Raw genomic sequence first — 57671 nt, forward strand, 5'->3', positions numbered from 1 at the left:
TATATTTTTCAAAAGACGGGACCTGTCGGGCAGCGATGGGACGGGTTCTGCCGGAGAGCTTAATGAAATCGTGGAAGCAGATTATCGTCTGCCTGCTTATCGTTCTGGCCGCTGCGGGCGGCTGGTACGCCTATAAACAGAAAAATGCAGCGTCGGAGAACGCCGCTGCTGGCGCCGATGCGTCCCGCTCTCAGCAATCCGCTGCCAGATCCGGCGCGAGGGCGCCACTGGTCGTCGTCGAACCGGCAAGCGAAGAAACCATCAATAATCGTCTGACCGCCATCGGCTCCGCGCGTGCGCTCAGCACCGTGTCGATCACGCCTTATTCCAGCGGTTATATGAACAAGCTTTTCGTCAAGGCCGGCGACACCGTCAAGGCGGGCGATGCGATTGCAGAACTTGATTCCGACACCGAGACGATTGCCGTCGCCAAGGCCGAAACGGCCCTGAAAGATGCCGAGACAACCCGCCAGCGTATCGAACGCCTGAGAGCCACGAACACGGCAACCGGTGTTCAGGCCGTTGAAGCCGAGCTGGGTGTTGCCAATGCGCAGCTTGCATTGAAGGATGCGCAGCTTGCCTTGAGCCGCCGCACGGTGCGCTCGCCGATTTCCGGCGTGGTCGGTATTCTGCCCGTCAATGCAGGTAACTATGTCACGGCCCAGACCTCCATTGCGCGCGTGGATGACCGCTCCAAGATGCTGGTCGATATCTGGGTTCCCGAACGTTTTGCCCCGCAGATCAAGGTGGGCCAGCCGCTGACCGCGGCAACAACCGCCTTTCCGGGGGAAACCCACAAGGGCGAGATCAATGCCGTCGACAATATGATCGACGAGGCAAGCCGCACCTTGCATGTGCGGGCCGAGGTCGACAATTCGGAAGATCGTTTGCGCGCAGGCATGTCGTTCTATGTCACGGTGCTTTTCCCCGGCAACCGTTTTCCATCCGTCGATCCGCTGGCGATCCAGTGGGGCGCTGACGGCTCTTACATCTGGCGCATCGAAGAGGGGCTGGCGAAGAAGGTCGCGGTGCGTGTCGTGCAGCGCAATGCCACCAGCATTCTTCTGGATGGTCCCATCAAGCAGGGCGACATGATCGTCACGCAAGGGGTTCAGACCGTTCGCGATGAAGCACCCGTTCGCGTGATGGACGAGCAGGGCACAGCCCGCGCCGATCCCGCGGCTGCAAAACCTGTAGCCGGTTGAGGGGGCGCTGGTGAGCAGTCATAAATCATCATCCGCCGAGCGCGGCGGCTCGACGGCGCTTTTCATTCGTCGCCCGGTCTTTGCTTTCGTCATCAATGTTCTGATTGTCGTGGCAGGTCTTGCTGCTTTCACCGGCGTCGATATTCGCGAATTGCCCGATGTCGATCGTCCCGTCGTTACGATCAGCACGGATTTCAGTGGCGCGTCCGCCGAAACCATCGACCGCCAGCTGACGCAGGTTCTGGAAAACGCCGTTGCGCGCGTGTCCGGCGTCAAGTCGATTTCCTCTACATCGTCCTTTGAACGCAGCCGTGTGACGGTCGAGTTCAATGACGGTGTCGATCTCAATGTTGCTGCCGCCGATATGCGCGATGCGATTTCACGCGTTGCCAACACGGTGCCGGAAGCAGCCGATCCGTCGCGTATCATCAAGGCGGATTCGAATGCCGATCCCGTGATGCGACTGGCCGTCACCTCGGACACCATGTCCGTGGACGACATGACCGTGCTGATCGAAGACCAGATTCAGGACGTGCTGTCGGCTGTGCCGGGCGTGGCCGATGTGCAGATTAACGGCGACCGCGCCAAGATTTTCCGCATCGACATCAATCAGGCGCGCCTTGCGAGCTACGGGCTGACGCTGGCCGATGTGGCGACCGCGCTCAATTCCATGGGGCTGGATGCGCCAGCGGGATCGCTGCGCAGCTCCGATCAGGCCATCGTGGTGCGTGCGACGGCCAATCTGGAAAAGCCCGAAGATTTCGAGAATGTCTACATCAAGGGCCGCACGCAGATCCGTGATGTCGCCACTGTGACGCTCGGGCCGGATGTCGAAAGTTCGGCAGTGCGTTCCAATGGCAAGATGGCTATCGGTCTGGGCATTGTGCGTCAGGCGCAGTCCAACACGCTCGATATTTCGCAAGGCGTCCGCGCTGCCGTTGCCAATCTCCAGCAAACCCTGCCGCCGGGTGTCAACATCGCAGTCACCAGCGATGATGCAAGCTTCATCAACGGCGCTATCCATGAAGTCGAGATTGCGCTGATCGCTTCGGTGATCATCGTGGTGGCGATTATCTTCATGTTCCTGTGGGATATTCGCGCCACGCTCATTCCGGCCCTGTCCATGCCGGTGGCTTTGATTGGCACCGTTGCGGCGATCTATCTCGCGGGCTTTTCCATCAACATCCTGACTTTGCTGGCGCTGGTGCTTGCCACCGGCCTTGTGGTCGATGACGCCATCGTGGTGCTGGAAAATGTTGTGCGACGGCGCAATCAGGGCATGGGCCCGCGCGCTGCTGCGGTGCTTGGCACGCAGGAAGTGTTCTTCGCCGTCATCGCGACCACGCTGACGCTGGCTGCCGTGTTCGTGCCGATTTCGTTTCTGCCGGGGCAGGCGGGCGGGTTGTTCCGCGAATTCGGCTTCGTGCTGGCGATTGCCGTTTTGCTGTCATCTGTCGTGGCGCTGACGCTTTGCCCGATGCTGGCCTCGCGCTTTCTGAAAGAAGGCAGCGGCGAGACGGAAGGCGCACATGGTCCGCTTTTCCTGCGCCGTATTGGCGGCGGGCTTGCAAGTTTCTATCGCAAGACCCTTCATGCCTGTCTGGCCGCGCCATGGGTCGTTGTGCTGGTTGCGCTGCTTTTCGGCGGCGCATCGGTCGCTGTCTTTGGCACGATCCGTCAGGAACTGACGCCGTCGGAAGACCGCGCCGTGGCGGTGCTGCGTATCAACGGGCCACAAGGCATCAGCGTTGACTTTCTGCAATCGCAGCTCAACAAGATCGAGGAGGCAATCCAGCCATTGCGTGACGATGGCGAGATTGTCACCACCTATGCCATTGCCGGTTCCGGCGGCTCTTCCAATAATGGTTTCATGGTGCTGACGCTTGCGCCATGGAAGGAGCGTCACCGCAGCCAACAGGAGATCATGGCGGATATCACCAAGCGGGTGCAGAACATTACCGCTGTGCGCATTTTCTCGACGCAGCCGAACAGTCTCGGTATTCGCGGCGCAGGTAACGGACTGCAATTCGCCATTGTCGGCAGTGATTACGCCAAGCTTCAGCCTGCCGCGCAGGCCGTTGTGGCGGCGCTGGAAAAAGATCCGCGCTTTGTGCAGCCGCGCCTTTCGGTAGAGCCGACACAACCGCAGCTTTCCGTCGAGATCAACCGAGAGCGCGCCTCCGATCTTGGCATCGACATTACTGGCCTCGCCAATGCCGTGCAGTCGGTGCTGGATGGGCGCAAGATCGGCTCGGTTTATGTGGGCGACCGCAGTTTCGATGTGAAATTCGTCGCGACCACCAATCCGATCAACGACCCGACCGATCTGGAAAACATCTTCATGAAAGCGGCGGACGGTCGCTATGTGCCGATGTCGTCCATCGCAACCGTCGTTGAAAAGGCGGTGCCGCCGCAGCTTGATCGTGAAACGCGCCAGCGTTCGGTGGCCATCACCACCGGCCTGCGCGCTGATTTCGCGCTCGGCAATGCCTTCACCGCAGCACAGGAAATTGCCGCGCCGCTTCTGCCGCTGGGCAGCCATATCATTCCGCTGGCCGAAGCCACGACGCTCAGCGAAACCTCCAGCGGTCTTGCCATGGTGTTCGGCTTTGCCATCATCATCATTCTGCTGGTGCTGGCGGCGCAGTTTGAAAGCTTCGTGAGTGCGCTGATCGTCATGGCGACGGTGCCGCTCGGTCTTGGCTGCGCTGTTATCGCGATGATGCTGACCGGCACCAGCCTCAATGTCTATAGCCAGATCGGCCTTGTGCTGCTGGTCGGCATCATGGCCAAGAACGGCATTCTGATCGTCGAATTCGCCGATCAGTTGCGCGACAAGGGGCTGAGCGTGCGGGAGGCGGTGGAAGAAGCATCCAATATCCGCCTGCGTCCGGTCTGTATGACGATGATCTGCGCCGTGCTTGGCGGTGTACCGCTGATACTGGCCAGCGGGGCCGGGGCTGAAGCCCGCGTGGCGCTCGGCTGGGTGATCGTCGGCGGTCTGGGCCTTGCAACCATTGCGACGCTGTATGTGACGCCGGTGGCCTATCTGCTGCTCGGACGCTTCACCAAGCCAAAGGTAGAGGAAGAAGCGCGTCTGCAACGCGAGCTTGTTCGGGCTGTGGCTCTGGAAGATAAGCTGAAGTAGAACAATCGGACGGACAAACAAAAACCCGGAAGCGCGCTTCCGGGTTTTTTAATATTGAGAGTGCGATGATTACTTCTTCATCGCATCGGTGACCTTGGCGGTCCATGCACCTTCCGGCTTCTTGGTGATGACCGGATCGGAACCGCCGCCAAGCAGCGTTTCAACCGTGCGATCGGCAGCGGCAACATCGAGCGTGCCGTCCGAGCCGTCGATCAGCTTGGCAATTTCCTTGACCATGCGCTCCTGAACTTCCTTCTTCTGCGCACCGGAAGAATCATTGTCGAGAATGACGTCGGCGGCTTCGTCAGGATGTTCGGATGCATATTGCCAGCCCTTCATCGAAGCGCGGACAAAGCGTGCCAGCTTGTCGACCATGGCCGGATCATCAAGGCTCTTCTCAAGCACATAGAGACCGTCTTCCAGCGTCGCCACGCCCTGTTCTTCATAAGGGAAGACGACAAGCTGGTCGGCAGGAATACCGGCATCGATCACCTGCCAATATTCATTATAGGTCATGGTCGAGATGCAGTCGGCCTGCTTCTGGATCAGCGGGTCCACGTTGAAGCCCTGCTTCAGAACGGTAACGCCATCCTTGCCGCCGGTGGTCGGGATTTTCAGATGGTTCATCCAGGACAGGAACGGATATTCGTTGCCGCCGAACCAGACGCCCAGCGTGCGGCCCTTGAAATCTTCCGGCTTGGTGATGCCGGTTTCCTTGCGGCAGGTCAGCATCATGCCCGACTTCTTGAAAGGCTGGGCGATGTTGACAAGCGGTACGCCCTTCTCGCGGGTGGCAAGCGCCGACGGCATCCAGTCGACCACCACATCCGCACCGCCACCGGCGATCACCTGCGGTGGCGCAACGTCCGGACCGCCTGGCTTGATTTCGACATCGAGCTTTTCTTCGTCATAGAAACCCTTGTCCTTGGCCACGTAATAGCCCGCGAACTGGCCTTGCGTGACCCATTTGAGCTGCAAGGTCAGCTTGTCTGCGGCCATGGCCGTCGTGCTCATGAGTGCGAGAGCAAGTCCGGCTGTTGCGAGGCCTATGGATAGTGCCTTCTTCATGCTTGGTTCTCCTCTGGTTGACGGTCCCGCCTTATGTTGGCGGATACCGGATCTGCTTACATTTACGCATTTCCCGCAAAAGCATTTCGCGCTTTTGCGGGAAAGGCTTCACCCCCGCCTGTAAGAAGGGTGCCAGAATGTCACTTTGCGCTCGATCAGCGCGATCAGCCCGTAAGAGAGCGATCCCGCCAGAGCGGCGACGAAAATTTCAGCCCAGACCATGTCCACATTCATGCGGCCGATCTCAGCCGAAATGCGGAAGCCCATGCCGACAATCGGCGTACCGAAGAATTCGGCCACGATAGCGCCAATCAGCGCAAGTGTGGAATTGATCTTCAGCGCGTTGAAGATGAAGGGCATGGCGGCGGGCAGGCGCAGCTTCACCAGCGTCTGCCAGTAATTGGAGCCATAGGTCTCCATCAGGTCGCGTTCCATTGAACCGGTGCTGGCAAGGCCTGCGACCGTATTCACCAGCATGGGGAAGAAGGTCATGATGATGACGACGGCAGCTTTCGACTCCCAGCCGAAACCAAACCACATCACCATGATCGGCGCGACGCCGACGATGGGCAGCGCCGCCGCCAGATTGCCGAGCGGCAACAGGCCCTTGCGCAGGAAGGGGATGCGGTCTGCAACGATGGCCGTAATGAAGCCCAGCCCGCAACCGGCGACATAACCGATGATGACCGCCTTCATGAAGGTCTGGCGGAAATCCGCCCAGAGGATCGGCACGGAATCGACGATCCGCGCCCAGATGGCGGAAGGTGCGGGCAGCAGCACTTGCGGTATGGCAAACAGCCGGACGGCTGCTTCCCACAGCACCAGCATGGCGATACCGAACAGGGCGGGGACCGCGATGTCGAGCAGTTTCTGGCCTTGCGGGGTGCGGGCCTTGAGGCTGGAAACCCAGCCCACAATCACCCACGACACCGCAATGATGGCGATCAGGGAGAGGATTCCGGTCATCATGCCGTTGCCCTTTCCGGCTTTGCGCCCATGCGGCTGTTGACGATGCGCGCCACCAGCCCGACCAATGCCACCAAGACACCGGCCATGACGGCAGCGGCGATGAGTGCCGCCCAGATCTGCACCGTCTGCCCGTAATATGAACCGGCGAGCAAGCGCGCGCCAAGTCCTGCCACGGCGCCGGTCGGCAATTCGCCGACGATTGCGCCAACAAGGCTGATGGCAACGGCAATCTGCATCGATGTGAAGAGAAACGGCATGGCCGCAGGCCAGCGCAGCTTCCAGAACACTTGCGCGCGTGACGCATTATAAGTGCGCATGAGGTCGAGATGCATGACATCCGGCGACCGCAACCCCTTCACCATGCCAACGGCAACGGGGAAGAAGGACAGATAGGTCGATATGAAGGCTTTCGGCAGCAGGCCCGATATGCCGATGGCGTTCAGCACCACGATGATCATCGGCGCGATGGCGAGGATCGGGATCGTCTGCGAGGTGATGATCCACGGCATCAGGCTCCTGTCGAGCGTGCGCGAATGGACGATGCCGACCGCCAGCGCAATGCCAAGAAGCGAACCGAGTGCAAAGCCGAGCAGCGTCGAGGAAAGCGTGACCCAGCCGTGATAGACGAGGCTGCGCTTGGAGCTTGGCTTGACTTCGAAGACGGTCTTCCAGATTTCCTGCGCCACCTGATGCGGCGCGGGCAGAACGGGGCGCTCCTGGCTCATCGTATTGGCGACGAGCGTGGAAAACGAAATCTCGGTTCCGGCGCGCTCAGCCTGATCGCGTTCGAAGGGCGCATTCAGAAAGACCGCCAGCCCATACCAGAGCGCGACGAACACGGCGAGAACCGTCGTCACGGGAATGAATTTGTCGTGCAGGAAGGCCTTCATCTTCGGCCTCTTATGATAAAATATAGGCTGCGAGCTTTACTCATGAATATGCCCCAGCCGCAGGCCTTCGCGCACGCGATGGGCGATTTTCAGGAAAGCTTCCGATTCACGAATATCCAGCGTCCGGTCCGGTCCAAGATCGCAATCGATGATTTCATGAATGCGGCCCGGACGTGGGCTCATCACAACGATCTTGGTGGAAAGAAACACAGCTTCCGGGATCGAATGGGTGACGAAGATCACCGTCTTGCGTGTCGCCGCCCAGAGTTTCAGAAGCTGTTCATTGAGGTGGTCGCGCACGATTTCATCAAGCGCGCCGAAGGGTTCGTCCATCAGCAACATATCGGGGTCAAACGACAGCGCACGTGCAATGGAGGCGCGCTGCTGCATGCCGCCGGAAAGCTGCCATGGGAACTTTTTGCCAAAGCCGGTCAGATTGACAAGCGCGAGGTTCTTCTCGATCCGCTCCTGACGTTCCGCCCGGGAATAGCCCATGATTTCCAGCGGCAGGCTGATATTGTCTTCGATCGTGCGCCATGGAAACAAGGCTGCTGCCTGAAACACATAGCCATAGGACCGGTCGAGACGTGCATTGGCGGGCGTCTTGCCGTTGACCGTGACCGAGCCGGAGGTCGGTTGTTCGAGATCGGCGACCACACGCATCAGCGTGGTCTTGCCACAACCCGAAGGACCGATAAAGGAAACGAACTCGCCACGCTGGATCGCGAGGTTGATATTGGACAGCGCATGGACCGGTCCGTCATTGGTCTCGAAAACCAATGACAGATCCTTGATGTCGATCACCGTCTGCGCATCACTCAAGCCCCGCTCCGGGGCCATGCTGTCATTTACATTCATGCGCGGTTCCCGAAGCTGAGCTAGAGCCATGTGTCAGACTCCTATCGGCATATGTTCTGCGCTGCGTTCCACCTTACGCGGAGCAACGATTTCCTTCCACTGCGACAATGCCTTGTTCACGGCGCCGTTCGGCTCGCGTTCGATGAAGCGACCGTCGCCCGGCTCGGCGGTAACCTTGCCCTTGTTGAAGGCTACGCGACCGCGAGAGAGCGTCACGACCGGCAGGCCCTTCAGCTCGAAACCTTCGAACACATTGTAATCGATGGAGGAGTGCTGAGTCTTGGCCGAAACCTTCTTGGTGGCTTCCGGATCCCAGATCACCAGATCGGCATCGGCTCCCGGCAGGACAGCGCCCTTTTGCGGATAGATGTTGAGGATCTTCGCAATGTTGGTCGACGTCACCGCAACAAATTCGTTCGGCGTCAGACGACCGGTGCGAACACCGCGTGACCACAAAACCGGAAGGCGTTCTTCAAGGCCGCCGGTGCCGTTCGGAATCTTGACGAAATTTCCAATGCCATAGCGCTTCTGCTCGGTGGTGAAGGCGCAATGGTCGGTCGCGACGCATTGCAGGCTGCCAGCCGCAAGGCCCGCCCACAGGCTGTCCTGATTGACCTTGTCACGGAAGGGCGGTGACATCACGCGGCGCGCCGCATAATCCCAATCCTTGTTATGATATTCGCTTTCGTCAAGCGTCAGGTGCTGGATCAGCGGCTCGCCGAAGACGCGCATGCCCTTCTGCCGGGCGCGGCGGATCGCTTCATGGCTCTGCTCGCAGGAAACATGCACCACATAAAGCGGCACGCCTGCCTGATCGGCGATCATGATGGCGCGGTTGGTGGCTTCGCCTTCGACTTCCGGCGGGCGCGAATAGGCATGGGCTTCCGGTCCATTATTGCCTTCGGCCATCAGCTTGGCTTGCAAATGGGCGACGACATCACCGTTTTCGGCGTGAACGAGCGGCATGGCGCCCAGTTCTGCGCAGCGCTGGAACGAGGCGAACATCTCGTCGTCATTCACCATCAGCGCGCCCTTATAGGCCATGAAATGCTTGAAGGTGTTGATGCCGCGCTTCACCACTTCGGCCATCTCGTTGAAGGTGCGCTCGTTCCAGCCGGTGATGGCCATGTGGAACGAATAATCGGTGCGCGCCTTGCCCGCCTTCTGGAACCATTCCTGAAGTGCGTCGAGCAGGTTGCCTTCGGAATCCGGCAACACGAAATCGACCACCATGGTGGTGCCGCCCGCAAGCGCTGCGGCTGTGCCGGTGTCGAAATCGTCCGACGAATAGGTGCCCATGAAGGGCATTTGCAGATGGGTATGCGGATCGATACCGCCGGGCATGATATAACAGCCGGTTGCGTCGATAATTTCATCGCCGGTCAGATTGTCGCCAACGGCAGCAATCTTCTCGCCTTCGATGAGAACGTCGGCTTTAAAGGTGCGGTCGGCAGTGATGACTGTGCCGCCCTTGATCACTTTACTGGCCACTGTTCGTTCCCCTTTTTGGTTTTGTTGCGAAACAGAAGCCGTATTGGATGGCAGTGAAATCAGCTTACAATTTCAGCAGTCTCCAATACGGCATGCAGAAGCACGTCGGTCCCAGCCGACGCCCAGTCCTTCGAAATTTCCTCATCTTCATTGTGGCTCAACCCGTCGACGCAAGGGCACATGACCATTGCCGTCGGTGCAACGCGATTGACCCAGCAGGCATCGTGGCCAGCACCGGAAACAAGATCGCGATGGCTGTAACCAAGCCGTTCGGCGGCATTGCGGATGGCTTCCACGCAGCCCTTGTCGAAAGTGACAGGATCGAAATGGCCAGCCACTTCGATCTCAATGCCGATGCCCAGTTCCTCGGCAATCTTCGGCGCTTCCTTTTCGAAGCGCGCTTTCATGCCGTCGAGCACAGCCTGATTGGGCGAGCGGAAATCCACCGTGAACACGACCGTGCCCGGCAGGACATTGCGCGAATTGGGCGAGACGTCGATATGGCCGACGCCGCCAACGGCATCCGGCTGCTGCGCCATGGCGATTTCGTTGACGAGTTGCAGCATCTTGCCAAGGCCGAGGCTGGCATTCTTGCGCATCTTCATCGGGGTCGAGCCGGTATGCGCTTCCTTGCCGGTCAGCGTCACTTGCAGCCACCACAGGCCCTGACCATGGCTGACGACGCCGATATCCTTGTTTTCAGCCTCAAGGATCGGTCCCTGTTCGATATGCAATTCGAACATGGCGTGAATTTTCCGCTTGCCGACAGGCTCGTCGCCTTTCCAGCCGATGCGCTCCAGCTCATCGATGAACTTCTTGCCCTTGGCGTCGGTGCGCGCATAGGCCCAGTCCTGATCCAGCACGCCTACGAACACGCCCGAAGCCAGCATGGCAGGCGCAAAGCGGGTGCCTTCCTCATTGGTCCAGTTGGTGACCACGATCGGGCGCTTGGTGCGGATGTTCATGTCGTTGAGCGTGCGCATGACTTCGAGGCCGCCCAACACACCCAGAACGCCGTCATATTTGCCGCCGGTCGGCTGTGTGTCGAGATGGCTGCCCATATAGACGGGGTCGGCATCGGCATCTTCGCCGGGGCGAAGGAAAAACATGTTGCCCATGGTGTCGACGGTCATCGACAGTCCGGCCTTTTCGCACCATGACTGGAAAAGCTTGCGGCCTTCGCCGTCTTCATCGGTCAGCGTCTGGCGATTATTACCGCCGCGCAGGCCCGGGCCAATCTTGGCCATATTCATCAGGCTGTCCCACAGGCGGTCGCCATTGACTCTGAGATTGCTGGTGAGCACCATGCGCTCGACCTCCTCATTGTATGGATGCGTTGGATACCCCGCCAATTCTGGTTCTGGCTCGTATCCACCCGCTTAAAATGTTCCCGCGACCCGGCTCTTTGGCCACAATATTCTTGCCTGAATTGCAAAAACTTGACTAGTTGGTCAAAATGCAGGCTAGAAGAGCGTTCGAAGACGGTCAAGCGCTTTTGAAAAATTCTACACTGCCGAAAGGTGTCAAATGGCCACAGCCCCTTCCGCACCCCCATCTGCCTCATCCCCCACGCATGCCGATCCGGCTGCGCATGAGAAGACGGAAGGCGCGACGCGCATTCAGGGCATCAATCGCCGGCTCATTCTCGACGCGGCGCTGGAAGTGTTTTCAAACTATGGATTTCGTGGCTCGACCATCGACCAGATCGCCGAGAAGGCGGGCATGTCGAAGCCCAATCTCCTCTATTATTTTCCGCGCAAGCAGAACATCTATGTGACGGTTCTGGAAGACACGCTTGCCACCTGGCTGGAGCCTTTCGAGAATATTGATCCGGAAGGCGATCCGCTGGATGAATTGCGCCGCTATATCGCGGTGAAGCTGGAAATTTCAGCCAAAAAGCCTGAAGCCTCGCGGCTGTTCGCCAATGAAATTTTGCACGGCGCACCAGCCATTTCCGATTTCCTGAAGGGGCATCTGAAGCAACTCGTGGATGAAAAGGCGGCTGTCATTCATCGCTGGATCGCGGAAAAGCGCATCGTGCCCGTCGACCCTTACCACCTGATCTTCACGATCTGGGCGGTGACACAGCATTATTCGGATTTCTCGGTGCAGATTTCCGCAATACTGGAAGACCGCACCCAAAAGCCTGGCTTTTACGACGAAACGGCGGCAGCGGTCAGCGCCATCATCCTTGACGGAATTCGCCCGCGGGACGAACCTGCCGCATCATGAAAACGATTCGCATTTCAGCAGCCATCATCCGCGACGAGGCAGGCCGGTTCCTGCTGGTGCGCAAGCGTGGCAGCACCATTTTCTTCCAGCCCGGCGGCAAGATCGATGCGGGTGAACAGCCCGAAATCGCGCTGATCCGCGAGATCGAGGAAGAGCTTGGCATCCATATCGACGCGAGCCAGTTGCGCTATGCGGCGAAGATGTCTGCCCCCGCCGCCAATGAGGTGGACGCGACCGTGGAAGCGGAGCTTTTCCATCTCACATTGAAGGATGGTCAGGTGCCGGTGGCTTCCAGCGAGATCGAGGAGCTGCTGTGGAACCCGCCCGGCGACCAGACGCGCCCGGTGGCCCTGCTGTCGCAAAGCATTCAGGCGCGTTTCAAGGACAGCTGAATTCCATACAATTTGTTCCAGACACATCGCGAAAACCGTTTCACAGTTTTCGCGATCTGCACTATCAGTTCTGCAAATGGGAGAACGCCGCCGGTCATGCGCGGTGTGAGGAAGTGAGGATTTCATGGGATTCAAGGCCACTGAACGGCGGGTGCTGGGCCGCACCGGCCTGTCAGTCACGGCGCTTGGTCTGGGGACTGCGCCGCTGGGCGGGCTTTACGAGCCAGTCTCGCGTGCAGATGCGACAGCGCTGTTGCAAGCAGGCTGGGATAGCGGCATCCGCTATTTCGATACTGCGCCGATGTATGGTTACACCCGCAGCGAGCATCTCCTGGGCGATATGCTTCGGGAAACGAGTGAGCCTTTCGTCATTTCCACCAAGGTTGGCCGCCTGATGACCACCGAGCGCGCCGGGCGCAAGCTGCCGCCAGCGCCGCCGAAGAACGAATTCGATTCCGGCTGGTGCAACGGGCTCAAGTTTCAGGAAGTCTTCGATTACAGCTATGACGGCATCATGCACAGTTTCGACGACAGCCAGCAGCGGCTCGGCTATCCCGATATCGATCTGCTCTATGTCCACGATATAGGTCGCGTCACTCATGCCGATCTGCACGAGCACCATTGGGGTGCGCTGACCAAGGGCGGCGGCTTTCGCGCACTGACCGAACTGCGCGATGCGGGCAACATCAAGGGCTTCGGCCTCGGCGTCAATGAATGGCAGGCCATTCGCGATGCGCTGGACGAAGCCGATCTCGATTGCTCGCTTCTGGCCGGACGTTACTCGCTGCTGGATCAGGACGCGGAAAGGGAATTCCTGCCGCTGGTGCAAAAGCGCGGCATGGCGCTCGTCGTGGCAGGTGTGTTCAACTCGGGCATTCTGGCTTCGCCGCGCGGCGGACAGCAGAAGTTCAACTATGCCGATGCGCCTGCGGAAATCATCGCCCGCACCGAACGGCTGCATGATATTTGCGATGGCTTTAACGTGCCTTTGGCTGCTGCCGCCGTTCAGTTCCCGATGATGCATCCGGCGGTTAGCTGCATTCTCGTCGGCGCTCGCACGCCGGAACAGATCCGCGCCAATGTGGCATGGTTCGAGCAGACTATCCCGGATGAACTTTGGAAGACCTTGCGCGCCGAGGGACTGATCGTCTGATCGCCTGACGGGCTAAATAAAAAGCGCCGGGTCTTGCCCGGCGTTTTTCATTGTTGATCGATGGCTGTTTTTTCCGCGTGATCTTGTCCGAAAAGTCGAACAACTTTTCGGGATCACGCTTTATTCCGCCGCTTCCGTCACAGCCATCGGGTTGTTCGGATGCGTGGTCCAGTTGGCATAATCCGGCGCAATCGGCGCCTTGGTGCGCGGATCAACGCCGCCGATCTGCTCCATGGTGATGCAGTCCTCGACCGGGCAGACATTGACGCAGAGATTGCAGCCGACGCATTCCTCATCGATCACCTCGAAATGGCGCGCGCCATTGACGAGATTGGTGATTGCCTGATGCGAAGTGTCTTCGCAGGCAATGTGACAGCGACCGCACTTGATGCAGAGGTCCTGATCGATGCGCGCCTTGGTGACATAGTTCAGGTTCAGATACTGCCAGTCTGAAACCTGCGGCACGGCCATGCCGCGGAAATCGTCGAGCGTTTCATAGCCCTTCGAATCCATCCAGTCCGACAGGCCGTCGATCATTTCTTCCACGACCTTGAACCCGTAGGTCATGGCCGCTGTACAAACCTGAACCGTGCCGCAACCGAGCGCGATGAACTCTGCCGCATCGCGCCATGTCGTGATGCCGCCAATGCCTGAAATCGGCAGGCCGTGGGTTTCGGGATCGCGGGCGATTTCCGCCACCATGTTGAGCGCGATGGGCTTCACCGCCGGGCCGCAATAGCCGCCATGGCTGCCGCGACCGTCAATCGACGGCACCGGCGACATGCGGTCGAGATCGACCGAGACGATGGAGTTGATCGTGTTGATCAGTGATACGGCATCCGTACCCGCTGCATAAGCGCCGCGGGCGGGCTTGCGAATGTCGGTGATGTTGGGCGTCAGCTTGGTGATCACCGGCATGCGGCTATATTGCTTGCACCATTTGACGACCATGGCGACATATTCCGGCACCTGGCCGACAGCCGCACCCATGCCGCGTTCGCTCATGCCATGCGGGCAGCCGAAGTTCAGCTCGATGCCGTCCGCGCCGGTTTCCTCGACCAGAGGCAGGATCGCCTTCCAGGCTTCCTCCTCGCAAGGCACCATGATCGAGGCAATCAGCGCGCGGTCCGGCCAGCGCATCTTCACCTCTTTCATCTCGCGCAGATTGACCTCCAGCGGGCGGTCGGTGATCAGCTCGATATTGTTGAGGCCGAGAAGTCGCCGGTCTGCGCCATGGATTGCGCCATAGCGCGGGCCGTTGACATTGACCACTGGCGGGCCTTCCGAACCCAGCGTCTTCCACACGACGCCGCCCCAGCCCGCCTTGAAGGCGCGCTCCACATTATAGGCCTTGTCGGTCGGCGGGGCCGAAGCCAGCCAGAAAGGATTGGGTGATTTGATGCCGAGAAAATTCGTTGAAAGATCAGCCATGTCTTGAACCTCCTCAGCCTTGCTCGTTGCCAAGCTGGGTCGTTGCCCATTGATCGGACGGGACGCTTCTGGCCCGCGGGGATGCAGTCGTGTGATGCGCGCCGCCGGAAAGCACGGCTTCTGCGAAGCCTTCCACTGGCTGCGGACGCCGCGTCAGCGTCGCATGAATCGACTCGGCGGCAACCTTGCCCGCCTCGACCGATGCGACCGTCAGGTCCTTGCCGCCGGCAACACAGTCGCCCCCCGCCCAGATGCCTTCAACCGAGGTGCGGCCTTCCGCATCTGCGCTGATCCGGCCTTTGGCCATGCCGATACCGGAGCCGCGCAGCGGTTCTGGATCGAATGTCTGGCCGATAGCCTTGAAGACCTGATCCGCTTCAAGCGTCAGATAGTCGCCCATCCCGACCAATTTGCCGTCCTGATTGCCGGTATATTCAAAGGTCACGGCATGGACGATGCCGTCGCCGCTGCGTTCCAGCGCATGGGGTTGCAGCCAGTGCCGGATCACGACGCCGTGGATCTGCGCCAGTTCCTGTTCATAGGCGCTGGCATTCATGCTTTCCTGACCACGCCGATAGACGACGGTGACATTTTCCGCGCCAAGCTTCTTGGTCTGGATCGCAACGTCGATTGCCGTCATGCCGCCGCCGATGACGACCACATTGCGACCGACCGGGAGGGTGGAGAGGTCCTTCGCCTGACGCAGATTGGCGATGTAATCGACCGCGTCGAGAACATTGGGCGCATCTTCGCCAGCAAGGCCAAGATCGTTCACGCCCGGCAGACCCATGCCGAGGAACACCGCATCATGGCCCGCCTTCAGCGCTTCGATGGTGATGTCCTGGCCGAGTGTCTGGTTGTATTCGACGGTGATACCGCCGATTTCCAGCACGAATTCCAGTTCGCGCTGGGCGAAATTGTTGACGGTCTTGTAGGCCGCAATACCATATTCGTTGAGGCCGCCGCCCTTGGCGCGCGCTTCGAACACGGTGACCTGATGGCCTTTCATGGCCAGACGGTGTGCAGCGGAAAGACCGGCAGGGCCAGCGCCGACCACCGCGATATGCTTGCCGGTTTCTGGTCCGCGTTTGAAGGGCTGCTTGCCTTCGGCCATCAGAACATCGGTGGCGTAGCGTTGCAGATTGCCGATCTTGACCGGCTTGCCCTCAGCCGTTTCGCGCACGCAGACTTCTTCGCACAGCGTTTCGGTGGGGCAGACGCGGGCGCACATGCCGCCGAGAATGTTTTCGCTCAGGATGGTTTTGGCCGCGCCGACCGGATTGCCCGCATTGATCTGCCGGATGAACATCGGAATGTCGATGCCCGTCGGGCAGGCATTCATGCACGGCGCGTCATAGCAGAAATAGCAACGGTCGGACTCGACAATGGCTTCGTGCCGCGTCAGCGGTGGATGCAGATCGTCAAACACATGCGCATATTCACCGGCCGCAAGGCGCGCGCCGTGAATGTCAGGCGTGTGGCCCGCTTCTGCATCAATGGATGAACTGCCTGCGGATCCCCTCGTGGAAGGATTCATGGATCGCATCTCCCATTTTTATCTACAGTATTGGCCCAAAAATCGGGATCGACCTTTGGAAATCACGATGCGTAGAAATGCTTCAGAGCGACCTTTGTGCGTCCCTGTAGACGCCTCGGTGCTCTATGCGACATGCGGGTTCCCTTTGCGCAATGCCGCTCATGTCCGGGCTGCAATCTTGCTGTTGCCTGCTCCGGTTAAGGGTAGGATGACAGATTTTTTCGGAAGGTCAAATTTTTTATCATCTGGTCAATTTATGATTCCCGAGCATTTCCAGCAAAAGTGTGAAACGGTTTTGCGTTCGGAAATGCGGTACGCATAGAACGTCCAGAATCGCGTGCCGCAAGGCACGTGAGTTTAAGCTGAAGAGCTATTTGAAATTATGCGGTTTTTGCCGCTTTGCCGGATGCGGCTTCGGCAATATTGGCGAAGAACCGGTCTGCGACCTTGCGCGCGACCGAGCCGAGCAGCCGGGTGCCGAGCTGGGCAATCTTGCCGCCCGCATCGCCGCGTATGGCATAGGAGAGGATGGTTTCGCCGCCATCTTCGGTCAGCGTCACATCGGTCACGCCATGGGCAAAACCGGCAATCGAACCCTCGCCATGGCCGGAAATCGTATAGGAGGCAGGCGGGTTCATGTTGGACAGTTCCAGCATGCCGTGGAACCGGACTTTGATAATGCCAAGATTGACCTTGAGCGCGGCGCGGATTTCGGTTGGCGAGAGACGCTCGATGTCTTCGCAGCCGGGGATGCAGTCTCTCAGCGTCTCAATGTCGTTCAGCGCGTCCCACACCGCCTGTCTTGGCGCTGCTATGCGTTCTTCACCGGTCAGGTCCATGCTTTGCTCCAGACGCGTCCTGCTATCAATGTAATTTGATTGATAAGATGTATATGGCAATCTATCCAAATAGGAAGTTTCGGTTATTTAATCGCCGCATTCTTTCTTAAACTGCCCTAATATCCGCGATTAAATCGATTTGATTCGGGAGTAGCATCATGGCAAGAGACGCGACGAAGCTTGAAGCAACGGTCGCTAAGCTGAAAAAGCATTGGACGGAGAACGCCCCGCACGACATGCGCGCGGCATTTCAATCCGATCCGGGCCGGTTCGAGCGTTATTCGCTCTCGCTGGACGATCTCTTGTTCGACTGGTCGAAGTGCCGGGTCAATGACGAGACCATTGCGCTGCTGAAGGAACTGGCCAAGGCCGCCGACGTGGAAGGCCGCCGCGCCGCCATGTTCGCAGGTGAGCACATCAACAATACCGAAGATCGCGCCGTGCTGCATGTGGCCTTGCGCGACACCTCGTCGAAGGAAGTGCTCGTCGACGGCCACAATGTGCTGCCGGATGTGAAGCAGGTTCTGGATCGCATGGCGGCCTTTGCTGACGGCATCCGTTCGGGCGCGCTGAAGGGCGCGACGGGCAAGAAGATCACTGACATCGTCAATATCGGCATTGGCGGTTCCGACCTTGGCCCGGTCATGGCCACGCTGGCGCTGGCGCCTTATCACGACGGTCCGCGCGCTCATTTCGTTTCCAACATCGACGGCGCACATATCGCCGACACGCTGGCCCCGCTTGATCCGGCGACGACGCTGATCATCATCGCCTCGAAGACCTTCACGACCATCGAAACCATGACCAATGCGCAGACGGCGCGCAAATGGATTGCCGATGCGCTGGGCGAAGCTGCCGTGGGTGCGCATTTTGCCGCCGTGTCGACGGCGCTCGACAAGGTCGCGGCCTTTGGCATTGCCGAAGAGCGCGTGTTCGGTTTCTGGGATTGGGTCGGCGGTCGCTATTCGGTATGGTCGGCCATTGGCTTGCCGGTGATGATCGCTGTCGGCCCGGATAATTTCCGCAAGTTCCTCGCCGGTGCGCACGCCATGGATGTGCATTTCCGCGATGCGCCGATGGAGAAGAACTTGGCTGTGTGGCTTGGCCTGATCGGCTATTGGCATCGGGCGATCTGCGGCTATGGCAGCCGGGCGATCATCCCTTACGATCAGCGTCTGTCGCGTCTCGCCGCCTATTTCCAGCAGCTCGACATGGAATCGAACGGCAAGAGCGTGACCGTGGACGGCAAGCCGGTTTCCGGCCCGACAGGTCCGGTTGTCTGGGGTGAGCCGGGCACCAACGGCCAGCACGCTTTCTTCCAGCTTCTGCATCAGGGCACGGATACGATTCCGCTGGAATTCATCGTGGCGGCGAAGGGCCATGAACCTGCGCTCGACAATCAGCATGAAATGCTTTTGGCCAACTGCCTCGCGCAGTCGGAAGCGCTGATGAAGGGTCGCACGCTGGACGAGGCCCGCGCCCAGTTGCAGGCGAAGAAAATGCCGGAAGCCGATGTCGAACGCATTGCGCCGCATCGTGTATTCTCCGGTAACCGCCCGTCGCTGACGCTGGTGCACGATATGCTCACCCCATATGCGCTGGGTCGCCTCGTCGCGCTTTATGAACATCGCGTGTTCGTCGAAGCGCAGATTTTTGGCATCAATGCGTTCGACCAGTGGGGCGTGGAACTGGGCAAGGAACTTGCGACCGAATTGCTGCCGGTGGTTTCCGGCAAGGAATCGGCTGGCGGTCGCGACGCCTCCACGCAAGGTCTTGTCGCGCATCTGGATGCACGACGCAAAGCTTGACGGCATAATCCTGCGTAATAGAAATGATGTGGAGCCGGGTTTGTACCAGACCCGGCTCCATTCGTATAAAATGAAATGGGACGAGACATGAAGACCGAGATCATCAAATTTGCGGGCGACGTACCGGGCAATGCCATCGAACTGCGCGTGCTACGCTTTGCGGGCAAGGGCAGCGATGCGCCGACCGCTTATCTGCAATCCTCGCTGCACGGTTCGGAACTGCCGGGGCAGGCCGCACTTCATTTCCTCATCCCTATGCTCAAAAAGGCTGGCGAAGAAGGCCGCATTCTGGGCAACATCACCGTGGTGCCGCAGGCCAACCCGATTGGTTCAAACCAGTGGCAGACCTATCAGCATCAGGGCCGTTTCGAGATGTTCTCGGCGGTGAATTTCAATCGCGCATTCCCGCTTCTGCCCGATTTCGACACGTCGGAACTGCCCGGTCCCGATGCGCCGGAAGCGCTGGCCAAGCGCCTCAAGGCGACGCTTCTGAAACTCGCTCTGCCGAACGACATCGTGCTCGATCTGCATTGCGACGACGAGAGCGAAAACTATGTCTATATCGCGAATGATTTCGTGGAAGACATGAAGGATCTGGCGGTGGCGCTCAATTCCACGGCAATCCTTGCCTGGGACACCACAGCTGACGCTGCCTTCGAGGAAGCTTGCGCGCATCCCGTTCTGCAACTGCCGAAAGACAAGCGCAACATGAAGCGCCGCGCAGTGACCACGGTGGAATTCCGCGGCCTGACCGACGTTTATGCCGATATGGGCAAGGGCGACGGAGAAGGTCTCTATAAGTTCCTCGTGCATCGCGGCGTCATTCGCGACGAGAGCGTCAAGCTCGACCTCGACTATAAGGGCCTCATCTCGCCGCTCTCGAATGTCGAAATGGTCCGCGCGCCGCAAGGCGGCATGGTGTTCTTCCATGTCGAGCCGGGCGATGTGGTGGAAGCAGGCGCAAAGCTTGTCACGATCGTCACCGTGCCGGGCGAACCGGAACACGATATCGTCATGACCGCCCCGCAGGCCGGTCGCATCCTGACGCGTCGCTCGCTGCGCTATGTACGCCGGGGTGATGATCTTCTGAAACTGCTCGGCGCGAAGCCGTCTTCCGTCAAGAAGCGTGCAGGCGCACTCGAAGCATGAGTGCTACGCCCTTGGCCGATCGCCTGAAAGACATCCGTGCCGTTCTTTTCGACAAGGACGGCACGCTGATTGATTTCGACCGCACCTGGTTTTCAGTGTCGTGGACATTGGCGCAGCGCTCGGCCCAGCGCTTGGGAGAGGGCGGTGAGCAGCATGCTCGCTCCCTGCTCGATGCTGGCGGCTATGACTGGGCGGCAAAGCGTTTTCGCGCCAATTCGGTGATAGCGGCGGGCACGGTGGAAGATATCGTCTCGCTCTGGCATCCGGAGCTGGACAAGGCGGATTTGCGCAGTGTGATCGGTGAATATGACCGCTATGCGGTCGAGGAGGGCGCGCGTTCGGCAGTCGCCATCGAAAGCCTGCGTGAAACGCTGGAAGCACTGCGCGCCATGGGCTATCGGCTCGGCATTGCGACGAATGATTCCGAGGCGGGCGCCCATGCGACCGCCAAGGCGCTCGGCATCGAGGGCTTTTTCGACGTGATCATCGGCTATGACACGGCGGCACGACCAAAACCCTATCCCGATCCATTGCTGCATTTCGCGGAAAAGCTGGGGCTTCAGCCGCGTGAAATAGCCATGGTGGGGGATAATCTGCACGATCTCGAAACCGCCCATGCGGCGGATGCGGGGCTTGCGGTCGGCGTCCTGTCCGGCAACAGCCCGCGTGAAGCGCTGGAACCGCATGCCGATGTCGTGCTGGATTCCGTCGCCGGTCTGCCGGAACTGCTGAAGGTTAAGGGTTGAACCATTTCATTTTCTGATGCTGGCTTCAGAAGAATTCATCCCTGCGGCACTTGCGGACGCAGGGAGCTGCGATAGCATACCCTGATCACAACCTAGTCCGGGCGATGCCATGATCCTGATCGGCCAGTATGATTCTCCCTTCGTGCGGCGTGTCGCAATCGCCATGCGCCTCTACGGCCTGCCGTTCGAGCCTTGGCCATGGTCCACATTCGGCGACCGCGATCGGCTGGCCGAATATAATCCGCTCAGCCGGGTGCCGACCCTGCTTCTCGACGATGGCGATGTGCTGATCGAAAGTGCGGCGATACTCGATTATCTCGATGAGATTGCCGAAGTCAGAAAGCCACTGATCGCCGGGCACGGTTTAGAACGGCGTCAGGCGCTGAAGGTTTGCGCACTGGCCACCGGGCTTGCCGACAAGGCGGTGAGCCTTCTCTATGAGGGCCTTTTGCGCAGCGAACAGTCGCCGGTCTGGGTGGAGCGGTGCGAAATGCAGATTGGTCGCGTGCTGGATGGTCTGGAAAGTGATCTGGCGTTACGCGGTTCGCCGTTCTGGTTCGGCACCGATATCGGCCATGCGGATATAGCGGTCGCCTGCGCGCTGCGTTTTGTTGGCGAGGCCCATGCGCACCTGTTCGATGCGACGAAATATCCGGCGCTGGCAGGTCTGGCCGGGCGCTGCGAGGCTCTCGCACCCTTTCAGGAAATCGTGCAGCCGCTCGCCCCGCCATCGGCTTGATCGAAAGAAAAAAGCCGGGGTGAAAACCCCGGCTCTGATCCAATCAGATCAGCGCTCTAATCGCGCAATTCGCGGCGCAGGATTTTACCCACATTGCTCTTTGGCAGGCTTTCGCGGAATTCGATTTCGCGCGGGCGCTTGTAGTTGGTCAGCCGTTCGGCGCAGAAAGCCTTGACGTCATCGGCTGTCAGATTGGCATCACGGCGCACCACATAGAGCTTCACCACTTCACCGGAATGTTCATTGGGAACGCCGATGGCGGCCGATTCCACGATGCCCGGATGTTCCGCCGCCACTTCCTCGATTTCGTTCGGATAAACGTTGAAACCGGAGACGAGGATCATGTCCTTCTTGCGGTCGACGATCTTCGTATAGCCGCGTTCGTCCATGAAGCCCATGTCGCCGGTGCGGAAATAGCCGTCGGGCATGATGGCGCGCGATGTTTCGTCGGGCCGGTTCCAGTAGCCTTTCATGACCTGCGGGCCACGCACGCAGATTTCACCGACTTCGCCGAGCGGCAGATCATTGCCGTCATCATCGCGAATGGTGATGTCGGTTGATGGCATCGGCAGGCCGATCGTGCCGCTGAACTCGGTTGCGTCCAGCGCATTGGCGCTGGCGACCGGCGAGGTTTCCGAAAGCCCATAGCCTTCGGTGATCAGGCAGCCGGTCATTTCCTGCCAGCGTTCGGCCACGGGGCGTTGCACGGCCATGCCGCCGCCCAGCGTCAGGATCAGTGGCTTGAAATCCAGCGTTTTGAAATCGGGATTGTTCATCAGGCCGTTGAACAGCGTGTTGAGGCCGGGGAAGATGTGGAACGGATATTTCTTCAGTTCCTTGACGAAGCCCGGAATGTCACGCGGATTGGGGATCAGGATGTTGCGCGCGCCAAGCTTCATGCCCAGCATCGCATTCACCGTGAGCGCGAAGATGTGATAGAGCGGCAGCGCGCAGACATAGTTCAGCGCTTTTGGCTTGCCCTTGATGCGGAAGGCCACCTCAGTCCACACGCCCATCTGCTCGACATTGGCAAGAATGTTGCTGTGGGTGAGCATCGCGCCTTTGGAAATGCCGGTCGTGCCGCCGGTATATTGCAGGAAGGCAAGGTCCGATCCTTCGACGGGAACCGGATTGAAGGGCTTTGACTTGCCCTGTGCCAGAGCATCCTTGAAGCTGACATGCCCCGGAAGGTTCCAGGCCGGAACCATCTTCTTGACCTTGCGTACGACCAGATTGACGATGTGTCCCTTGAGGCCCAGCATGTCGCCCATGGACGCTACGATGAGGGTTGACAGCTTGACGGAGGGCAGGGTCTTTTCAACGGTTGCGGCGAAGTTCTCCAGCACGATCAGCGCCTTCGCGCCGGAATCGTTCAGCTGGTGCTCCAGTTCGCGCGGTGTATAGAGCGGATTGACATTGACCACGACAAAACCGGCACGCAGCACGGCGGCGATGGCGATCGGATATTGCAGCACGTTCGGCATCATGATGGCGACACGGTCGCCCTTGACCAGACCACGCGATTGCAGGAATGCCGCGAGCGCCCGCGCATTCTCATCGAGCGCCTTATAGGTCAGGTCCTTGCCCATGCAGGTGAAAGCAGGATTGGTGGGAAACTGGCGGCAGGCGGTGGTGATCATGTCGCCGATGGACATCGAGCGGTTGAGATCAATCTCGGCGGGAACACCAGCCGGATAGGATTGCAGCCAATACCGGTTCGGCTGTCCGGGTGCAGGATTGACCTGCTCCGTCGTGACGGCTTCGGTTGCGGATGCGCTTTGCCCTGTCGCTTTTTTTGCCATCTTTTCTCCCCGGATCGCTCCGTCCGTTGCATCGAGAGCGGTTTCAGCGAAGGCTGAATCGTCCTAACCGCTCAATCTATTTTTTGAGCACTATCCGACGCAAAACCGCTTCGCAGTTTTGCTGGAAATGCTCTGGCGGATCGCTCTCCGCCCTTCTCCCAAAGCTTACCCGTCCTCTCAGGTCGCTTCCTCAAGAATAATGTGGTCGAGTTTCCACATCTTCGCAAGGCTTACATTGACGTAAACGTAAAATATTAGCGTGTCGAGTCTTCCTGAAACACTTTAGCGACGGCTGGATCAGGACTGCCCATCCCTATCAAGAATACGGTCCGCTATGACGGAAATGGCGCGATCGAGAGCCAAAACGCGGTGTTTTGCACCTCTGGCGGGTCTCAACTGTTCCTTCGTAAAGACTGAATATGCGTCCTGACCGCCTTGCTGCCGCCGGTCACCAGATCGAAATTCTTTTCGCTGCGCAGCCATTCATTGAGCAGCCCGCTGACAATTGCGAGTAAGATCGGGGCTGCCGTACTGGCAGTCCATTCCGGAGAAAGTTCGCCGCGCCGCTCGGCCACATCCAGAAGGCCGGTGAAAAGCGACAGAACATTGTCGCGCGCTTCCTTGATGCGCTCCACCACCGGGGCCATTTCGCCCACATATTCGCAGCGCTGGTTGATGATGGTGAAAATCACCTGCTGGCGCTCATTCGTCACGAACAGTTCCAGCGCCGAAACAATGGACTGTTCGAGCACATGCAGCGGGTTGGGGTGATCAACGCTCGCCGCCTGGAGCATGATCTCTTCTTGCGGAAACCGGGCCTGACCGATGATGGCCTGAAAGATGTCGAGCTTGTCATGAAAGTGGAAATAGATTGCCCCGCGGGTCACGCCCGCATGGGATGCAATTTCCATGAGCGATGACTGATTAACTCCGCGTTCCAGAAACATCTGTTCGGCGGCTATCAGTATGGCTTCCCGCGTCTCGGCGGCTTCGGCTTTGGTTCGGCGCATATTTGTCTCAATCTGCCGGAAAAGACTGGATTTCCTTGCTTTTCCGCCGGTACCGTGGATAAATCATTCGTGATCTACCTTTGAGCTTATTGACTATAGCATCCCAAATCGTGTTTACAAACAGATATGTATGTTTAATTGGCCGCACCTAATGGGCAGCAAACCTAATGGGCATCTCTGGGGCGACAACAAGGGCAACACCCATCATGACCATCCATCGTTCTATCCGGCTTTTTGCGGCGGGAGCCGCTTTTCTTGTTTTTGCAGGGCAGCCTGTTTTTGCACAGGCACCGGCAGGCGCACCGCCTGCGCAGGTTGAGGTCGTGACCATCAGACCGCACGACGTGCCCGTTACCTATGAATATGCAGCGCGCATCAGCGCCTATCGCAATGTGCAGGTTCGCGCCCGCGTGGGCGGCATCCTGCTGCATCGTAATTTCGTTGAAGGCACCGAGGTGAAGGCCGGCGAAGTGCTGTTCGAAATCGATCCGGCGCCGTATCAGGCAGAGCTTGAACGAGCGCAGGCTCAGGTTGCTCAGGCTCAGGCGCAGTATCAGCAGTCCATCCGCGATGCCGAGCGTGCCGAGCAGCTGGTTCAGCAGAAGGTGCAGAGCGCGGCAGTTCGCGATTCCGCATTTGCGACCCGCGATCTGAACAAAGCCGCCGTTGCTGCGGCGCAGGCGCAGCTGCGCACTGCCGAACTCAATCTCAGCTATACCAAAGTGACCGCGCCGATCAGCGGCATCACCAGCCAGGAACAAGTGTCCGAAGGCAGCCTTATCGGCACCGATGCGACGTCGAGCCTGCTGACCTCGATCACGCAGCTCGATCCGGTCTATGTGAACTTCTCGTTCACCGATACGGAATCTGCCGAAATTCAGAAACTGCGCGCCGAACGCGGTGCGACGGGTGAGGATGCCGACCGTCTCAAGATCAAGATCCTGTTCGGCGACGGCCAGCCCTATGATCATGAAGGCACGATCGACTTCACCTCGTCGTCGCTCGATACGGAAACCGGAACGCTCGGCGCTCGCGCCGTGGTCCAGAACCCGGAACGCCGCCTGATCCCCGGTCAGTTCGTGCGCGCCGTCATTCTCGGCATCCAGGTGAAAAATGCCGTCACGATCCCGAAGGCCGCTTTGATGCAGGGTCCGCAGCTGCAATTCGTCTATGTCGTGAACAAGGACGATGTTGTGGAAGTGCGCCCGGTTACGGTTGCCCGCGAGCTGGACAATGAATGGCTGATCTCTGATGGCCTCAAGGAAGGTGACCGCGTTGTGACGGAAGGCGTCATCAAGGCGCATCCGGGCGCCAAGGTGCAACCTGTCGACGCTGCGGCGGCCGGCAACAAGGAAGCATCGTCGGCTGAAGCTGGCAAGGAACAGGCGGCAGGCAACAAATGAACAAGTTTTTCGTAGACCGCCCCGTTTTTGCGGCGGTCATATCCATTGTGCTTGTGCTTGCGGGGCTTATCTGCATCCGCATCCTGCCGATTGCACAATATCCGGAGCTGACGCCGCCGCAGGTGGTTGTCACCGCGACCTATCCGGGTGCAAGCGCGGAAACCGTGACCCAGACCGTCGCTGCTCCGCTGGAACAGCAGATCAACGGCGTCGAGAACATGCTTTATATGCAGTCCTCGAGCCTTGGCAGCGGCACCATGCAGCTGACCGTGACCTTTGCACTGGGCACCGACCCGGATCAGGCCACGATCAACGTGAACAACCGTGTTCAGCGCGCCACCACCTCGCTTCCGCAGGAAGTGCAGCGCCTCGGCGTGACCGTGGACAAGCGTTCCTCGTCCATTCTGGGCATGGTCGCCATGTTCGCGGAAGAAGGGCGCTATGACCGTACCTATGTCGGTAACTATGCGCTTTTGAACGTCATCGACGATCTCAAGCGTCTGTCGGGCGTGGGCGACGTGCAGCTGCTCGGCAATATCGACTATTCGATGCGTATCTGGCTGCGTCCGGACAAGCTGGCGCAGTATAATCTGACGCCATCTGATGTTCAGACCGCCATTCAGGAACAGAACGCGCAGTTTGCGGCGGGCCGCTTCGGCGATCAGCCTGATCCGCAGGCCGGTCCGTTCACCTATACGGCGACGACGCAAGGCCGTCTGCCCGATACCAAGGCGTTCGAAAACATCATTCTGCGGTCCAGCCCCAATGCGGCGACGCTGCGTCTGAAAGACGTCGCGCGCGTCGAACTGGGCACGGAAAGCTATTTCGTCGACAGTAATCTCAATGGAACGCCTGCCGTTCCGATTGCGATCTATCTGCAGCCGGGCGCCAACGCACTCAACACGATGGAACTCATCCAGAATCGTATGGATGAACTGAAGATGAGCTTCCCGGCGGGCATCGACTATTCGATCCCGTTCGACACGACCAAGTTCATCAAGGTCTCGGTCGAGGAAGTGATCCACACCTTCATCGAGGCTATCATCCTCGTCGTCCTGGTGGTGTTCATCTTCCTGCAGAACTGGCGCGCAACACTCATTCCCGTCATCGCGGTGCCGATCTCGATCATCGGTACTTTTGCGGGCATGTATGTGTTGGGCTTCTCGATCAACCTTCTGACATTGTTCGGTCTGGTTCTCGCCATTGGTATCGTCGTGGACGATGCTATCGTGGTGCTGGAAAACGTCGAACGTATCATGACGACCGAGAAACTGTCGCCGCGCAAGGCCGCCATCAAGGCCATGAGCGAAGTGACCGGTCCGGTTATCGCGATTGTTCTCGTGCTCTGCGCGGTGTTCATTCCGGTGGCTTTCATGGGCGGTCTCGTCGGTGAAATGTACAAGCAGTTCGCCGTCACCATCGCGATTTCGGTGGTGCTGTCCGGTACTGTGGCGTTGACGCTGACACCGGCGCTCTGCGCGCTGATCCTGAAGCCGGGGCATCACGAGCCGATCCTGCCGTTCCGCATCTTCAACCGGTTTTTCGACCGGGTGACGGCAGGCTATACGGCGGGCGTTCGCTTCTTCCTGAAGCGCGTTGCCGTTGGCCTTCTGATTTTTGCAGGCCTTTTGGGCAGCACCTATTTTCTGTTCCAGAAGGTTCCAAGTTCCCTTCTGCCGGATGAAGATCAGGGCTTCCTGTTCAGTGTCGCGATCCTGCCTCCCGCGGCTTCGCTGGAACGCACGACGGCCGTGCTCAATCAGGCGAGCGAGAATATTCGCAAGCATCCGGCCGTGGAAAACGTGTTTGCCGTTTCCGGCTTCGACCTCCTGTCGGGCGGTTTGAAGACCAGTGCGGGTACCATGTTCATCATGCTCAAGGACTGGAAGGAGCGCACGACGCCGGATCTCGACGCGCGTAACCTGCCGGGCGTCATCATGGGCATGAATGCGGGGATCAAGGACGGCCTTGTGCTGGCCTTCAACCCGCCGCCGATCCTTGGCCTCAGCACGACCGGCGGTTTCGAACTTTATGTTCAGGACCGCACCGGCGGTGGTGTGGAATCGCTGACCAATGCGACGAAGCTGCTCACCGATGCAGCCGCCAAGCGGCCCGAGCTTTCGGGCGTGCGCACGACGTTCGATCCGAATGTTCCGCAGTACGATATCCAGCTTGACCGCGAGAAGGCCAAGGCGATGGGTGTGCCGATCAATTCGGTATTCACCGCCATGCAGGCGACTTTCGGCAGTGTCTATGTCAACGACTTCACGCTGTTCGGTCGAAACTATCAGGTCAATCTGCAATCCGAGGCGGAATTCCGCCGCGATCCGAGCGATCTAAAACATGTGTTCGTGCGCGCCGACTCCGGCAGCATGATCCCGCTCAGCGCGCTGGTGACCGTCAAGCGTATCGTCGGTCCCGACCAGCTCGAACGTTTCAACGCGTTCAATGCTGCGAAGGTCACCGGCAATCCGGCTCCGGGCTACACGTCGGGCGATGCCATCAAGGCGATGCAGGAAGTGGCTGCCGAAGTGCTGCCGCAGGGCTTCCAGATTGCATGGACCGGTTCCGCCTATCAGGAAGTCACGACCAGCGGCACCGGCTCGCAAGCCATGATCTTCGGTCTGTTGATGGTGTTCCTCATTCTGGCTGCCCAGTATGAGCGCTGGAGCTTGCCGCTTGCGGTTATCACGGCGGTGCCTTTCGCGATCTTCGGTGCGCTTTTGGCAACCCATCTGCGCGGACTGACCAATGACGTGTATTTCCAGATCGGTCTGGTGACACTCATCGGTCTTGCGGCAAAGAACGCGATTCTGATCGTGGAATTTGCCGTGCTGGAACGCGAGACAGGCAAATCCGCCTTTGACGCGGCCTTGTCGGCAGCACGTCTGCGCTTCCGCCCGATTGTGATGACCTCGCTGGCCTTCATTCTCGGCGTGGTGCCGCTGGCAATCAGCTCGGGCGCAGGCTCGGCCAGCCGTCACTCCATCGGTACCGGCGTTATCGGCGGTATGCTCGTGGCAACCTTTGTTGCAACGCTCTTCATCCCGATGTTCTACAGCATCATTGCGCGCAGGCCGCCGAAGCGGCCGGAGGATGAGGATGATGCAATCGAGCAGACGCCTTCGGCACATGATGCGCCAAATGGCTCGGGCGGCGGCCTTTAGTCGCCACTTAAAACAAAAAAGCAAAAGCCCCGCTTATCCGGCGGGGCTTTTCGTTTGCTGAAAATCTTGTTTCACGAACATCCTCACCGGGATGTCCTGATTGGCTCGACAATCACATGCCACAGCAGATGCCGGTCTCCTCAAACCGGAATTCTTGCCGGATACCAATCAGTGCAGCAGCGAGCCGATGCTTTGGAACAGTGCCCAGCCGAGAAATGCAGCTGGTACGGACAGTGCCGCCAGCATGATCCCCAGAAAGACATACGCCGCTTCATTCGGCGAGCGTTTGGTTTGTTCCGGAGCTTTGTGCCATTGTGCAGGAACGCCATCAAACATCGTATAAATCCTCCTTCTCCCCATGCCAGATTAGGGATCGAGGGCTTATTTCTTCAAGTCAAAATAAATCGATGTATTTTAACCTATGTTTGTGGTAAAAGCGGCGCGTAACTGCTTGATATCGGTCATTTTATCGACCTGATCCGCACCAAAATCCACACAAAGTGCTTGATAGTAAACATTTTTACTTTATTGCTGTAAGTATTGTTATATCCGAAGTTTCAAAAATTTCTGAAATCTGAAATCAATCAGCGCATGATCTGCGTCAAAATGGCACGCATTTGTGAACGACGATTTGTTGCGGCTGGCGTGCCCATAGGAGCCTCAGTCGAGCGGCGGGTGTTCCGCTTGAGTCGTTTCAGTTGGGTCGCAGCGGACTTCAGTAAAAGCTTGTCGGAAAATAGCGCAGATAAAGCTCGTTCAGGACACCCTTTTGCTGCAAGGCTTGCAGGGCATTGTTGATGGCGCTGGCGATGGCGGCATCCTCGCGGGTGACGGCGATGCTGAGGCCGGTTCCGAGATATTGCGGCGCGAGATAGGGGCCATCGGTAAAAGCGCAGCAATTGCCGCTTTCGGCATCGTTGAGCCAGAAGGACAGCGCCATGCCGTCATCGAACACGCTGTCGAGCTTGCCGCCCTTGAGGTCAGCCAGCATCGCGGTCCGGTCTGGATAGGGCTTTGCCTGCGCCTGCGGGAAATAGCTTTTGTGAAGCTGTTCATGCGCCGTGCCGGCAATGACGCCAACCGACTTGCCGCGCGTGGCGAGCGAAGCGGGTTGCGTAAAGCTCTTGCTGTTCTGGGTCGCAAAACGGGCAGGCAGCCGCATATAGCTTCGCGAAAAGACGAAATCCTTCCGCCGCTCTTCCGTGGGCTGCCAGCCGCCGATAATCGCTTCCGCATCGCCTTTCAGCACGCGGTCTTCCAGCTCATTCCACGGCACTGCCTCGATCTGGCAAATATCCTCGATGCCCAGCTGGCGGCAGAGCGCTTTGGCCAGATCGACATTATAGCCGGAAAGCTGGCCCTGATTGTTGAGCATGTTGAAGGGCGGAAAATCCACCGTGGTGATGAAACGAAGCCGCGTCAGCCTCTGCAACGACGGCAAAGGCAGGCGTTCTTTCTGATTGAGAAAATCCGGAGCAGCCGGAGCCGTCTGGGCGAATGCGGTCGGGCTTGCCACGAGCGTGGCGGCCAAGATCATCAAGCTTGAAAGACAGCGTTTCATTGGCAGGCTTCCTATCAGCTCCGGCATAATTTCGCGTTAACGCACAACTTGCAAGAGTTGCATGTTGGTAATGCCCGCAAAATATAGGTTGCATTTTTACAGTAATCTTTTACTTTCATTTTTACAATAAAAAGCGAAATGAAATGCAGTAATATACAAATATATTCTATAATTAGGATATAATAAAACAAAAATCGCTGATCTATATTTATATAGTGATATTTATCCAACGTCGGGGGGCGTTATGAATAATGGATCGAGTGGCTTCGATCTGGAGATATGCGGCGCCATATCTGCCAGATTGCAGCGGCGTGGCATTGCGCGCTCCTTGCTTGTCGGGGCTTATGGCGAAGCAGTGCGCAATGGGACCACATTTTGCGCCGAGCTTGTCCAACAGCCGGGCGTCGGCGAAATCGCAGTTTTCGAAGCGATAGCTGACCTTCTGGGGCTGGATTTTACCCGGGAGCTGCTGCCATCGCGCGTGTTCATCTCTGATGAAGACGCCTTGCACAGTGTCAACGATATTGCGCAGGTCACGACCATCGGGCCTGACGGCACGACATATCTCTATATTGCGCCGACAGAACCCCGGATCAGGAGCCTGCTTGAGCATGTGCGCGCCAATCCAACCCTGCGCAGTCGCATCCGCATCTGCACGCCCGCGCTTTTGCGGCAGATATTGCGTCGGCGGTATCGCACGCGGTTGATTGATCGTGCCCGGCAGATGACACCGCAATCGCTTTCAGCGTCACGTGTTCTGCATAGTTGGCAGGCCTTTGGCATCGCGATGGCGCTTTATCTGCTGGTCGCGGCCATCATCAACTGGCCTTTGCAGACATTTCTGACAATGCATGTCCTGATGTCGCTGTTTTTCTTCGGTTGCGTTTTGATCCGGCTGTTTGCCGTGACAACGGGCGGTCGTCTGCGTTTAGTGGACGTCTTGCCGCTGAAAAAGCGGGATTTGCCGGTCTATTCCGTTCTTGTTCCCCTCTATCGGGAAAAGGAAGTGATCGGCCAACTGGTGGAAGTCCTTAGCGGGATCAATTGGCCGCCCAGCAAGCTGGAAATCAAGCTCGTCTGCGAGGAAGACGATTTTGAAACGCGTGACGCGATTGATCGTCAGCATCTGCCTGCAAATTTCGAGGTCATTCCCGTGCCGCCAGGTGGCCCGCGCACCAAACCAAATGCGCTGAACTATGCGCTTCAATTCGTGCGCGGCGAAATTGTTGCGGTTTTTGATGCCGAGGATCGCCCGCATCCCGACCAGTTGCGCGAAGCGTGGCAGTCCTTCACGCGGGATGGCGGTAAGCTTGCCTGCGTGCAGGCGCCGCTGATCATCGGTAATTTCCGGCACAATCTTCTGACACGCATGTTCGCCTTCGAGTATTCGGCGCTGTTTCGCGGGCTTCTGCCCTGGCTTGCCGGGCAGGGGTTGGTCATTCCGCTAGGTGGTACCTCCAATCATTTTCGCCGGTCATGCCTGGAAGAAGTCGGCGGTTGGGATGCTTTCAACGTAACCGAAGATGCCGATCTCGGCATTCGTCTGGCGCGTTATGGATATTAGCATCGGCACGATCAGTCGCGGCACAATCGAGGATGCGCCGGAGGATTACGATGTCTGGCGCAAGCAGCGCACGCGTTGGATCAAGGGCTGGATTCAGACTTGGCTGGTGCATGCCCGCGACCCTTACACGGCCTTACGCCAGCTTGGCGGCTGGCGCTTTGCCATCAACCAGATCTACACGCTCGGTATCATCAGTTCAGCGCTGCTGCATCCGATCATGCTGGTGACGCTGGCCGTCTTGATGTTGAAACTGGTCCTGCAGCCACTGACGCCAAGCAGCCTCGGGCTGCTGATGCTGGATGTGGTGAATATTCTGCTGGCCTATCTCAGCTTCCATCTTCTTGGCGCCAAAACCATGGAGCCGACAGAGCGTGGCGGTTATGCCTATCTGCCGGGAATACCGATCTACTGGGTGCTGATTTCGCTCTCGGCCTGGCGGGCATTATGGCAGCTGGTGCGCAAACCACATCTCTGGGAGAAGACCCCGCACAGGCCGAGTATTTTTTACTTGGGTGTCGATGACTGCGTGATGAATGCAGAACCACGACCGATAATGGACTGATCTTCGGGGCCGATGGCGTCGAGATCGCGGCCGTCATAGGGCAGGGTCAAAAGGATGCGCCGGATGGCCGCCAGTCGGGCGCGTCGCTTGTCGTTGGAGCGCACGATGGTCCATGGTGCATAGCCGCTGTCGGTCCGCTCCAGCATGGTGTGGAGCGCTGCGGAATAATCACCCCAGCGCGAAATACCGGCCACATCCATAGGTGAGAATTTCCAGCTCTTGAGCGCGCTGTGGCGGCGCTCATGGAAGCGCTTCAGCTGCATTTCCTGACCGATATCGAGCCAGAATTTGAACAGGTGAATGCCGTCGGTCACGATCATGCGCTCGAAATCCGGCGTTTCCGTCAGGAAGATTTCCAGCTGGGCCGGTGTGCAGAAACCCATCACCGCTTCAACGCCAGCCCGGTTATACCAGGAGCGGTCGAAGGTGACGAATTCGCCTGCTGTAGGAAAATGGGCGACATAACGCTGGAAGTACCACTGGCCGCTTTCGGTCGGGGTTGGCTTTGGCAGGGCCACGTTGCGCGCAGTACGCGGGTTCATGAATTCGCGGATCGTAAAGATCGTCCCGCCCTTGCCAGCCGCGTCGCGCCCTTCAAAGACGCTGATGACGCGCCCACCGGTCGATTGCAGCCAGTATTGCAGCTTTACGAGTTCGATTTGCAGGCGCTCGAGGGTCGCCTCATATTCATCGCTCTTCATCTTGGACGAATAGGGGTATCCGCCCGACTGCAGCGCCTGATCATCAATCCAGTTGGGAAGCTTGGGATCGTTGATATCGAACTTGCGTGTCTCCCCGTCGAGCTTCAACTTGATCGGCTTTTCGATGGCTGGGGTATCGCTTTTTTTATCGTTCTTTTTGTTAGCTGTCTTCGAACTGTCACCCACGGCAATTCCCTTTCGTTTATATCAATCCATGATATGGGCATATGAGAAGCTTCGTAAAGACGCCGACGCTGATTTCGACGAAGGCATTGGGTTGTCGTCACACGTGTTCTGGTCGGGAAACCGGTTTTCCGGCTCTGGCATCAGGTTTGACGAATGGCATAAGAGCCTAGTGGATTGAATTTGACGTTTGAATCCCCGCAGACACATAGGCTGTTTCAAACGTCAAATTCGAAAAACCCACTAGATACATATAGTTGCTAGTGGTCTTTTCGATTCCAACATTTGCTCAGCGCTTGAAGCCCAGGGATGCAAATGTTGGAATCAGACCACTAGTCTAAGGAATAGACAATGAGTGAAGACAACCGCCGTACCGATGATGCCGAGACCGCCCCGGAGGCGCGCGCTCCGGAATCGTCGATCTTTGCCCCGCTCGGGCGGGTGAAGGGCGTTCTCATCGTCAGCATGGTTCTGGCGGTTTGTGTCATGGCTCTGGAATTGCCGTTCTGGTTCCGGGCGGTTCTGCTGGCGCTGGTCGTGCTGGGGGCGGTCTGGGTTGCCAATGAAGTCGGCAGCGGCGAGCCCGATGCCGACCCGGTCAAGGATGACGACCAAAGCGAGATGGCCGGTGTGTCCGGCGAGCGGCTGGCCGATCTCCTCACCGATCCGATGATTGTCTTCGACCATGGCGGCACGGTGCTGTTCGCCAATGCGGCGGCGCTGGAGGCCTTTCAGTCTCTTGAAGGCGGCACGGCGCTCTATCTACGCTTCCGCGCGCCAGAAATGCACGCGCTCATTCAAGGCGTTATTGCTGATGGCGAGCCGCGCAGCATCGAATATTTCGAGCGCGTGCCAATCGACCGCTGGTACAAGGCCATGGTCAAGGCGCTGCCGGATGCGGAAGGGCGGCCCGAGCTGTTCGTGCTTATCTTCCGCGATCAGAGTGAAACGCGCCGTATCGACCGCATGCGGTCCGACTTCATCGCTAATGCCAGCCATGAATTGCGCACGCCGCTTGCCTCGTTGCGCGGCTTCATCGAAACCTTGCAGGGGCCAGCGCGCAACGACGTCGCGGCGCGCGACCGTTTTCTCGATATCATGCAGAAACAGGCCGAGCGCATGTCGCGCCTGATTGACGATTTGCTGTCGCTGTCCCGGTTGGAAATGCGGGCGCATCTGGCGGTCAATGAAAGCGTGGACCTGACGTCTATCCTCAACCATGTCGCCGATACGCTGAACCCGCTCGCCGCCAATCTCGACGTGGTGATCGAGCGCAATCTGCCCGATCATCCGCTGCTGGTGACCGGCGCCCGTGACGAGTTGATTCAGGTGTTCCAGAACCTCGTCGAAAATGCCTGCAAATACGGGCAGGCGGGCAAGAAGGTCATCGTCAAGCTGGAGGCGGATGAAACCGGCAGTGCGCCGGAAGTCGTGGCTTCGGTGCAGGATTTCGGACCGGGTATCTCGACCGAACATCTACCGCGCCTGACCGAGCGGTTCTATCGCATCGATGTGGAAACCAGCCGGGCCCAGAAGGGCACCGGGCTGGGGCTTGCCATCGTGAAGCATATTCTGGCGCGCCATCGCGGTCGTCTGGTGGTGCGCTCGCAGCTTGGCGAAGGCTCCACCTTCATGGTGCGCCTGCCGAAGCGCGAAGGCTGAGCAATTAGCGCATCCCGAAAAATGTGAAACGGTTTTCGGAACAAGATGCGCGCTCTAACGCGAGAGGCGGCGCAGAAGCTCCCATTTCAGCGGGCGGAGCCGCTTGTAAAGGCGGGTAGTACGCAGGCCGTCGATGGTCTGCTGATATGCAAGCGCGATCCTGCCGCGCAGGGTGCGGGCAACCACATAATCGCGCATCGGGACTTCGCGGTCTGCGAAATCGTGCTTCCAGGGTTCATTGCCGAAGCCGAGATCGAAGCATTCGTAATCATCGGCTTTCAGGGCTTCGATCAGCCGTACCATCAGCACTTTGCCGGGCGAATATTTGTTCCAGATACCGTCTTCGAAGGTGGTGATCATCGCGCAATAATGCCGCTTGCGCGTCACGCTCCACATGGTGGCGACGACCGCGTCATCCATTGTCAGAACGGAGAAGTGCAGGGCATTCACGGCGGCCAGAGGCTCGGTCACCATTTCGAAGAAGCGGCGCTTTTCGGGATGGGTCTCGAAACCGGGGACTTTTGTGTCCTCAAAACGCTTCTGCTTTTGTTGCAGCATGGTTTCAAGAAAGGTCGCCCGCTCCTGCGCATCGCGCGTGACCAGAAAGCGATACCGCCCGGCGCGGCGCAATGCCTTTGCGCGCTTGGCAATGGTGCTGTAGCCGTGGATCGACTGCTCGATCTCCGGCATGGGTCGTTCAAGCGTGATCCAGTGCGTGCCCGCCGAACAGTCGCGATTGGACAGGCCCCAGAAGGGATTGGGCCGACCTTCGACTTCCTGCGGCATCTTTTCAAAAGCCACCATATCGAAGGGCGGCAGGGCCGCAAAAATCTGCTTCAAAAGCGCTTCGGCGCCAGCGACATCCCAATGCGGCGCGTTTTCGAAGAGAATCGGTGCGTTGTAATCGGAAACACCGTCATCCACGAAGGACAGAATGCGCGCGCCATAGCGCTGCATGATGCAAAACGGGACAAACAGGACAGGCTGCTGGTTCTGGTCACGGACTTCAATCAGGCAAAGCTGAGCTTTATGCGCTGCGCCATAACTTGCTTCCCAGGCGCGCAGAAAGGTTCTGGACTGAAAGACATAAAGCGCGCAGCCGCTGCTGTCATTCGCGTCGGGCCAGTCGTTGGATAGATCGTCGACGCGACTATGCACTTTGATTTCAAAATTGGCACTCGACATCAGCAGCCTTGAATTATCTATTTGTTTGCCGGTTTAAAAGCTTATCGCTCACGATGAACTGGCGATTCGCCATTGGCATAGCGGTGTTTAGTTTATTTGAAACTAAACGGAACTATGAAATGCTGGAAAACATACGCAGGTGTTGAAACATTTCCAGCAATGCTGTGAAACGATATTGCATTAGAAAATGCGTAAACACAAAGAGCGAGAGCAGTTATAAGGATTCAACAGTTGTTGAAGACAATGCGCTCTTCAAGTGATGACTGTCGATAATCAACCGGGAGCAGGCAAGGCGGGTAATGTCAGTTTCGATTATCATCAAGACTTTGAACGAAGAGCAGCGCATCGCCGCAGCGATCGAGAGCGCCCTTGCGGCTTTGCCTGACGGACAGGTCGAAGTCATCGTTTCTGATAGCGGCTCGACGGATCGTACGGTGGAAATCGCCAGCGCTTATCCGGTGCGGGTGGTGCAGATCGAAGCGCCCGTACGGGCAAGCTGTGGTCTTGGGCCGCAACTGGGCTTTCAATATTCCACACAGCCTTTCATCTGCCTGATCGACGGCGACATGATCATCGAGCCGGACTTTATTCCCGCTGCCCTGCAATACATGGCCGAGCACCCGGAAACCGGCGGCGTGACCGGGCATGTGGTGGACCAGATTCTGGAAAGCCTTGAATTTCAGCGGCGCGCGCGCAGGCAGACGCCGGAAAAGCAGGCCGGTAATATCGACCGGATGAATGGCGGCGGTCTCTATCGCCGTGCGGCCATCGAGCAGGCGGGCTATTTCTCCGACCGCAATCTGCACGGCCATGAAGAGTTCGATGCGGGCGTGCGCCTGCGCACCCATGGCTGGAAGCTACACCGTCTCGACCGGCCCTTCGTACAGCATTTCGGCTATTCGATGAATGCCTACAAGCTTTTGACGCGCCGCTGGAAAAGCAAGTATCTGCGTGGCACCGGCGAAGTGCTGCGCGCGGCGGTTGGCCAGCCGCACTGGCAAAATGTTATAAAGGAACTGCCGGAATTGCGCCTCTGGGGCGCGGTCTATGTCTGGTGGCTGGTGGTGATCGCCGCACTTTTGCTGGGTTTCGTCACGCCCTGGGCGCTGGTCGCGGCGCTTGTCTTCGCGCTGTTGCCGTTTGTGCTGATGTCGATCCGCGAGCGCAGCGTTTCGCTCGGCGTCTATGCGGTTGTGGCTTGGATTTTCCATGCGGCTGCCATGCCGCTTGGCTTCTTCCAGCCGCGCCGAAAGCCGCAGGACTGGATCGAAAGCCGGGTCTTGAATGAAATCCCGAAAGAGACCCCAAAAGGGACCTCATGAGAAAGCTGCTTGCCGCTCTTCTCATCTGTGTTGCCGGTCTTGGCGCCCTTGCGTTCTGGCCGGAAAGGACTGTTGCGGAAGAGTGGATGCCGGTCAAAGAAACCCGGCTGGAAATGACGCCGGGCAGTCCGCTCGACTTCTCGTCCTTTCTGCCCAATTCCGCGATTGATGAGCAAAGCCGCATTGCGGCCAATGCCGCAGGGCGTCTCGTCCGGGCGGCAAAGCCGGATGAGCCTCAGCGCCTGTTCTGCGCGTCGCTCTCCTGGCGATTGCCGTCAGCAGGCAAGATCGACCACGCCTTCATCGACCGCTATGTGCAGCAGCTTCGTCTGCATGGCTACAATATTGCGCGGCTGCATTTTCTCGATACGGATCTGATGCTCAATCGCGACGGGGATTTCAACTTCGATCCCGAAGCATTGGACCGCATTCGTTATCTGATGGCCGCCTTGAAACGCGAAGGTATCTACTGGACCATCGACGGACTGACGGCGGAAAGCGGTGCGCTCGGCGGCAGGGATATGAACCGCTGGGGACCGGAAGGCAATCTGAAGCGCCGCATCTATGTGGATGACGCAGCCTTCGAGCACTGGCTGCGGTTTCAAAAAGAAGTCTACGCGACGGTCAATCCCTATACGGGACTGGCCCCGTTGCAGGACCCGGCACTGGCGCTGATCATTCCGTTCAATGAGAATGGTATCGAATTCACCAGTTTCCTGCATGGCAAGCAAGCAACTGGCCCGTTCTGGCCGGGTTTTGCTCCAGCGTTCAATGCGTTTTTGAAAAAACGTTATACCGACACGGCTGCACTTTCACGGGCCTGGGGCGGTCTTGCTGCAGAGGAAAACCTCGAAGCGGGAACAGTGCAATTGCCGCAGAGCCGTTCCGGCGGTGGCGCGCGGCTGCATGATTTTCAGGCCTTTGTCGTCGAACGGGAGCAAGCACTGGCCGCACGGCTCGAGGCCGCTTATCGAACGCTTGGTTATAAGGGGCTGATCGCACCCTATAATAATTGGTTCACGGTTCAGACTTCGCTGTCACGCATGCCGCAACAGGCCATCAGCGCCAATACCTATCATGACTGGACCGGCTCGATGGAACCCGGAACGACGATGAAGCAGAACAGCTCCATCGCCGATGCCGCCTCCTATGTCAGCGAGCTGGCCGCTGGCCGCTGGATCGGTCGGCCGTTCTTCGTCACCGAATACGAACATCTGTTCTGGAACCGTTATCGTTATGAAGCGGGGCTGGTTTTCCCGGCCTATGCCGCCTTGCAGGGCTGGGATGGTATTTGCCGCCACGGGCAGGGGCCGATCACGCTTGCCTTTGACGAGGCGGAACCGCTTCGTCAGCGCATCGTGCCCTACACATTCGCGGTCGATCCGGTGGCGCGTGCGGGCGAAACGCTTGCCTCGCTCCTGTTCCGGCGCGGCGATGTCAAAACGGCGTCCTTCGCCGTTCCCTTTATGATGCAAGGCGAAACCAGCCTTGGCGATTCGCTTGAAACGCGAGAGCCGGAGAGGTTGAAAACTCTGGCGCTGGTCGGTGGTATCGGCTTGTTCGCCTCGGGTTTGCAGTGGCCGGAAACCACGGCCAAAGGCATTGAGATCAATTATCGCAATGTCGCGCTCGACAATGTTCTGGGGCGTTTGAAACAGGCGGGTCTGTTGCCGGAGGACAATGCGACCGATCCCTATCGCGGCATCTTCGCCAGCGCGACCGGCGAAATCCTGCTGGAACGGGACCGCACTCGTATGCGGGTTGTGACGCCGCAGACCGAAGCACTGGCCTTCGCCGATCTGAAGGATAGTCTGACGCTTGGGCAATTGACGCTTGGTCATGCCGAAGAGCGCGGCCTTGTCTCCGTATCGGCGCTCGATACGCAACCCTTGGCAACCAGCGAGAAGATGCTGGTGATTTTCGCGACCGATGCCCGCAATACAGGCATGCGCTTTCGCGACGATGCGCAAAAGGTGATCGAGGATTGGGGGCGTTTGCCGGTGACATTGCTGCGCAACCGCGTCGATTTCCGGCTTGCAGGTGCTGCTTCGGCTTGGAAATTGTCCGCCATCGGTCTCGACGGCAAGCTTCATGCGCCTGTCGCCACCGGCGATGGGCCGGTGGAATTTCGTCTCGATAACGGCGCGGGCGCTGATGGGCCGACGACCTTCTTCCTGCTGGAGCGTCAGTTCAGCCGGTAGTCTTTTGGATCAGACAGCTATTGGAAGTCGGTAACCAGCCTGCTCCAGCTTTCGCCTGCAAGTCCGCCGATGAAGATATCGTTGTGGCTCAGCGCATTCACCACGCCGGGATTGGCTGTCACCACGCAGACATTGGCCTTCAGGCGGAAGAACATGACCGATTGCTGCGAGAGCGCGCCGAGAAAATGCGGATCGGCGCGGCCCTGCGCCGCGATATGGCCGGCCTCCTGCAAATGCGACAGCATGACCTCGGCAACGGCCTGCTCGCGGGTCTTGAGAGCCAGAATGCTGAGCACCTCGGCCATCCCGTTTGCCCGGGCGTAATAGCAGAAGAATCCGACCGGCTCGTCGCCCTTGCCGGAAACCGAACAGAAGCGGAGTTCGCCTGCAGCGCGGTTATCTCTGGCGAGGTTCAGCACCCAGTGCAGATCCTGCTCCGTCCATGCGGGGTAGGCGTCATAGGTCGGCAGAAACTGGCGGATCAGGCCGATAGCTTCGCTCTGATCGATCTCGCGCACGGTCAGTTTGCCATTGGTGGAGTTGCGCAGTTTGGGCAGCGGAACCAGTGAATCCAAAAGCTTGCCGACTTTTGCGGCAGGCCAGCCGCGCAACGCTGCACGGCGCTCGGCAACAAACTGGGCCACATAACTCGCACCACGGAAAATCCGCGTCCATGCCAGACCATGGGTGTCGAGCGTGATGCCGCCAACTGCGCTGAAATGGCGCATGCTGACGGGTGCTGCACTATCGCTGAATGAGAAGTCATTGGGACGCGAGCGCAGTGTGAGCGTCAGTTCGGCTGCACCGCGCGGCGAGCCGCCGGGGCGCATCATATAGGCGCAGAGCAGCCTTCCCATGACGATCTTGCCGTCGACATGATAGGGGATGGGCAACACGCAAAGCGTGCTGTCGATCTCGCCCTTGCTGTCTTCATGCACGATGCTGCACAGATCGGCATCGTAATAAGGGTTTTCGAAGAAAACATGCCGGAAATACTGGTCGAAACTCTCGCTGTGAGAGGTCGATTTGGGACGAAAAACCTCGGTAAACAGTTCGCGTACAGCCGGTATGTCATCGACACGCATCGGGCGAACCCGCTGTGTCTTTGTCTCCGCGACAGATATGCTCCCCACTTTGACCTGCCCCTCTGCCCGGGCGGACCGGGCTTAGACTTGAACCTCTTTCCTTGCAGCTGCTTCGCGGCTTCTTTTGACGAGATAGAAGACGCAGCACCACGAAGCCAACACGATACATATTTCAATAAAGTAAATTGCGGTGAAAGTGCCGGTGATCGGCGCATACCAGGTGGCTGCCGCCAGAAGCGGCGCACCCAGAATATTGCCGACATTCAGCACCGCAGTACGATAGGTGTGCTGGCTGGCCGCGCCGAGCAAATCCACCGCAATCGACCAGAGCGCGACGAAGATCGTGATCCAGCACAACGTGCGGCAGAAAGCGATCAGCGTCGTGTATTCCTTGCCGAATAAGAGTGGGAGATAGGGCGCGGCGATGAAGATGACCAGTGAGGTCAGCGTTCCGATCAAAAGCGAAGCCCCGAGCAGGCGCAGCGTGATCGGCAAGGCATGGTGAATGCCGTTGGCGCTGGCTTGCGACAGACGCGGATAGACGAGACGGTTCATCGCATCGATGGTCAGCATGCTGCTGTCGACGATACGGCGTGTCACGCCATAGCTACCGACGATGCTGGGCGCGACGAGCGCGCCGAGGATGAGCAAATCGGCATTCTGGCGGACGGCGCGGAAGATGAATTGCGAGGCGAACATGATGCCGAGGCGGATTTCTTCCCGCACGATGCGATATTGCGGCGCGCCGAGCCTGCGGAGAAACCATGCATAGGCGACGAGCACCAGCACATGGCAGCCAAACTGCCAGTAGGCCCATTCAACGACGCTCGAGATATTGAAGATCAGGCAGGCGACCACGGCTGCGATGGTGCGCGCCACGGCAAAGCCGACCACCGAGAGGTTTGCGGAAACGAAGTCGGTATGGGCGATATAGATCTGTTCGACGAGAAGAATGGCGCGCACAAGCACGATATTGGTGACGAGCAGAAGGAACATGCCGAGATAATTGCTGGCGAATTCCGGGACGGATTCAAGCCAGAACGGCAAAAGGATCATGCCGAGGATCACAAGCACGATGCCGCTTGTCACGATCAGGATGATATTGTGCCCGAGCATGGCGGGGTAGATGTCGGGGGTTTGCGCCACGCGCCGCACGAGGCATTCAGCGCCGCCAAGCCCGCAAATGTAGTTTGCGATGGCCGTGATTGCCATCACAGTCACGAAAAGCCCGAACTCATGCGATCCCAGATAGCGTGCCAGAATGGCAAAAGTCAGCAGCTGCGCGACATTGGCTGCGAAGAGACTGCCGCTCGATGCGGCGTAGGACAACAATGTGGGCCAGTAGCGTTTTAACATTTCATACTGCGAACTTAACAGAGTGTTTTGAATGGCATTATCTGTCGGTGCCAGTGGATTGAAGCTGACGTTTGAATCCCGGCTGGCACATAGGCTGTTTCAAACGTCAAATTCGTAAAATCCACTAGATAGATACACGAGCGAGTGGTCTTTTTGATTCCAACATTTGCTCAGCGCTTGGAACCCGGGGATGCAAATGTTGGAACCCGACTCTTAGCTTCGCGCTTTGGTCCGACCCGGCATGGGTTTACCAAAAGGACCTTTTCCCTCTCCCGACGTACTCTATGTTATCTGTCAGATGTAACCTTGAAATATGAACCCTAACTGAACAGGTCATGTATTTTCCAGTCCTATCGCGTATCGCAACCCAATAGTTGTGATTAACCAATTTTTTTAATCTTCTCATATAAAAAGCAAAAAGACGGTTTCTCCCGCGATCAGGGTAACCATAGGCCAAGGCAAACATAGGATCGATCGATGTACACCTTGCGTGACCTTGCTTCGAAGGCTCAGCTACCGCGTGATGAAACGCGCGGCGCAGAGACGCTTGAGCAATGGAACCAGGCTTTGGCGCAGAACCATGCGCCGTCCTATCCGCGGGCGGCGTCTGTCTCGGCCCCTGTTTCCGGGCCAGTTCCCGAGGAGGCAGTTGCCGATAGGCCCTCTGCACCGCATCTGGAAGAGCCGGAAGCAAAGTCAACCGGTGACGGGCTCATGTTGCCGGAAATCGACCTCTGGGCTGCGCTGGAATGGGTGCGCGCCCGCTGGATATGGATTGTCATTCTCGCCGTTGCCGGTGCGCTGGCAGGCCTTGCCTATGGCATGACGGCCAAGCCACGCTATACGGCCTATACGGATATGCTGGTGCCGCCATCCGGTTTGCAGCTGCTGCCCAACGATATTTATGCCCAGAGCCTTCAGGCCGACAGCCAGATTCTCGACATTGAAAGCAAGATGAAAATGCTTGTGTCGGGCAATGTGCTGCGTCGCGTCGTGCAGAATCTCAATTTGCAGAACGATGCTGAGTTCGTTCCGCCGCCAGCCAGTTTCGATCTGCGCGCGCTGCTGGGTCTCGGCAAGCCGAAGGACGCATCGGACGACACACTGACGGCAGTGCGCGCCTTGTCGCAGCGCATTGTCGTAACCCGTCCCGAACGATCCTACCTCGTGACGATTGGCGTCTGGACCGACAATCCCGAAAAATCCGTCAAGGTTGCCGACGCGCTAGCGAAGTCTTTCCAGGAAGAAGTTGCCGAGGCCGATGCCGACGGTGCAGGTCGTGCTGCCGCCGCATTGTCTGAACGCCTGACCTCCTTGCAGAAAGCTGCCACGGACGCCGAAGAAAAAGTTGCCGCTTTCCGTCGCGCGCATGGGCTTCAGACGACCGGTGGCGAACTGGTCAGCGCCCAGTCCATGGCGCAGATCAACACCAAGCTGCTCGATGCCAAATCGCGCCAGACGGATGCCAGCACTCGTTACAATGAGCTGACCCGCGATACGGGTAGCCCGGTCGGTCCGGCAAGCACGCTGCAATCGCCGACCATGACCAATCTGCGCAGCCAGTATGCGACGCTGAAGCAGCGCTATGATGCGCTGACCATGACCTATGGTCCGCGCTATCCGGAACTCATCAATACGCAGCGCCAGATCGCCGGGCTGGAGCAGCAGATCGCCGCCGAACGCTCACGTATTCTGCAATCGGCAAAGGTCGATCTGGATCAGGCCAATGCGGTTGTCGATGCGCTCAATGCGCAGGCCGCGACCGCGCGCTCGGCTGTGGCACTCGACAATGATGCGCAGGTGCAGTTGTCCGATCTCGAACGTGACATGACCGCCAAGGTTTCGATCTACAACACATTCCTGACGCGCTCGACTGAAACGCATCAGCGCCAGCAGCTCGATGCCACCAATATCCGTGTGATCTCCACAGCAATCCCGCCCGTCAGCCGCAGCTGGCCGCCGCGCACCGTGTTGCTCGGCGCAGGCGGTGGTTTCGTCGGCATGGGTCTCGGTGTGGCGCTCGCGCTTGCTCTGGGTTATCTTGGCGCATGGCGGAGAAATCGGGAGAGCCGTGTCTGATCTTGCTTCACATCGGCGTGTCGCGGCCCGTGCACCAATCAAGGCACAGGCCCATGATCTGACGTCGGTGTCGTCATCCTTCGGCGCCGCTCTCTTTCTCATCATGATTTTGTTTCTGTGGGTCGGCATCAGTCCTTACCCCGGAACCAGTGCCGAGATCGGTGCAAGCGCGTCGGCGGGTCAATCGAACCTGCTGAACCAGCTGATGACGCTGACGATTTCCATGGGCTTTCTTGCCTGCGGTCTGAGCAGCCCGCTTCGCAAGACCATTCTTCAGCCGCGTGTGCTGCTGGTGACCCTGTTCATCTGGATGTTCGTGACGGCCATTCTCTCGGCCCATCCCAGCATTGCAAGCCGCAAGGTGGTTCTGTCGATCCTGACGGCGCTCAACGCCAGCATATTCCTGCTGTTGCCACGCTCTGAAAACCAGATGGCGCGCCTGTTGCTGATCGGCTCGTTCATCACGCTTGGCTTTGCCTATTTCGGCGTCATCTTCCTGCCGAGCAGGGCGATCCATCAGGGCACCGACGTGCTGGAACCGATGCTGGCAGGCGCGTGGCGCGGACATTTTCCGCACAAGAACGCGGCCGCAGCAGCACTGGTGCTGCTCAGTTTCTTCGGGCTTTATGGCTGGCAAAAGGGTTACCGCAAAGCTGGCGGGCTTGTGGTGGCGTTGTGTGTTTTCTTCCTGCTGCATACGGGCGGCAAGACATCGACGGCCATGCTTCCCTTCATCGCTTTCATGTCTCTCATCTTCACGCACTGGCGCTGGACACGCATTCCAATCGCCATTGGTGGGGTAGCTGCATTCAATTTTGTGGCCGTGGGTGCTGCGGTTTCCGACCCCATCCGCCAGCTCATCACGAGCCTTGGTATTGACGCGACATTTACCAACCGCGCCGATATTTGGCGCATAGCCTTTTCAGCAGTCGCTAAAAAGCCGATATTTGGCTACGGGCTGGACTCGTTCTGGAAGACACCAGAAATGGTCTATGCCGGAGGAGGCGGAGCGACATGGGCAGTCGCAGCTTTCAACGCGCATAATGCCTATCTGGATATGATGATCAATGCGGGTGTGTTTGGCCTGATCCTTATACTGATCTGGCTGATCATCCTGCCGCTACGTTATATCAGGGCAGCGGAAGCGACTGGGAATGATCCTGCATTGACGCTTCTGTTCAGCCGTCTGTGGTTATACGGCCTCTATGCATCTTGCATGGAAAGCACGTTTTTCCAGAACGGCAGCTCTGTTTGGTTTTGTTTGATGGTAGCCATTTTCGGCATGCGTCTTCAGGCGAAGGCGCGACTTGTGAGTTAAGCTTTTTGGGGCAAAGGCTTGGTAAAAACAATGGAACACGACAGATTGGGCTGGGCAAGGGCACGTTTGGACCGGCTGAACAACAGATTGCATGACGCGCTGAGTCGTAGCTTTCCGTTGCGGCCATTTCCGCTTCCGAAGGGACGGCGGATCATCAGCTTCACATTCGACGATGTTCCCGATACCGCCGAAAGCGTAGGCGCGAAGATACTGGAACAATACGGCTTTCACGGCACGTTTTATATTGCCGGTGGTCTGGTTGGTTCCGTCGAGGCGCATCGGCAACTGATCACGGAAGAAGGCCTCCGCAGGCTGGCACAGGCCGGGCACGACATTGGCTGTCACACATTCACGCATTGGAATGTGCCCTCGGTCGGCATGCGCGATCTCGCCGCCGATCTTGACCGCAACCATGCTTATTTGGGCGAGATCGAACCGGATCGGGTCGGACAGCGCAATTTCGCCTATCCCTATTGCGCGTCGTCGGTGCTGTCGCGCGGCCTGTTTTCCGACCGTTTTGCGACCTGCCGCAGCGGCGGCGAGCGCATCAATCGCGACGCGGTCGATCTGGCCTTTCTGGAAGCCGTCGAAATACGGCAGCCGGAGCATCATGCGGAACAACTGACCCGCTGGATAGACGATCTTGTCGCAAGTCCGGGCTGGTTGATCTTCTATACGCATGATATCAGCGATAGGCCGACACCGTTCGGTTGCACGCCGGAAACCTTCGAAAAGCTGGTGTCCCATGCGGCGCAGAGCGGCGTTGAGGTATTGTCGATACGCGATACGCTGGCTCATATCGGAGCAGATGGAGGTGCTCCCTGATGAAAGCAGCCGACCCGGATCACCGCTTGCTGGCGATCAATAATTATTTTTATCGGCGCGGCGGGGCTGAGGCGGTCTTTCTCGACCATATCAAGCTCTTTTCCGACATTGGCTGGGAGACGGCTCCCTTTGCCATGCAACATCCGGACAATTTCGCTTCCGACTGGTCTTCCTATTTCGTGTCTGAAATCGAATATGGGCGCGAGAGCGGCCTCCTCACCAAAGTGGCGCAGGCGGGCAAGATCATCTATTCATGGGAAGCACGCGACCGCATCAAGGCGCTGATCGAGCGTTTCCGGCCAAGCGTCGCCCATGCCCATAATGTCTATCACCACCTGTCGCCCTCGATCTTTCCGGTGTTGAAAGCGGCGGGCGTGCCGACCGTCATGACCGCGCATGACCTGAAGCTTGCATGCCCGGCCTACAAGATGCTGTCGCATAACCAGATCTGCGAGCGCTGCAAGGGCGGGCGCATCTACAATGTCGCGCTTCACAAATGCATCAAGGATTCGACAGCGCTGAGCGGGCTGGTTTTCGTGGAAACCGCCATACACCGCACGCTCGGCCTTTATCGCAACACGCTCGACCGCATCGTGGTGCCGAGCCGGTTCTATATTTCCAAGCTGATCGAATGGGGCTGGCCGGAGGAAAAGCTGGTCTATATCCCGAACTTCGCGCAGACCGATAATCTCGAACCCTTTGAGCATGAAGGCGACTACTTTGCCTATGTCGGACGTCTTGCCCCCGAAAAGGGGATCGGCACGCTGATCCGCGCGGCGGCAATCTCCGGGCAGAAGCTGATCGTGGCCGGGACAGGACCGGAGGAGCAATCCTTGCGCGCGCTGGCTGCTGAAACCGGCGGTGATGTCACCTTTGCGGGCTATGTCTCGGGCGAGCGGCTGCATCGGCTGATCGGCGAGGCCAAGGCGCTGATCCTGCCATCGGAATGGTATGAAAATGCGCCGATCAGCATTTTGGAAGCCTATGCGCTTGGCGTGCCGGTCATTGGTGCTGACATTGGCGGCATTCCCGAAATGATCGTACCGGGTGAAACCGGCATGGTGGCCAGAACCGGCGATCCGGAAGACCTTGCTCGCGTCATGAGCGAAGCTGCCAGTCTGACGCCGCAAGCGCGGCGCAAGATGGGTCGTCTGGGCCGCACATGGGCAGGACAGGAATTCTCGCCGGAAGCTTACCGGAACCGGACACTGGAACTTTACGCGGAACTGGGAGCGCTTTGATGGGACAAGGGGCTAAAAAGCGACGCGTCATGATGCTCGGCCTGCGCGGCATACCCAATGTGCAGGGCGGCGTGGAACGTCATGTCGAAGAACTGGCCCGTCTTTACATCGCCAAGGGTTGGGATGTGGAAGTGGTGGGCCGCAGCCCCTATCTCGACCGGAAGCAGCCCTATGTCTGGGAAGGCGTCAAGGTCACGCCGATCTGGGCGCCGACGTCGATGAAGTTTGAAGCCATCGTGCATACATTTCTCGGTGTGCTGCGCGCCGGTTTCACGCGCCCCGACATTTTGCATATTCACGCCATCGGCCCAGCGCTGGTGACGCCGCTTGCGCGGCTGCTCGGTTTGCGGACGGTCGTGACCCATCACGGTTTTGACTACAACCGCCAGAAATGGGGACGTCTGGCGCGCACGACATTGAAGCTTGGCGAAAAATGGGGGATGCGCTTTGCAAGCGCCCGCATCGCCGTCTCCAACGATATCGCGAAAACGGTTGAGCAACGCTATAACGTTCCCGTCACCTTCATCCCGAACGGCGTCACCCTGCGGGAACCCAGCCGCGATCCGAGCTGGCTTGAAAAGCATGGGCTTGCTCCCAGCCGCTATATCGCGCTGGTCGCCCGCATAGTGCCCGAAAAACGCCAGCTCGATCTGATCGAAGCCTTTGCCAAGCTCTCCGATCCATCGCTGAAACTGGCCCTGATCGGCTCGGCTGAATACACCGCCGACTATGCCGGAGAGGTTCGCGCCCGCGTCGAGGCTGTGCCGGGCGTGGTGCTGACCGGCGCATTGCAGGGTGAGGAATTATCTGCGCTTTTCAGTCAGGCTGGACTTTTCGTGTTGCCATCGAGCCACGAAGGCATGCCCATCGCACTTCTGGAGGCCATGGGCTACGGGCTCAATGTGCTGGCCAGCGACATCACAGCCAATATGGAAGTCGGACTGCCCGACGACGATTATTTCCCGCTCGGCGATATTGAAGCGCTGAAAAACGCGCTGCGCCGCAAGACCGATAACCCGCTGACGGCTGAACAGTCGCAGCAACTCATCGACTGGATCGCCCGCGACTATAGCTGGGACGGCATCGCGGACCGGACGCTGAAGGTCTATGAGGAGGGGAATAGGGGAGTAAGTGAGTAGGGCAGTATGTGATCGGAATAGGGTGCGGGCAAAGAAAAAGGGAGCTGCCGACGATATCGTCAGACATACTCCCTTATTCCCTTACTCACCTATTCCCTTAGATCAGCGTGCCCGGCGCCGTTCTGCCGTTGGCTGGAAAGCCATACGCGAGTGGTACTTGCAATAAGGGCTGGATTCGCAGGATTCGCTGCCGCAGAAGTGGAAATCTTCGTTCAGCGGATCGCCAATCGGCCATTTGCAGGTGCGTTCGCTCAGCTGCAACAGGGTGAGGCGGCGCGAAATAGGCACCACCACATCCGAAGCCGGCTTGATGACGGTCTCGGTCACCACTTCAGCGGCATATTCCATCTGAAGCGCCGTTGCGCCGACCGTCTTGGTAACGGTTGCCGTGCGCATCGTCGTCGTATGGGTGGTATGCGTGCTGCCGCCCGTATGCTGCGTCACAGGACGCGGCGCTGCTGCAACCGTATTCACTTTCTTGCTGCGTGGAGCAGCGGTCGTCGTCTTACCGCGACCTGAAAGCTTCAGACGGTGCACTTTGCCGATCACTGCATTGCGGCTGACGCCGCCAAGCTGTGCAGCGATCTGGCTTGCGCTCAAGCCTTCGCTCCACAGTTTCTTCAGTAGTTCAACGCGTTCGTCTGTCCAGTTCATCGCCCTGGGCTCCAATCATTTTCGTTATCCGGAATCCACCAGTGTTCCCGGATTGCTCCAGGCGCAAACACCATATCTATCCGGGTGACTAGGTCCGCCGCACGAAATGTAGCTTTTTTCTTTAAAGAGAAACTACATTACCGGATGACTCCATGACAAGGGATAGCCCTGTCAGGCAGATTCCATTTTTAGGGTTTTCCCCAACTTGGGTGGCAAAGACGGTTTTTCTTTGGTCCTGTGGTGCATTTTTGAACACCTGGAAGAGAGAAGCCGCCGCACGAACCCTGTCGTGGAAACTGGGCACTATATATAGGGCGTGCGACGGTCGCGCTACCCCGCTTGCCGAATTGTTGCGGAAAGTCTGATATGCCCATCATGCAAGGCTTGGGCAAAGCTTAGGCAAAGCTCAGACGTGCGGACATAAAATGCATGAACTCATGCGCAAAGATGAGCGACAATCCGGGCTTAGTTTGATTGACATTTTTTTCGCGAGCGCCAATATACGCCCATGAATAATTGTGCCGCCCGGTGGGCGGCTTTTTATTTCGGCAGGCTTTTCACGCGCGAGGCGCATGATCCACCTGCTGCAATCCTGTGATGACCGGCCGGAGAGAGGGTCGGATTATCGCTCAAAATGGCAAAGGCTGACAGTCCGTTTTCCTCGGATATGCAGCATTTAGAAGGGCTTATGGAGGCCTGATTGCAATGACCGACGCTACGACCGTGCAACCGCTTTACGACACCTATAATCGTGCGGCTCTGCGCTTCGAGCGAGGTGAGGGCATCTGGCTGATCACCGAAACCGGCGAGCGCTATCTCGATTTTGCGGCTGGCATCGCGGTGAACTCCCTTGGCCATTCGCATCCACATCTGGTCGAGGCCCTGAAAAATCAGGCTGAAAAGCTGTGGCATCTGTCCAATCTTTATGAAGTTCCCGGACAGGAAAAGCTCGGCCAGCGTCTGGTCGACAACACATTTGCCGACAAGGTCTTCTTCACCAATTCCGGCGCGGAAGCGCTTGAATGCGCGATCAAGACCGCACGTCGCTATCATTTCGCGAACGGCCATCCGGAGCGTTTCCGGATCATCACCTTTGAAGGCGCGTTCCATGGCCGCACGCTTGCGACCATCGCTGCCGGTGGTCAGGCCAAGTATCTAGAAGGTTTCGGCCCGAAGGTCGAAGGCTTCGATCAGGTGCCGTTCGGCGACGAGGCTGCCTTGCGCGCTGCTATTACCGATGAAACCGCCGGTATTCTGCTTGAGCCCGTGCAGGGCGAGGGCGGTCTGCGCGGCTTCCCGGAAGAGTTCATGCGCCTTATCCGTCAGATCTGTGACGACAAGGGCTTGCTTTTGATCCTCGACGAAGTCCAGACCGGCGTTGGCCGTACCGGCAAGCTGTTTGCCCATGAATGGTCGGGCGTTACGCCGGACATCATGGCTGTGGCCAAGGGTATTGGCGGCGGTTTCCCGGTTGGCGCCTGCCTTGCGACGGCTGAAGCCGCCAAGGGCATGGTTGCCGGTGTGCATGGCACGACCTATGGCGGCAATCCGCTGGCCATGGCTGTCGGCAATGCGGTGCTGGATGTCGTGCTGTCTGACGGTTTCCTGGAAAATGTTCAGGCCACCGCGCTTGTCATGAAGCAGGGCCTTGCCTCGATCATCGACCGGTTCCCGAATGTGGTTTCCGAAGTTCGCGGTCGCGGTCTTCTGATGGGTATCAAGTGCGTTGTTCCGAACACCACGCTCATTCAGGCGCTGCGTGATGAGCATTTCCTGAGCGTTGGCGCTGGCGACAATGTCGTCCGTCTGCTGCCGCCGCTGATTACGACGCCGGAAGAAGCCCGTGAGGCGCTGAACCGCATCGAAACGGCCGTGGAACGGCTTTCCGTCGCAAATCCGATCAGCAAGACGGCGTAATCATGGCTCAGGATAACGGTATCAAGCACTTCCTCGATCTGTCTTCCGTCCCGGGAAGCGAATTGCGCTCCATCCTTGAGGATGCAAAGGTGCGCAAGGCGCGCCTGAAGGCGGGCGAGATTGAAAAGCCATTTGCCGGCAAGGTGCTGGCGATGATTTTCGAAAAGCCGTCGACACGCACCCGCGTGTCGTTCGATGTCGGTATGCGCCAGCTCGGCGGTGAAACGCTGATGCTCACCGGCTCGGAAATGCAGCTCGGCCGCAGCGAAACCATCGCTGATACGGCGAAGGTCCTGTCGCGCTATGTGGATGCGATCATGATCCGCACCACATCGCATGACCGTATGCTGGAACTGGCCGAATATGCGACCGTTCCGGTCATTAATGCATTGACCGACGACACCCACCCTTGTCAGATCATGGCCGACGTTCTTACATATGAGGAACATCGCGGCTCGATCAAAGGCAAAACCTTTGCCTGGATGGGGGACGGCAACAACGTCCTGCATTCGCTTGTGGAAGCCGCGGCGCGGTTTGACTTCAACGTCAATATCGCGACGCCGGAAGGCAGCGAGCCAAACCAGCACTTTATTGACTGGGCCAGGGCGCACGGTGCGGACATCATGTCCACGACAGACCCGGAGAAAGCGGCAAGCGGTGTGGATTGCATCGTGACCGACACCTGGGTTTCGATGGGACAGGAAGACCGCGCCCGTGGACACAATGTGTTCATGCCCTATCAGGTCAATGCAAGGCTGATGGCGCAAGCTGATCCGAAGGCGCTCTTCATGCATTGCCTGCCTGCGCATCGCGGGGAGGAAGTGACCAACGAAGTGATCGACGGGCCGCAATCGGTCGTGTTCGATGAAGCCGAAAACAGGCTCCACGCCCAGAAGGCCATTCTGGCCTGGTGCCTGCAAGGCGCGTGATTGGAGTTTTCTGTGGCTGAGGATACCAGCAACATTCATATCGAAGCCGAAAACGGCCAGTCGGGTCCCAAGCTCGATCTGGGTGATTTCGGCTTCGCAGGCGACAATGCGGTCGTGCCCTTCCAGGTGGAAGGGCTCGATGTGCGCGGTCGCGCGGTTCAGCTCGGCACGAGCATCGACGCCATTCTGAAACGGCATAAATATCCTGAGGAAGTGGCCCGCCTGCTGGCTGAGGCGACGGTTCTGACCGTTTTGCTTGGCACTTCGCTCAAATTCGAAGGCAAGTTCATCTTCCAGACCCAGTCCGACGGTCCGGTGGACATGCTGGTGGTGGATTTCAGCACGCCGCATGCGGTACGCGCCTATGCGCGTTTCGATGATGAGCGCCTGAAAGACGCCATCGCCGCTGGCAAGACAGAGCCGGAAGAGCTGCTAGGTCGCGGCACGCTGGCCTTCACGGTGGATCAGGGCGCCTATATGCAGCGCTATCAGGGCATCGTGGCGCTTGACGGCTCGACGCTGGAAGAAATCGCGACGACCTATTTCCGCCAGTCGGAACAGATCCCGACCGATCTGAAGCTCAGCGTTGCCAAGCTGGTCGAACGGGGTGCCGATGGCAAGCTCGTCGAACAATGGCGCGCTGGCGGACTGATCATCCAGTTCCTGCCGGAATCGGAACTGCGCGCGCGCATTCCCGATTTGCCGGGTGGGGACGGCGACGACAATGAAGCCGTGCATCATCCGGTGGATGACGCCTGGGATGAGGCGCGGTCGCTGGTTGGAACCATCGAAAGCTCGGAACTGACCGATCCGACGATTGGCTCCGAACGGCTGCTCTATCGCCTGTTCCACGAACGCGGCGTGCGCGTCTTCAACGCCATCAAGGTGGTGGACGAATGCTCCTGCTCGCGTGAGAAAATCCAGGGTGTCCTGGCGGGTTTCACCGCCGAGGAAATTCAGGACAGCATTGAGAACGGCAAGGTTTCGGTGACCTGCGAATTCTGCTCGACCAGCTACGAGTTCGATCCCGCGCTGTTTGCGAAGTAAGGAATGAGAATAATGAAAAGCCGGGGCGGTTCAGGAGAGCCGCCCCGGCTTTTCTATGTCTAGTGATGCAGTTGCGGCTCGGCTTGGCTTAATTCAGCGTGCGGCGCTGCTCGGGCACATCCAGCGAGAAAGCCGGAATATCCACTTCGAATGTGTTGCCGGTCGGGTTTTGCATCTGATAACGGCCAACCATCACGCCGGACGATGTGGTCAGCGGGCAGCCAGACGAATACTGGAACGAGTCACCCGGATCGAGAACAGGCTGTTCGCCCACGACACCGGCTCCGCGCACTTCCTCGACGCGGCCATTGGCGTCGGTAATCTGCCAGTAGCGCGAGCGCAGCTGCACCGTGTCGGACGAATTATTGGCGATTGTAATGCGATAGCCCCAGACATAGCGATTGTCTTCGGGGGCCGACTCTTCTTCCAGATAAAACGGCTCAACCGTTATTTCGATCCCCTGCGTCACCGCCCTATACATCGCATCCGCCTTTATCATGTGCCTGATGTCCACCTATCGCCAAAGTTGCGTTGGAGGTCAACGCGAAGCGGTAATCTGGACAGGGTCAGCGAGGTAGATTTTCTGCGTTTGGATCGTTCTTGCGGGGGATTGCAGCGAAAAGGTCACATTTTTTAAGACGAAACACCGTCTTTGGCATGATCCCGATATGCTTCAGGATGAAAATGGACAGAAATCGAGCTGATTATCCGGCCCGATTCCATTGAGCCGGATAATCACTTGCAGGTATTTAGCGAACCGCTGCCTTCAGCGCTTCTTCGACGTCTTCCATGAGATCGTCGGTATCTTCAAGGCCGACCGAAATGCGCAGCACGCCATCGGAAATGCCCAGCTCGGCCTTGGCCTCATCGCTGAGGTTCTTGTGCGTCGTGGTGGCCGGGTGGGTGATCAGGCTCTTGGCGTCGCCCAGATTGTTGGAGATGCTGAACACCTGCAGCGCATTTTCGAACTTGAACGCGGCGTCCTTGCCGCCTTCCAGTTCCAGCGCGATCAGGGTTGAACCGCCGGTCATCTGCTTGGCGATGATATCCGCCTGCGGATGGTCGGCGCGGCCCGGATAGATGACGCGCTTGACGCCCGGCTTGCCTGCGAGAACATCGGCAACGGCAGCCGCCGACTGCGTCATCTGGCGCACGCGCACGGACAGCGTTTCCAGACCCTTCAGCATGATCCACGCATTGAACGGGCTCATACCGGGACCGGTGTGGCGATAATAGTCCTGAAGCGTGTTCTCGACCCATTCGCGGTCCGACAGCACGATGCCGCCAAGGCAGCGGCCCTGACCGTCAATATGCTTGGTGGTCGAATAGACGACGATATGCGCGCCAAGCTCCAGCGGCTTCTGGTAAAGCGGGGTCGCGAAGACATTGTCGACGATGAGCTTCGCACCGGCTTCATTGGCCACCTGGGCCACGGCGGCGATGTCGATGATTTCGAGCGTCGGGTTCGACGGGCTTTCGAGGAACATCACCTTGGTGTTCGGGCGAACGGCGGCTTTCCAGTTTGCGATATCCGAGCCGTCGACGATCGAGATTTCCACGCCGTAGCGCGGCAGCAGGGTCTCGACGATATAACGACACGAGCCAAATACGGCGCGCGCGGAAATCACATGATCACCCGCCTGCACCTGACACAGAATGGCGGCGGCGACAGCAGCCATGCCGGAAGCCGTGGCACGGCCTTCCTCGGCGCCTTCCAGCGCGCACATGCGCTTTTCGAACATGTCCGTGGTGGGGTTGGCATAACGCGAATAGATGAAACCCGGATTTTCGCCTTTGAAGCGCGCTTCGGCGGCTTCGGCATCGGGGTAGAGGAAACCCTGCGTGAGGAACATCGCTTCCGACATTTCGGCGAAACCGGAGCGAAGCGAACCGGCATGCACGAGCTGTGTCGCGGGGCGGAACTTGCGGGTAGTCTCAGTCGTCATTTTTCCAACCTGTCAAAAGCTGGTCGGCCGGGACGCCCAAAAGCGTTTAGTGGCATCTCGGCGGCCAATAAAAAACCGGCCCAAAAGGCCGGTAACGAACCGCGGCCCTTTTTAGCGAATTCTTTAACGTGGCTGCAAGCCGGCCGGCCAAATCACCACGGAACACATTTTCCTTATGCCTGTTGTGCAAGGTCGTCAATGCCAGGATAGCGAGTTTTGAGGAAAAGCCTGCCTCATCGGTTTGCGATTGAGTTCGATTCCTGCGGAAAACCCCGTTTCTCCGGGCGCTAAGGGTTGGCATCGGGCCTTTGAGTGGTCAAAGGTCTTTTGAAGAATTGCTCAGACTATGGAGTACGAGGTCGATGGCGCAAAGAGATGCGGGAATTCTGGCGGATGCGGATATCGCTGCGCTGTTCGAAAGCGGTTTGCTGGCTTCGCCGCGCCCATTGGATGCCGACCAGATCCAGCCTGCGAGCCTCGATCTCCGCCTTGGCGCAAAGGCCTATCGCGTTCGCGCCTCCTTCATGCCGGGTCCGGGCACGCCGGTCATCGACAAACTCGAGCGCCTCAAGCTGCATGAGATCGACCTGACCGCAGGCGCGGTTCTCGAAACCGGCTGCGTCTATATCGTGCCTCTGTTGGAAAGCCTTTCGCTGTCGCCGCAACTGTCGGCTTCCGCCAATCCGAAAAGCTCGACCGGTCGTCTCGACATATTCACCCGTGTGATTGTCGATGGCGCGCAGGAATTCGACAAGGTGCCTGCCGGTTACAAGGGGCCGCTTTATCTGGAAGTCAGCCCGCGCACATTCCCGATTGTTGCGCGCACCGGCTCGCGCCTGTCGCAGATTCGCTTCCGCAAGGGCCGTGCCCAGCTGGATGAGACGGAACTCGCCGCGCTGCACGATTCCGAGACGCTGGTGGCTGCTGAAATGCCGAATATTTCCGGTGGCGGTATTGCGCTTTCCGTCGATCTTTCCGGTGGTCCGGACAGGCTGATCGGCTATCGCGGCAAGCATCACACGGCCGTTGTCGATGTGGACAAGCGCGCCGCCAATGATGTGCTCGATTTCTGGGAGCCGATCTATGATCGCGGCGCGCGCGAGCTGGTGCTCGACCCGGATGAATTCTATATCCTCGTCTCGCGTGAAGCCGTGCATGTGCCGCCGCTCTACGCCGCAGAGATGACGCCTTTCGATCCGCTGGTCGGTGAGTTCCGCGTTCATTATGCGGGCTTCTTCGATCCGGGCTTCGGTCATAGTGCGGCTGGCGGCACGGGCAGCCGCGCGGTTCTCGAAGTGCGCAGCCATGAAGTGCCGTTCATTCTGGAACATGGCCAGATCGTCGGTCGCCTTGTCTATGAGCATATGCTGAACCGCCCGAAGGCGCTTTACGGCACCGATCTTGGTTCCAACTATCAGGCGCAGCAGTTGAAGCTTTCCAAGCATTTTCGTTGACGGCACGAGTAACTCCGCGCAGATATGTGACAAGGGCGGAGGAGAGCGACTGACGTGGCAAACGGAACGGGATTGGATACAAGCCGAAGGCCGGATTTACAAAACGCGCAAGGCGAAGCTCAGCCACGCAGGCTGTCGGTTGGCATTGTCGCGCTGCCGGGTTTTACGCTGACGGCGCTGAGCCTTTTTCTCGATCCTTTCCGTCTGGCTGCCGATGATCGTGACAAGAGCCGCCAGATCCGTTGCGCCTGGAAAATCTGTACGCTGTCCGGCGATCCGGTTGCGTCCAGCTCCGGCATGGTGATCGAACCGACGGCTCCCATCGGCGAACTTGACGAATGCGATTATGTCGCCGTCGTCGGCGGGGTGCTTGCCCAGTATCGTCCGCGCCAGCAGGCATTGATCGATCTCATCAAGCGCGCCGACAAACGCGGCAAGACCGTGGTGGGGCTTTGCACCGCCGCTTTCCTTCTGGCAGAGGGAAACTTGCTTGAAGACCGCAATTGCTGTGTGAACTGGTTCCACCGCGACGATTTTCTCGACCTGTTCGACGGCTATACCGCTGACACGACTAGCCTGTTTCACCGCAGCGGGCGGCACTATACCTGCGCGGGTGGACTGGGAGCGGCGTCGCTGGCCCTCTCCATTATCCAGAACGAGATTTCCGAGGAACTGGCGCGCAAGAGTGCGTCGATCCTGATGA

At 58.4% G+C, this 57671-nt stretch carries 44 protein-coding genes, 1 pseudogene and 1 riboswitch (1 of these 46 running past the window's edge); of the genes and pseudogenes, 25 read left to right on the forward strand and 20 right to left on the reverse strand.

What is annotated here, in order from left to right:
* Window positions 1-62 precede the first annotated feature (62 nt).
* Together ACTJKP_RS02670 and ACTJKP_RS02675 are read left to right on the forward strand one after the other, a co-directional pair.
* A complete protein-coding gene (locus ACTJKP_RS02670) occupies window positions 63-1205 on the forward strand; it encodes an efflux RND transporter periplasmic adaptor subunit (protein ID WP_440629583.1) in 1143 nt (380 codons plus the stop codon).
* 10 nt (window positions 1206-1215) lie between these two features.
* A complete protein-coding gene (locus ACTJKP_RS02675; protein WP_440629584.1) occupies window positions 1216-4353 on the forward strand; it encodes an efflux RND transporter permease subunit in 3138 nt (1045 codons plus the stop codon).
* Between the two features lie 69 nt (window positions 4354-4422).
* Here the strand turns inward: ACTJKP_RS02675 and ACTJKP_RS02680 are convergent, their stop codons facing one another.
* The 6 genes from ACTJKP_RS02680 to ACTJKP_RS02705 all read right to left on the reverse strand — a co-directional run bounded on the left by ACTJKP_RS02680 (window position 4423) and on the right by ACTJKP_RS02705 (window position 10936).
* The gene (locus tag ACTJKP_RS02680) at window positions 4423-5421 is read right to left on the reverse strand and encodes an ABC transporter substrate-binding protein (protein WP_078337876.1); all 999 of its coding nucleotides are present in this window, start codon (window positions 5419-5421) and stop codon (window positions 4423-4425) included.
* 108 nt (window positions 5422-5529) lie between these two features.
* Window positions 5530-6390, reverse strand: a complete 861-nt coding sequence (locus ACTJKP_RS02685; RefSeq protein ID WP_078337877.1) for an ABC transporter permease — start codon at window positions 6388-6390, stop codon at window positions 5530-5532.
* Window positions 6387-7280: an ABC transporter permease gene (locus ACTJKP_RS02690; protein WP_078337878.1), complete on the reverse strand. Its 894-nt coding sequence runs from the start codon at window positions 7278-7280 to the stop codon at window positions 6387-6389. Before ACTJKP_RS02690 ends, ACTJKP_RS02685 begins: the two co-directional genes overlap by 4 nt.
* Before the next feature lie 36 nt (window positions 7281-7316).
* On the reverse strand, window positions 7317-8168 hold the full coding sequence (locus ACTJKP_RS02695) for an ABC transporter ATP-binding protein (RefSeq protein WP_440629585.1): 852 nt from the start codon (window positions 8166-8168) through the stop codon (window positions 7317-7319).
* A gap of 3 nt (window positions 8169-8171) precedes the next feature.
* Window positions 8172-9629 (reverse strand): dihydropyrimidinase, encoded by a 1458-nt coding sequence (hydA, locus tag ACTJKP_RS02700; protein WP_113533706.1) that lies wholly within the window; start codon window positions 9627-9629, stop codon window positions 8172-8174.
* A gap of 59 nt (window positions 9630-9688) precedes the next feature.
* Window positions 9689-10936: a Zn-dependent hydrolase gene (locus ACTJKP_RS02705; RefSeq protein WP_440629586.1), complete on the reverse strand. Its 1248-nt coding sequence runs from the start codon at window positions 10934-10936 to the stop codon at window positions 9689-9691.
* Between the two features lie 220 nt (window positions 10937-11156).
* On the opposite strand from ACTJKP_RS02705, the gene ACTJKP_RS02710 reads away from it, so the two are divergent.
* From ACTJKP_RS02710 to ACTJKP_RS02720, 3 genes are all read left to right on the forward strand, one after another.
* Entirely contained in the window at window positions 11157-11861 is a 705-nt protein-coding gene (locus tag ACTJKP_RS02710; protein WP_151588706.1) for a TetR family transcriptional regulator C-terminal domain-containing protein, read from the forward strand.
* Complete coding sequence (locus tag ACTJKP_RS02715) at window positions 11858-12253, forward strand: NUDIX hydrolase (RefSeq protein ID WP_440629587.1); 396 nt, start codon at window positions 11858-11860, stop codon at window positions 12251-12253. The genes ACTJKP_RS02710 and ACTJKP_RS02715 overlap by 4 nt, the downstream gene beginning before the upstream one ends.
* Before the next feature lie 124 nt (window positions 12254-12377).
* Window positions 12378-13406, forward strand: coding sequence for an aldo/keto reductase (locus tag ACTJKP_RS02720; protein ID WP_440629588.1), 1029 nt, complete (start codon window positions 12378-12380; stop codon window positions 13404-13406).
* Window positions 13407-13526: 120 nt separating this feature from the next.
* On the opposite strand, the gene preA is transcribed toward ACTJKP_RS02720, so the two are convergent.
* The 3 genes from preA to ACTJKP_RS02735 all read right to left on the reverse strand — a co-directional run bounded on the left by preA (window position 13527) and on the right by ACTJKP_RS02735 (window position 17213).
* Window positions 13527-14837 carry an NAD-dependent dihydropyrimidine dehydrogenase subunit PreA gene (gene preA, locus ACTJKP_RS02725; RefSeq protein ID WP_440629589.1) on the reverse strand — a complete coding sequence of 437 codons (1311 nt, stop codon included), beginning with the start codon at window positions 14835-14837 and terminating at the stop codon, window positions 13527-13529.
* Window positions 14838-14850: 13 nt separating this feature from the next.
* Window positions 14851-16374 carry an NAD(P)-dependent oxidoreductase gene (locus tag ACTJKP_RS02730; RefSeq protein WP_440629590.1) on the reverse strand — a complete coding sequence of 508 codons (1524 nt, stop codon included), beginning with the start codon at window positions 16372-16374 and terminating at the stop codon, window positions 14851-14853.
* 380 nt (window positions 16375-16754) lie between these two features.
* Window positions 16755-17213: an SRPBCC family protein gene (locus ACTJKP_RS02735; RefSeq protein ID WP_440629591.1), complete on the reverse strand. Its 459-nt coding sequence runs from the start codon at window positions 17211-17213 to the stop codon at window positions 16755-16757.
* Between the two features lie 158 nt (window positions 17214-17371).
* Between ACTJKP_RS02735 and pgi the strand changes: the two genes are divergently transcribed.
* The 4 genes from pgi to ACTJKP_RS02755 all read left to right on the forward strand — a co-directional run bounded on the left by pgi (window position 17372) and on the right by ACTJKP_RS02755 (window position 21655).
* Window positions 17372-19021 (forward strand): glucose-6-phosphate isomerase, encoded by a 1650-nt coding sequence (gene pgi, locus ACTJKP_RS02740; protein WP_440629592.1) that lies wholly within the window; start codon window positions 17372-17374, stop codon window positions 19019-19021.
* Window positions 19022-19108: 87 nt separating this feature from the next.
* The gene (locus ACTJKP_RS02745) at window positions 19109-20170 is read left to right on the forward strand and encodes a peptidase M14 (protein WP_440629593.1); all 1062 of its coding nucleotides are present in this window, start codon (window positions 19109-19111) and stop codon (window positions 20168-20170) included.
* The gene (locus tag ACTJKP_RS02750; RefSeq protein WP_440629594.1) at window positions 20167-20916 is read left to right on the forward strand and encodes an HAD family hydrolase; all 750 of its coding nucleotides are present in this window, start codon (window positions 20167-20169) and stop codon (window positions 20914-20916) included. The genes ACTJKP_RS02745 and ACTJKP_RS02750 overlap by 4 nt, the downstream gene beginning before the upstream one ends.
* A gap of 109 nt (window positions 20917-21025) precedes the next feature.
* The gene (locus ACTJKP_RS02755; RefSeq protein WP_440629595.1) at window positions 21026-21655 is read left to right on the forward strand and encodes a glutathione S-transferase family protein; all 630 of its coding nucleotides are present in this window, start codon (window positions 21026-21028) and stop codon (window positions 21653-21655) included.
* A gap of 56 nt (window positions 21656-21711) precedes the next feature.
* Here the strand turns inward: ACTJKP_RS02755 and ACTJKP_RS02760 are convergent, their stop codons facing one another.
* On the reverse strand, window positions 21712-23457 hold the full coding sequence (locus ACTJKP_RS02760; protein WP_440629596.1) for a long-chain fatty acid--CoA ligase: 1746 nt from the start codon (window positions 23455-23457) through the stop codon (window positions 21712-21714).
* Between the two features lie 392 nt (window positions 23458-23849).
* Window positions 23850-24467, reverse strand: coding sequence for a TetR family transcriptional regulator (locus tag ACTJKP_RS02765; protein WP_440629597.1), 618 nt, complete (start codon window positions 24465-24467; stop codon window positions 23850-23852).
* A gap of 206 nt (window positions 24468-24673) precedes the next feature.
* Between ACTJKP_RS02765 and ACTJKP_RS02770 the strand changes: the two genes are divergently transcribed.
* Both ACTJKP_RS02770 and ACTJKP_RS02775 read left to right on the forward strand, forming a co-directional pair.
* Entirely contained in the window at window positions 24674-25870 is a 1197-nt protein-coding gene (locus tag ACTJKP_RS02770; protein ID WP_078337894.1) for an efflux RND transporter periplasmic adaptor subunit, read from the forward strand.
* A complete protein-coding gene (locus ACTJKP_RS02775; protein WP_440629598.1) occupies window positions 25867-29037 on the forward strand; it encodes an efflux RND transporter permease subunit in 3171 nt (1056 codons plus the stop codon). The genes ACTJKP_RS02770 and ACTJKP_RS02775 overlap by 4 nt, the downstream gene beginning before the upstream one ends.
* Window positions 29038-29205: 168 nt before the next feature.
* Here ACTJKP_RS02775 and ACTJKP_RS02780 read toward each other — a convergent pair whose 3' ends face one another.
* A complete protein-coding gene (locus ACTJKP_RS02780; protein WP_171058783.1) occupies window positions 29206-29373 on the reverse strand; it encodes a hypothetical protein in 168 nt (55 codons plus the stop codon).
* Window positions 29374-29752: 379 nt separating this feature from the next.
* Window positions 29753-30598, reverse strand: a complete 846-nt coding sequence (locus ACTJKP_RS02785; protein WP_440629599.1) for a transporter substrate-binding domain-containing protein — start codon at window positions 30596-30598, stop codon at window positions 29753-29755.
* 244 nt (window positions 30599-30842) lie between these two features.
* On the opposite strand from ACTJKP_RS02785, the pseudogene ACTJKP_RS02790 reads away from it, so the two are divergent.
* Window positions 30843-32724: pseudogene (locus ACTJKP_RS02790) on the forward strand (glycosyltransferase family 2 protein).
* Here the strand turns inward: ACTJKP_RS02790 and ppk2 are convergent.
* Window positions 32667-33611 (reverse strand): polyphosphate kinase 2, encoded by a 945-nt coding sequence (gene ppk2, locus ACTJKP_RS02795; protein ID WP_440629600.1) that lies wholly within the window; start codon window positions 33609-33611, stop codon window positions 32667-32669. The pseudogene ACTJKP_RS02790 and the gene ppk2 sit on opposite strands and share 58 nt — an antisense overlap.
* Before the next feature lie 348 nt (window positions 33612-33959).
* On the opposite strand from ppk2, the gene ACTJKP_RS02800 reads away from it, so the two are divergent.
* Window positions 33960-35270, forward strand: coding sequence for an ATP-binding protein (locus ACTJKP_RS02800; protein ID WP_078337899.1), 1311 nt, complete (start codon window positions 33960-33962; stop codon window positions 35268-35270).
* Between the two features lie 54 nt (window positions 35271-35324).
* On the opposite strand, the gene ACTJKP_RS02805 is transcribed toward ACTJKP_RS02800, so the two are convergent.
* Window positions 35325-36428, reverse strand: coding sequence for a GNAT family N-acetyltransferase (locus ACTJKP_RS02805; protein ID WP_440629601.1), 1104 nt, complete (start codon window positions 36426-36428; stop codon window positions 35325-35327).
* 326 nt (window positions 36429-36754) lie between these two features.
* Between ACTJKP_RS02805 and ACTJKP_RS02810 the strand changes: the two genes are divergently transcribed.
* Window positions 36755-37777: a glycosyltransferase gene (locus ACTJKP_RS02810; protein WP_440629602.1), complete on the forward strand. Its 1023-nt coding sequence runs from the start codon at window positions 36755-36757 to the stop codon at window positions 37775-37777.
* Complete coding sequence (locus ACTJKP_RS02815) at window positions 37774-39978, forward strand: glycoside hydrolase (RefSeq protein WP_440629603.1); 2205 nt, start codon at window positions 37774-37776, stop codon at window positions 39976-39978. Before ACTJKP_RS02810 ends, ACTJKP_RS02815 begins: the two co-directional genes overlap by 4 nt.
* 17 nt (window positions 39979-39995) lie before the next feature.
* On the opposite strand, the gene ACTJKP_RS02820 is transcribed toward ACTJKP_RS02815, so the two are convergent.
* Both ACTJKP_RS02820 and ACTJKP_RS02825 read right to left on the reverse strand, forming a co-directional pair.
* Window positions 39996-41063, reverse strand: a complete 1068-nt coding sequence (locus tag ACTJKP_RS02820) for a hypothetical protein (RefSeq protein WP_440629604.1) — start codon at window positions 41061-41063, stop codon at window positions 39996-39998.
* Between the two features lie 81 nt (window positions 41064-41144).
* Window positions 41145-42419 (reverse strand): lipopolysaccharide biosynthesis protein, encoded by a 1275-nt coding sequence (locus tag ACTJKP_RS02825; RefSeq protein ID WP_440629605.1) that lies wholly within the window; start codon window positions 42417-42419, stop codon window positions 41145-41147.
* A gap of 477 nt (window positions 42420-42896) precedes the next feature.
* On the opposite strand from ACTJKP_RS02825, the gene ACTJKP_RS02830 reads away from it, so the two are divergent.
* Genes ACTJKP_RS02830 through ACTJKP_RS02850 form a run of 5 tightly spaced genes read left to right on the forward strand, consistent with a single transcriptional unit; the run spans window position 42897 to window position 49021 of the window.
* Entirely contained in the window at window positions 42897-44498 is a 1602-nt protein-coding gene (locus tag ACTJKP_RS02830; RefSeq protein ID WP_440629606.1) for a GumC family protein, read from the forward strand.
* Window positions 44491-45816: an O-antigen ligase family protein gene (locus tag ACTJKP_RS02835; protein WP_440629607.1), complete on the forward strand. Its 1326-nt coding sequence runs from the start codon at window positions 44491-44493 to the stop codon at window positions 45814-45816. Before ACTJKP_RS02830 ends, ACTJKP_RS02835 begins: the two co-directional genes overlap by 8 nt.
* Window positions 45817-45846: 30 nt before the next feature.
* On the forward strand, window positions 45847-46641 hold the full coding sequence (locus ACTJKP_RS02840) for a polysaccharide deacetylase family protein (protein ID WP_440629608.1): 795 nt from the start codon (window positions 45847-45849) through the stop codon (window positions 46639-46641).
* Window positions 46641-47882: a glycosyltransferase family 4 protein gene (locus ACTJKP_RS02845; RefSeq protein WP_440629609.1), complete on the forward strand. Its 1242-nt coding sequence runs from the start codon at window positions 46641-46643 to the stop codon at window positions 47880-47882. The genes ACTJKP_RS02840 and ACTJKP_RS02845 overlap by 1 nt, the downstream gene beginning before the upstream one ends.
* Window positions 47882-49021, forward strand: a complete 1140-nt coding sequence (locus tag ACTJKP_RS02850; protein WP_440629610.1) for a glycosyltransferase family 4 protein — start codon at window positions 47882-47884, stop codon at window positions 49019-49021. The genes ACTJKP_RS02845 and ACTJKP_RS02850 overlap by 1 nt, the downstream gene beginning before the upstream one ends.
* Window positions 49022-49123: 102 nt before the next feature.
* Here ACTJKP_RS02850 and ACTJKP_RS02855 read toward each other — a convergent pair whose 3' ends face one another.
* The gene (locus ACTJKP_RS02855; RefSeq protein ID WP_078337909.1) at window positions 49124-49675 is read right to left on the reverse strand and encodes a GcrA family cell cycle regulator; all 552 of its coding nucleotides are present in this window, start codon (window positions 49673-49675) and stop codon (window positions 49124-49126) included.
* A 705-nt stretch (window positions 49676-50380) separates the two neighbouring features.
* On the opposite strand from ACTJKP_RS02855, the gene ACTJKP_RS02860 reads away from it, so the two are divergent.
* The 3 genes from ACTJKP_RS02860 to ACTJKP_RS02870 are packed head-to-tail and all read left to right on the forward strand — an operon-like array spanning window position 50381 to window position 53568.
* Window positions 50381-51592, forward strand: a complete 1212-nt coding sequence (locus ACTJKP_RS02860; protein ID WP_440629611.1) for an aspartate aminotransferase family protein — start codon at window positions 50381-50383, stop codon at window positions 51590-51592.
* Between the two features lie 2 nt (window positions 51593-51594).
* Complete coding sequence (gene argF / locus ACTJKP_RS02865; protein WP_078337911.1) at window positions 51595-52521, forward strand: ornithine carbamoyltransferase; 927 nt, start codon at window positions 51595-51597, stop codon at window positions 52519-52521.
* Between the two features lie 12 nt (window positions 52522-52533).
* A complete protein-coding gene (locus ACTJKP_RS02870; RefSeq protein WP_078338111.1) occupies window positions 52534-53568 on the forward strand; it encodes an Hsp33 family molecular chaperone in 1035 nt (344 codons plus the stop codon).
* A gap of 88 nt (window positions 53569-53656) precedes the next feature.
* Here the strand turns inward: ACTJKP_RS02870 and apaG are convergent, their stop codons facing one another.
* On the reverse strand, window positions 53657-54049 hold the full coding sequence (apaG, locus tag ACTJKP_RS02875) for a Co2+/Mg2+ efflux protein ApaG (RefSeq protein ID WP_078337912.1): 393 nt from the start codon (window positions 54047-54049) through the stop codon (window positions 53657-53659).
* 268 nt (window positions 54050-54317) lie between these two features.
* Window positions 54318-55514, reverse strand: a complete 1197-nt coding sequence (locus ACTJKP_RS02880; protein WP_440629612.1) for an O-succinylhomoserine sulfhydrylase — start codon at window positions 55512-55514, stop codon at window positions 54318-54320.
* Window positions 55515-55603: 89 nt separating this feature from the next.
* Window positions 55604-55683: riboswitch (SAM riboswitch) on the reverse strand.
* A gap of 193 nt (window positions 55684-55876) precedes the next feature.
* On the opposite strand from ACTJKP_RS02880, the gene ACTJKP_RS02885 reads away from it, so the two are divergent.
* Both ACTJKP_RS02885 and ACTJKP_RS02890 read left to right on the forward strand, forming a co-directional pair.
* The gene (locus ACTJKP_RS02885; protein WP_440629613.1) at window positions 55877-56968 is read left to right on the forward strand and encodes a 2'-deoxycytidine 5'-triphosphate deaminase; all 1092 of its coding nucleotides are present in this window, start codon (window positions 55877-55879) and stop codon (window positions 56966-56968) included.
* A gap of 72 nt (window positions 56969-57040) precedes the next feature.
* A protein-coding gene (locus ACTJKP_RS02890; protein WP_440629633.1) for a GlxA family transcriptional regulator crosses the window boundary here: on the forward strand, window positions 57041-57671 show its 5' portion. 371 nt of this gene lie beyond the right edge of the window; only the first 631 of its 1002 coding nucleotides appear in the window; the start codon lies at window positions 57041-57043; its stop codon lies beyond the right edge, outside the window.

This window comes from Brucella sp. 22210 (assembly GCF_052045675.1).
GTDB lineage: Bacteria > Pseudomonadota > Alphaproteobacteria > Rhizobiales > Rhizobiaceae > Brucella.

Coding starts and splice junctions, on each gene's coding strand:
- ACTJKP_RS02670 (WP_440629583.1), top strand. CDS start 63: ATGAAATCGTGGAAGCAGATTATCGTCTGCCTGCTTATCGTTCTGGCC.
- ACTJKP_RS02680 (WP_078337876.1), bottom strand. CDS start 5,421: ATGAAGAAGGCACTATCCATAGGCCTCGCAACAGCCGGACTTGCTCTC.
- ACTJKP_RS02685 (WP_078337877.1), bottom strand. CDS start 6,390: ATGATGACCGGAATCCTCTCCCTGATCGCCATCATTGCGGTGTCGTGG.
- ACTJKP_RS02690 (WP_078337878.1), bottom strand. CDS start 7,280: ATGAAGGCCTTCCTGCACGACAAATTCATTCCCGTGACGACGGTTCTC.
- ACTJKP_RS02695 (WP_440629585.1), bottom strand. CDS start 8,168: ATGGCTCTAGCTCAGCTTCGGGAACCGCGCATGAATGTAAATGACAGC.
- ACTJKP_RS02705 (WP_440629586.1), bottom strand. CDS start 10,936: ATGGTGCTCACCAGCAATCTCAGAGTCAATGGCGACCGCCTGTGGGAC.
- ACTJKP_RS02710 (WP_151588706.1), top strand. CDS start 11,157: ATGGCCACAGCCCCTTCCGCACCCCCATCTGCCTCATCCCCCACGCAT.
- ACTJKP_RS02715 (WP_440629587.1), top strand. CDS start 11,858: ATGAAAACGATTCGCATTTCAGCAGCCATCATCCGCGACGAGGCAGGC.
- ACTJKP_RS02720 (WP_440629588.1), top strand. CDS start 12,378: ATGGGATTCAAGGCCACTGAACGGCGGGTGCTGGGCCGCACCGGCCTG.
- preA (WP_440629589.1), bottom strand. CDS start 14,837: ATGGCTGATCTTTCAACGAATTTTCTCGGCATCAAATCACCCAATCCT.
- ACTJKP_RS02730 (WP_440629590.1), bottom strand. CDS start 16,374: ATGAATCCTTCCACGAGGGGATCCGCAGGCAGTTCATCCATTGATGCA.
- ACTJKP_RS02735 (WP_440629591.1), bottom strand. CDS start 17,213: ATGGACCTGACCGGTGAAGAACGCATAGCAGCGCCAAGACAGGCGGTG.
- pgi (WP_440629592.1), top strand. CDS start 17,372: ATGGCAAGAGACGCGACGAAGCTTGAAGCAACGGTCGCTAAGCTGAAA.
- ACTJKP_RS02745 (WP_440629593.1), top strand. CDS start 19,109: ATGAAGACCGAGATCATCAAATTTGCGGGCGACGTACCGGGCAATGCC.
- ACTJKP_RS02750 (WP_440629594.1), top strand. CDS start 20,167: ATGAGTGCTACGCCCTTGGCCGATCGCCTGAAAGACATCCGTGCCGTT.
- ACTJKP_RS02755 (WP_440629595.1), top strand. CDS start 21,026: ATGATCCTGATCGGCCAGTATGATTCTCCCTTCGTGCGGCGTGTCGCA.
- ACTJKP_RS02760 (WP_440629596.1), bottom strand. CDS start 23,457: ATGGCAAAAAAAGCGACAGGGCAAAGCGCATCCGCAACCGAAGCCGTC.
- ACTJKP_RS02765 (WP_440629597.1), bottom strand. CDS start 24,467: ATGCGCCGAACCAAAGCCGAAGCCGCCGAGACGCGGGAAGCCATACTG.
- ACTJKP_RS02770 (WP_078337894.1), top strand. CDS start 24,674: ATGACCATCCATCGTTCTATCCGGCTTTTTGCGGCGGGAGCCGCTTTT.
- ACTJKP_RS02775 (WP_440629598.1), top strand. CDS start 25,867: ATGAACAAGTTTTTCGTAGACCGCCCCGTTTTTGCGGCGGTCATATCC.
- ACTJKP_RS02780 (WP_171058783.1), bottom strand. CDS start 29,373: ATGTTTGATGGCGTTCCTGCACAATGGCACAAAGCTCCGGAACAAACC.
- ACTJKP_RS02785 (WP_440629599.1), bottom strand. CDS start 30,598: ATGAAACGCTGTCTTTCAAGCTTGATGATCTTGGCCGCCACGCTCGTG.
- ACTJKP_RS02800 (WP_078337899.1), top strand. CDS start 33,960: ATGAGTGAAGACAACCGCCGTACCGATGATGCCGAGACCGCCCCGGAG.
- ACTJKP_RS02810 (WP_440629602.1), top strand. CDS start 36,755: ATGTCAGTTTCGATTATCATCAAGACTTTGAACGAAGAGCAGCGCATC.
- ACTJKP_RS02815 (WP_440629603.1), top strand. CDS start 37,774: ATGAGAAAGCTGCTTGCCGCTCTTCTCATCTGTGTTGCCGGTCTTGGC.
- ACTJKP_RS02820 (WP_440629604.1), bottom strand. CDS start 41,063: ATGCGTGTCGATGACATACCGGCTGTACGCGAACTGTTTACCGAGGTT.
- ACTJKP_RS02825 (WP_440629605.1), bottom strand. CDS start 42,419: ATGTTAAAACGCTACTGGCCCACATTGTTGTCCTACGCCGCATCGAGC.
- ACTJKP_RS02830 (WP_440629606.1), top strand. CDS start 42,897: ATGTACACCTTGCGTGACCTTGCTTCGAAGGCTCAGCTACCGCGTGAT.
- ACTJKP_RS02840 (WP_440629608.1), top strand. CDS start 45,847: ATGGAACACGACAGATTGGGCTGGGCAAGGGCACGTTTGGACCGGCTG.
- ACTJKP_RS02845 (WP_440629609.1), top strand. CDS start 46,641: ATGAAAGCAGCCGACCCGGATCACCGCTTGCTGGCGATCAATAATTAT.
- ACTJKP_RS02850 (WP_440629610.1), top strand. CDS start 47,882: ATGGGACAAGGGGCTAAAAAGCGACGCGTCATGATGCTCGGCCTGCGC.
- ACTJKP_RS02855 (WP_078337909.1), bottom strand. CDS start 49,675: ATGAACTGGACAGACGAACGCGTTGAACTACTGAAGAAACTGTGGAGC.
- ACTJKP_RS02860 (WP_440629611.1), top strand. CDS start 50,381: ATGACCGACGCTACGACCGTGCAACCGCTTTACGACACCTATAATCGT.
- argF (WP_078337911.1), top strand. CDS start 51,595: ATGGCTCAGGATAACGGTATCAAGCACTTCCTCGATCTGTCTTCCGTC.
- apaG (WP_078337912.1), bottom strand. CDS start 54,049: ATGTATAGGGCGGTGACGCAGGGGATCGAAATAACGGTTGAGCCGTTT.
- ACTJKP_RS02880 (WP_440629612.1), bottom strand. CDS start 55,514: ATGACGACTGAGACTACCCGCAAGTTCCGCCCCGCGACACAGCTCGTG.
- ACTJKP_RS02885 (WP_440629613.1), top strand. CDS start 55,877: ATGGCGCAAAGAGATGCGGGAATTCTGGCGGATGCGGATATCGCTGCG.